General features: G+C 32.3%; 58 protein-coding genes (2 of these 58 cut by a window edge). 32 read left to right on the top strand and 26 right to left on the bottom strand.

What is annotated here, in order from left to right:
• On the bottom strand, positions 1-426 hold the 5' portion of the coding sequence (gene dnaK, locus B2989_RS04620) for a molecular chaperone DnaK (protein WP_145001865.1). It extends 1,470 nt beyond the left edge of the window; 426 of the gene's 1,896 nt are visible here — the first part of the coding sequence; it begins with the start codon at positions 424-426; the stop codon falls past the left edge of the window.
• A gap of 179 nt (positions 427-605) precedes the next feature.
• Here dnaK and B2989_RS04615 point away from each other — a divergent pair, with 179 nt between their 5' ends.
• Complete coding sequence (locus tag B2989_RS04615; protein ID WP_292946034.1) at positions 606-2,027, top strand: L-serine ammonia-lyase; 1,422 nt, start codon at positions 606-608, stop codon at positions 2,025-2,027.
• Between the two features lie 4 nt (positions 2,028-2,031).
• On the opposite strand, the gene B2989_RS04610 is transcribed toward B2989_RS04615, so the two are convergent.
• Positions 2,032-2,484, bottom strand: coding sequence for a nuclear transport factor 2 family protein (locus B2989_RS04610; RefSeq protein ID WP_292944848.1), 453 nt, complete (start codon positions 2,482-2,484; stop codon positions 2,032-2,034).
• Between the two features lie 108 nt (positions 2,485-2,592).
• On the opposite strand from B2989_RS04610, the gene panB reads away from it, so the two are divergent.
• The 3 genes from panB (at position 2,593) to B2989_RS04595 (ending at position 5,669) form a co-directional block, all read left to right on the top strand.
• On the top strand, positions 2,593-3,411 hold the full coding sequence (gene panB, locus B2989_RS04605; protein ID WP_145001868.1) for a 3-methyl-2-oxobutanoate hydroxymethyltransferase: 819 nt from the start codon (positions 2,593-2,595) through the stop codon (positions 3,409-3,411).
• A gap of 47 nt (positions 3,412-3,458) precedes the next feature.
• Positions 3,459-4,154: an RluA family pseudouridine synthase gene (locus tag B2989_RS04600; protein ID WP_292944845.1), complete on the top strand. Its 696-nt coding sequence runs from the start codon at positions 3,459-3,461 to the stop codon at positions 4,152-4,154.
• A gap of 144 nt (positions 4,155-4,298) precedes the next feature.
• Positions 4,299-5,669 carry an aldehyde dehydrogenase gene (locus B2989_RS04595; RefSeq protein ID WP_292944843.1) on the top strand — a complete coding sequence of 457 codons (1,371 nt, stop codon included), beginning with the start codon at positions 4,299-4,301 and terminating at the stop codon, positions 5,667-5,669.
• 10 nt (positions 5,670-5,679) lie between these two features.
• Here B2989_RS04595 and B2989_RS04590 read toward each other — a convergent pair whose 3' ends face one another.
• From B2989_RS04590 to B2989_RS04550, 9 genes are all read right to left on the bottom strand, one after another.
• Positions 5,680-6,501 (bottom strand): sensor histidine kinase, encoded by an 822-nt coding sequence (locus tag B2989_RS04590; RefSeq protein WP_292944840.1) that lies wholly within the window; start codon positions 6,499-6,501, stop codon positions 5,680-5,682.
• Entirely contained in the window at positions 6,502-6,885 is a 384-nt protein-coding gene (locus B2989_RS04585) for a hypothetical protein (protein ID WP_292944837.1), read from the bottom strand.
• 318 nt (positions 6,886-7,203) lie between these two features.
• Positions 7,204-7,911 (bottom strand): hypothetical protein, encoded by a 708-nt coding sequence (locus B2989_RS04580; RefSeq protein WP_292944834.1) that lies wholly within the window; start codon positions 7,909-7,911, stop codon positions 7,204-7,206.
• Positions 7,912-7,920: 9 nt separating this feature from the next.
• Positions 7,921-8,421, bottom strand: a complete 501-nt coding sequence (locus B2989_RS04575) for a hypothetical protein (RefSeq protein WP_145001874.1) — start codon at positions 8,419-8,421, stop codon at positions 7,921-7,923.
• Positions 8,422-8,541: 120 nt separating this feature from the next.
• The gene (locus B2989_RS04570) at positions 8,542-9,258 is read right to left on the bottom strand and encodes a hypothetical protein (protein ID WP_292944829.1); all 717 of its coding nucleotides are present in this window, start codon (positions 9,256-9,258) and stop codon (positions 8,542-8,544) included.
• Between the two features lie 5 nt (positions 9,259-9,263).
• Entirely contained in the window at positions 9,264-9,623 is a 360-nt protein-coding gene (locus B2989_RS04565) for a hypothetical protein (protein ID WP_145001876.1), read from the bottom strand.
• Between the two features lie 70 nt (positions 9,624-9,693).
• Complete coding sequence (locus tag B2989_RS04560; protein WP_145001877.1) at positions 9,694-11,229, bottom strand: YifB family Mg chelatase-like AAA ATPase; 1,536 nt, start codon at positions 11,227-11,229, stop codon at positions 9,694-9,696.
• Positions 11,230-11,276: 47 nt separating this feature from the next.
• Positions 11,277-13,154, bottom strand: coding sequence for a CocE/NonD family hydrolase (locus B2989_RS04555; RefSeq protein WP_292944823.1), 1,878 nt, complete (start codon positions 13,152-13,154; stop codon positions 11,277-11,279).
• A 65-nt stretch (positions 13,155-13,219) separates the two neighbouring features.
• Positions 13,220-13,351 (bottom strand): hypothetical protein, encoded by a 132-nt coding sequence (locus tag B2989_RS04550; RefSeq protein WP_292944820.1) that lies wholly within the window; start codon positions 13,349-13,351, stop codon positions 13,220-13,222.
• Between the two features lie 121 nt (positions 13,352-13,472).
• On the opposite strand from B2989_RS04550, the gene B2989_RS04545 reads away from it, so the two are divergent.
• Complete coding sequence (locus B2989_RS04545) at positions 13,473-13,961, top strand: hypothetical protein (RefSeq protein WP_292944817.1); 489 nt, start codon at positions 13,473-13,475, stop codon at positions 13,959-13,961.
• Here the strand turns inward: B2989_RS04545 and B2989_RS04540 are convergent.
• From B2989_RS04540 to B2989_RS04510, 7 genes are all read right to left on the bottom strand, one after another.
• On the bottom strand, positions 13,951-14,115 hold the full coding sequence (locus tag B2989_RS04540) for a hypothetical protein (protein WP_157243246.1): 165 nt from the start codon (positions 14,113-14,115) through the stop codon (positions 13,951-13,953). The genes B2989_RS04545 and B2989_RS04540 overlap by 11 nt on opposite strands.
• Positions 14,116-14,218: 103 nt before the next feature.
• Positions 14,219-15,178, bottom strand: coding sequence for a YheT family hydrolase (locus B2989_RS04535; RefSeq protein ID WP_292944810.1), 960 nt, complete (start codon positions 15,176-15,178; stop codon positions 14,219-14,221).
• Between the two features lie 129 nt (positions 15,179-15,307).
• Complete coding sequence (gene ade, locus B2989_RS04530) at positions 15,308-16,930, bottom strand: adenine deaminase (protein WP_292944807.1); 1,623 nt, start codon at positions 16,928-16,930, stop codon at positions 15,308-15,310.
• Between the two features lie 55 nt (positions 16,931-16,985).
• Positions 16,986-19,391 carry a protein-disulfide reductase DsbD family protein gene (locus B2989_RS04525; protein WP_292944804.1) on the bottom strand — a complete coding sequence of 802 codons (2,406 nt, stop codon included), beginning with the start codon at positions 19,389-19,391 and terminating at the stop codon, positions 16,986-16,988.
• The gene (gene tilS / locus B2989_RS04520) at positions 19,391-20,728 is read right to left on the bottom strand and encodes a tRNA lysidine(34) synthetase TilS (RefSeq protein ID WP_292944801.1); all 1,338 of its coding nucleotides are present in this window, start codon (positions 20,726-20,728) and stop codon (positions 19,391-19,393) included. The genes B2989_RS04525 and tilS overlap by 1 nt, the downstream gene beginning before the upstream one ends.
• 17 nt (positions 20,729-20,745) lie before the next feature.
• Positions 20,746-21,099, bottom strand: coding sequence for a four helix bundle protein (locus tag B2989_RS04515; RefSeq protein ID WP_292944798.1), 354 nt, complete (start codon positions 21,097-21,099; stop codon positions 20,746-20,748).
• A 91-nt stretch (positions 21,100-21,190) separates the two neighbouring features.
• Entirely contained in the window at positions 21,191-22,501 is a 1,311-nt protein-coding gene (locus B2989_RS04510) for an anthranilate synthase component I family protein (RefSeq protein ID WP_292944795.1), read from the bottom strand.
• Between the two features lie 55 nt (positions 22,502-22,556).
• Between B2989_RS04510 and B2989_RS04505 the strand changes: the two genes are divergently transcribed.
• Complete coding sequence (locus tag B2989_RS04505) at positions 22,557-23,468, top strand: aldose 1-epimerase family protein (RefSeq protein ID WP_292944792.1); 912 nt, start codon at positions 22,557-22,559, stop codon at positions 23,466-23,468.
• Positions 23,469-23,510: 42 nt separating this feature from the next.
• Positions 23,511-24,860, top strand: a complete 1,350-nt coding sequence (locus tag B2989_RS04500) for a DEAD/DEAH box helicase (protein ID WP_145001886.1) — start codon at positions 23,511-23,513, stop codon at positions 24,858-24,860.
• Between the two features lie 52 nt (positions 24,861-24,912).
• Here B2989_RS04500 and B2989_RS04495 read toward each other — a convergent pair whose 3' ends face one another.
• From B2989_RS04495 to B2989_RS04480, 4 genes are all read right to left on the bottom strand, one after another.
• Positions 24,913-25,404: a nuclear transport factor 2 family protein gene (locus B2989_RS04495; protein ID WP_292944787.1), complete on the bottom strand. Its 492-nt coding sequence runs from the start codon at positions 25,402-25,404 to the stop codon at positions 24,913-24,915.
• Between the two features lie 153 nt (positions 25,405-25,557).
• Complete coding sequence (lpdA, locus tag B2989_RS04490; RefSeq protein ID WP_292944784.1) at positions 25,558-26,958, bottom strand: dihydrolipoyl dehydrogenase; 1,401 nt, start codon at positions 26,956-26,958, stop codon at positions 25,558-25,560.
• Between the two features lie 266 nt (positions 26,959-27,224).
• Entirely contained in the window at positions 27,225-27,995 is a 771-nt protein-coding gene (locus tag B2989_RS04485) for a response regulator transcription factor (RefSeq protein WP_292944781.1), read from the bottom strand.
• A 49-nt stretch (positions 27,996-28,044) separates the two neighbouring features.
• Complete coding sequence (locus B2989_RS04480) at positions 28,045-28,503, bottom strand: Lrp/AsnC family transcriptional regulator (RefSeq protein WP_292944778.1); 459 nt, start codon at positions 28,501-28,503, stop codon at positions 28,045-28,047.
• Positions 28,504-28,666: 163 nt separating this feature from the next.
• On the opposite strand from B2989_RS04480, the gene B2989_RS04475 reads away from it, so the two are divergent.
• The 7 genes from B2989_RS04475 (at position 28,667) to B2989_RS04445 (ending at position 35,515) form a co-directional block, all read left to right on the top strand.
• Complete coding sequence (locus B2989_RS04475) at positions 28,667-29,881, top strand: aminotransferase class I/II-fold pyridoxal phosphate-dependent enzyme (protein WP_292944775.1); 1,215 nt, start codon at positions 28,667-28,669, stop codon at positions 29,879-29,881.
• Positions 29,882-30,175: 294 nt separating this feature from the next.
• Positions 30,176-31,648, top strand: a complete 1,473-nt coding sequence (gene nhaC, locus B2989_RS04470; RefSeq protein WP_292944772.1) for a Na+/H+ antiporter NhaC — start codon at positions 30,176-30,178, stop codon at positions 31,646-31,648.
• 141 nt (positions 31,649-31,789) lie between these two features.
• Complete coding sequence (locus tag B2989_RS04465; protein WP_292944769.1) at positions 31,790-32,434, top strand: peroxiredoxin; 645 nt, start codon at positions 31,790-31,792, stop codon at positions 32,432-32,434.
• Positions 32,435-32,440: 6 nt separating this feature from the next.
• The gene (locus B2989_RS04460; protein WP_145001894.1) at positions 32,441-32,749 is read left to right on the top strand and encodes a thioredoxin family protein; all 309 of its coding nucleotides are present in this window, start codon (positions 32,441-32,443) and stop codon (positions 32,747-32,749) included.
• Between the two features lie 81 nt (positions 32,750-32,830).
• Positions 32,831-33,088, top strand: a complete 258-nt coding sequence (locus B2989_RS04455) for a DUF6952 family protein (protein ID WP_145001895.1) — start codon at positions 32,831-32,833, stop codon at positions 33,086-33,088.
• A 130-nt stretch (positions 33,089-33,218) separates the two neighbouring features.
• On the top strand, positions 33,219-34,322 hold the full coding sequence (locus B2989_RS04450) for a polysaccharide lyase family 7 protein (RefSeq protein WP_292944758.1): 1,104 nt from the start codon (positions 33,219-33,221) through the stop codon (positions 34,320-34,322).
• Positions 34,323-34,561: 239 nt separating this feature from the next.
• Positions 34,562-35,515, top strand: a complete 954-nt coding sequence (locus B2989_RS04445; RefSeq protein ID WP_292944755.1) for a 2OG-Fe(II) oxygenase — start codon at positions 34,562-34,564, stop codon at positions 35,513-35,515.
• Positions 35,516-35,625: 110 nt separating this feature from the next.
• Here the strand turns inward: B2989_RS04445 and B2989_RS04440 are convergent, their stop codons facing one another.
• Entirely contained in the window at positions 35,626-36,252 is a 627-nt protein-coding gene (locus tag B2989_RS04440; RefSeq protein ID WP_292944752.1) for a LysE family translocator, read from the bottom strand.
• Positions 36,253-36,359: 107 nt separating this feature from the next.
• Here B2989_RS04440 and B2989_RS04435 point away from each other — a divergent pair, with 107 nt between their 5' ends.
• The 16 genes from B2989_RS04435 (at position 36,360) to B2989_RS04360 (ending at position 52,484) form a co-directional block, all read left to right on the top strand.
• On the top strand, positions 36,360-37,241 hold the full coding sequence (locus B2989_RS04435; protein ID WP_292944749.1) for a LysR substrate-binding domain-containing protein: 882 nt from the start codon (positions 36,360-36,362) through the stop codon (positions 37,239-37,241).
• Positions 37,242-37,318: 77 nt separating this feature from the next.
• The gene (locus tag B2989_RS04430; protein ID WP_292944746.1) at positions 37,319-38,554 is read left to right on the top strand and encodes a cytochrome-c peroxidase; all 1,236 of its coding nucleotides are present in this window, start codon (positions 37,319-37,321) and stop codon (positions 38,552-38,554) included.
• A gap of 1 nt (position 38,555) precedes the next feature.
• Complete coding sequence (locus B2989_RS04425) at positions 38,556-39,860, top strand: sulfatase-like hydrolase/transferase (protein ID WP_292944743.1); 1,305 nt, start codon at positions 38,556-38,558, stop codon at positions 39,858-39,860.
• Positions 39,861-39,919: 59 nt separating this feature from the next.
• Positions 39,920-40,471 (top strand): TetR/AcrR family transcriptional regulator, encoded by a 552-nt coding sequence (locus tag B2989_RS04420; RefSeq protein ID WP_292944740.1) that lies wholly within the window; start codon positions 39,920-39,922, stop codon positions 40,469-40,471.
• A 52-nt stretch (positions 40,472-40,523) separates the two neighbouring features.
• Complete coding sequence (locus B2989_RS04415; protein ID WP_292944737.1) at positions 40,524-41,384, top strand: SDR family oxidoreductase; 861 nt, start codon at positions 40,524-40,526, stop codon at positions 41,382-41,384.
• A 195-nt stretch (positions 41,385-41,579) separates the two neighbouring features.
• Entirely contained in the window at positions 41,580-42,155 is a 576-nt protein-coding gene (locus B2989_RS04410) for a hypothetical protein (protein WP_292944734.1), read from the top strand.
• A 173-nt stretch (positions 42,156-42,328) separates the two neighbouring features.
• On the top strand, positions 42,329-42,802 hold the full coding sequence (locus tag B2989_RS04405; protein WP_292944731.1) for a hypothetical protein: 474 nt from the start codon (positions 42,329-42,331) through the stop codon (positions 42,800-42,802).
• Between the two features lie 164 nt (positions 42,803-42,966).
• Positions 42,967-44,280: a MutS-related protein gene (locus B2989_RS04400; RefSeq protein WP_292944728.1), complete on the top strand. Its 1,314-nt coding sequence runs from the start codon at positions 42,967-42,969 to the stop codon at positions 44,278-44,280.
• Between the two features lie 79 nt (positions 44,281-44,359).
• On the top strand, positions 44,360-45,475 hold the full coding sequence (gene chrA, locus B2989_RS04395) for a chromate efflux transporter (protein ID WP_292944725.1): 1,116 nt from the start codon (positions 44,360-44,362) through the stop codon (positions 45,473-45,475).
• A gap of 104 nt (positions 45,476-45,579) precedes the next feature.
• Positions 45,580-46,014, top strand: coding sequence for a MarR family winged helix-turn-helix transcriptional regulator (locus B2989_RS04390; protein WP_292944722.1), 435 nt, complete (start codon positions 45,580-45,582; stop codon positions 46,012-46,014).
• Between the two features lie 48 nt (positions 46,015-46,062).
• Entirely contained in the window at positions 46,063-47,214 is a 1,152-nt protein-coding gene (locus B2989_RS04385; protein ID WP_292944719.1) for an MFS transporter, read from the top strand.
• Positions 47,211-47,963, top strand: a complete 753-nt coding sequence (locus tag B2989_RS04380) for a DUF4405 domain-containing protein (RefSeq protein ID WP_292944716.1) — start codon at positions 47,211-47,213, stop codon at positions 47,961-47,963. The genes B2989_RS04385 and B2989_RS04380 overlap by 4 nt, the downstream gene beginning before the upstream one ends.
• A gap of 4 nt (positions 47,964-47,967) precedes the next feature.
• A complete protein-coding gene (locus tag B2989_RS04375; RefSeq protein ID WP_292944713.1) occupies positions 47,968-48,690 on the top strand; it encodes a siderophore-interacting protein in 723 nt (240 codons plus the stop codon).
• A gap of 50 nt (positions 48,691-48,740) precedes the next feature.
• A complete protein-coding gene (locus tag B2989_RS04370) occupies positions 48,741-49,574 on the top strand; it encodes a helix-turn-helix domain-containing protein (protein ID WP_292944710.1) in 834 nt (277 codons plus the stop codon).
• A gap of 208 nt (positions 49,575-49,782) precedes the next feature.
• The gene (locus B2989_RS04365; protein WP_292944707.1) at positions 49,783-51,285 is read left to right on the top strand and encodes an aldehyde dehydrogenase family protein; all 1,503 of its coding nucleotides are present in this window, start codon (positions 49,783-49,785) and stop codon (positions 51,283-51,285) included.
• Positions 51,286-51,482: 197 nt separating this feature from the next.
• Positions 51,483-52,484: an NAD(P)/FAD-dependent oxidoreductase gene (locus B2989_RS04360; protein WP_348661301.1), complete on the top strand. Its 1,002-nt coding sequence runs from the start codon at positions 51,483-51,485 to the stop codon at positions 52,482-52,484.
• A gap of 73 nt (positions 52,485-52,557) precedes the next feature.
• On the opposite strand, the gene B2989_RS04355 is transcribed toward B2989_RS04360, so the two are convergent.
• Positions 52,558-53,145, bottom strand: coding sequence for an NAD(P)H-dependent oxidoreductase (locus tag B2989_RS04355; RefSeq protein ID WP_292944704.1), 588 nt, complete (start codon positions 53,143-53,145; stop codon positions 52,558-52,560).
• A gap of 86 nt (positions 53,146-53,231) precedes the next feature.
• Here B2989_RS04355 and B2989_RS04350 point away from each other — a divergent pair, with 86 nt between their 5' ends.
• On the top strand, positions 53,232-54,137 hold the full coding sequence (locus tag B2989_RS04350; protein ID WP_292944701.1) for a LysR family transcriptional regulator: 906 nt from the start codon (positions 53,232-53,234) through the stop codon (positions 54,135-54,137).
• Between the two features lie 35 nt (positions 54,138-54,172).
• Here B2989_RS04350 and B2989_RS04345 read toward each other — a convergent pair whose 3' ends face one another.
• Both B2989_RS04345 and katG read right to left on the bottom strand, forming a co-directional pair.
• A complete protein-coding gene (locus tag B2989_RS04345) occupies positions 54,173-54,643 on the bottom strand; it encodes an ankyrin repeat domain-containing protein (RefSeq protein ID WP_292944698.1) in 471 nt (156 codons plus the stop codon).
• A 174-nt stretch (positions 54,644-54,817) separates the two neighbouring features.
• Positions 54,818-57,049, bottom strand: coding sequence for a catalase/peroxidase HPI (katG, locus tag B2989_RS04340; protein WP_292944695.1), 2,232 nt, complete (start codon positions 57,047-57,049; stop codon positions 54,818-54,820).
• A gap of 214 nt (positions 57,050-57,263) precedes the next feature.
• Here katG and tpx point away from each other — a divergent pair, with 214 nt between their 5' ends.
• Positions 57,264-57,671, top strand: the 5' portion of a protein-coding gene (gene tpx, locus B2989_RS04335) for a thiol peroxidase (protein WP_292944692.1). 99 nt of this gene lie beyond the right edge of the window; the window shows 408 of its 507 coding nt (coding positions 1-408); its start codon is at positions 57,264-57,266; its stop codon lies off the right edge, out of view.

Here is a 57,671-nt window from a genome sequence, read left to right as displayed (position 1 = left end):
AGCTGGTACAGTAATTACTGCTTCAGTTACATCTTGACCTAAATAATCTTCAGCAGTTTTCTTCATTTTTTGAAGAATCATTGCAGATAATTCTTGAGGCGTGTATAAACGACCATCAATATCAACACGTGGTGTGTCATTATCTCCTTTAACTACTTTGTATGGTACACGTTCTGCTTCGTTTTTAGATTCAGAATATTTGTTACCCATAAAACGTTTAATAGAATAAACTGTTTTTGTTGGGTTAGTTACTGCTTGTCTTTTTGCTGGATCACCAACTTTAATTTCGCCTCCTTCAACAAAAGCGATAACTGAAGGTGTCGTACGTTTACCTTCTGCGTTTGGGATGACAACAGCTTCATTACCTTCCATTACAGAAACGCAAGAGTTTGTTGTTCCTAAATCGATTCCAATAATCTTACTCATAATTTTATATAATTTTAAATTTTGTATTGTAATTGTTACGATGACAATAAGTCAATGATTATGCCATAACAAGTTGACTGACATGATGGCAGAAATCTATCAAAATTGAAATGGTTTTAATTATTATATCTGCAACAAAAAACTATATTTGTCGCTCAATACTAAAACGATTTAGTGATATGGAGTGTATTTCGGTTTTTGACATGCTTAAGATTGGTGTAGGACCTTCTAGTTCTCATACTTTAGGACCTTGGAGAGCTGCAGAACGATGGATTTATGAACTAAAAGAAGCTAACCTTTTTGACAGTATACAAAAGGTAACCATCGACCTATATGGTTCTTTATCTTTAACTGGTAAAGGTCATGCTACAGATTTAGCAGTCATGTTAGGTTTAAGTGGTGCAGATCCAGAACGTATACCTACGGATACTATTGACATTATTATTGCATCCATTAACAATACCTCAAAGTTAGTTTTAAATAACGAGCGTATTATTCCGTTTACTCCCAAATCAGACATTATTTTTAACAGAGCATTTTTACCGTTTCATGCAAATGGAATTAAGTTTACCGCTTTCGCGGAAACCGAAATTCATACATCAACCTTCTACTCCATTGGTGGTGGTTTTGTTATAAAAGAAGAACGTACGGTCGATGCCGAAAATAAAGAATTAAAAAAAGAGTTTCCATATCCAGTAGATAAAGCAACCGAGTTGCTAGCGTTTTGTACAAACGAAAATAAAAGTATCTCTGAAATAGTTTTAGAAAACGAACGCTCTCTTAGAACCGATGAAGAAATTGACTTCGAGTTACATCGCATTTGGGATACCATGCTGGAGTGTATGTTTATTGGTTGTCATACCGAAGGTAACTTACCTGGAGGATTAAACGTACGACGTCGTGCTTTTGACACACACAAGCGTTTAAACATTGAAATGCCATACACTACACCTCAAGAATGGTTAGAAAGTATTAGAAACAGTGAAGTTAAATTTAGACAAATATTAAAATGGGTAAGCTGTTTTGCTTTGGCTGTAAATGAAGTAAATGCTTCTCTTGGTCGTGTGGTTACTGCACCTACAAATGGAAGTGCTGGTGTTATACCAGCTGTACTTATGTATTATATGGTTATAGAAAACCATGATGCAGATTTTGAAGACATTAAAAAATTCTTGTTAGTAGCTAGCGAGATTGGTAGCATCTTTAAAAAAGGAGCTACTATTAGTGCTGCAATGGGTGGATGTCAAGCCGAAATTGGTGTGTCTTCCGCTATGGCTGCAGCAGCCTTATGCGAATTACTTGGAGGTAGCCCAGAACAAGTCATGATTGCAGCAGAGATTGCAATGGAACATCATCTTGGATTAACCTGCGATCCTATTGGAGGATTAGTACAAATCCCTTGTATAGAACGCAATAGTATGGGAGCAATTAAAGCTATCAATGCAGCCGAATTAGCTTTAGATACCGATCCTAAAAACGTAAAAGTACCTTTAGATAAAGTAGTTGATACCATGTGGGAAACTGCAAAAGACATGAACACTAAATATAAAGAAACTAGCGAAGGTGGATTGGCTGTACGTGTTAATATGGCAGATTGTTAACCGTTTATTCTTGGCATTTTGATCTAGTATCTACTAAATAAAAGATTTTCCACTCTTGATTAACTTTTAGCAATTGAAACGAGTTTACGCCACAATGACTAAGTTTGTCATTGTACCAAAACTGATAAGGCGTCCATACATTTGCCATATTGCCATCAATTTGCACACTATAGCTTAATAATTTTTCAGAAAACGTTTGGTCTTCTGGAATAGCAACAATCTGTTTTATAAAATCAGAAAAATTAGAGGTCATTAATTCCAAATTGCCATTAGTATTTTCACTTATTGATTGCATAACAACAGCTTTATACACAACGCTTTTAATTACTACAGAATCCTGATTATGAAACCCTTCAAAAAAAGTAGCAATAGTTTTAATTGCTTTTTCTTGTTCATCATTTTGAGAAAAACTAAAACTGCTATACATTACAAATAGTACAAGACTAAATAATTTCATAAAAAAATATTACAATTATTAGCTAAAGATAAGTCTTTCAAAATAAATTAAAATTCAGAATAAGCCTTTAATTTAGTACATTTACATTCTATAATAAAATAACAAAACATGTCTGTAGCAAAAAAAGAATATAAACGCGTTACCGTTAAATCATTAGTAGAAATGAAAAAAAATGGAGAAAAAATCTCCATGCTGACTGCCTACGATTATACTATGGCTAAAATAGTAGATGGTGCAGGTACAGACGTTATTTTAGTTGGTGATTCTGCTAGTAATGTAATGGCTGGACATGAAACAACATTGCCTATTACTTTAGATCAAATGATATATCACGCATCCTCTGTAGTGCGTGCTATTGACAGATCTTTAGTTGTAGTAGATTTACCTTTTGGTAGTTACCAAAGTGATCCAAAAGAAGCTTTAAGAAGTGCTATTAGAATCATGAAAGAGTCTGGTGGACACGCAGTAAAATTGGAAGGTGGTAAAGAAATTAAAGACTCTATTAAACGAATCCTTAATGCTGGAATACCTGTTATGGGACATTTAGGTTTAACACCTCAATCTATATATAAATTTGGAACTTACACTGTAAGAGCTAAAGAAGAACAAGAAGCAGACCAACTAAAGGAAGATGCACTTATGTTAGAGCGCATTGGATGTTTTGCTATTGTACTAGAAAAAATTCCTGCAAAATTAGCTCAAGAGGTTGCACAAAGCGTATCAATACCAGTAATAGGTATTGGAGCCGGAAATGGTGTTGATGGTCAAGTACTAGTGTTACATGATATGATAGGTATGACGCATGAGTTTAACCCTCGTTTTTTACGTCGTTACATGAATTTATATGAAGAAATGAGCCAAGCAATTGCTCAATATGGCGAAGACGTTAAAAGTGGAGACTTCCCTAACGATAACGAGCAGTATTAATAACTTTTAGCTATCAAGACTAATTTGCAATACTATTATATATCCTAATGTCAAAAGTTTTATCTAATAAAGACAACCTTCAAGTTATTTATGAGGACAACCATATTATTGTCGTTAATAAACGTGCTGGAGACCTTGTGCAAGGTGACAAAACAGGAGACACACCTTTAAGTGACGTTATTAAAAATTACATTGCCTTAAAATACAATAAACCAGGCAATGTGTATTTAGGGACTGTCCATAGATTAGATAGACCAACAACAGGCTTAGTCATATTTTCTAAAACTAGTAAAGCCTTGCCAAGATTAAATAAGTTGTTTGTGTCCAAAGACATCTCTAAAACCTATTGGGCTTTAGTTAAAAATAGGCCAGAAAAAGATGCTGACACTTTGATCCATTGGTTAAAGAAAAATCCAAAAAACAACAAGTCTACAGCTTATATAAAAGAAGTACCAGATAGCAAAAAGGCAATCCTACATTACAAGATAATCAAAAAGCTAGACAACTATTTTTTACTTGAAGTTAATCTAGAAACAGGACGTCATCATCAAATACGCTCGCAACTGTCTAGTATAGGATCTCCAATTAAAGGCGATTTAAAATACGGTTTTGATCGCAGTAACAAAGACGCAAGCATAAGCTTACACGCAAGAAACATACAATTTACTCATCCAGTCTCTAAAGACGATTTAAACATTACAGCACCTTTACCTAAAGATTCTATTTGGGACGCTTGTTTGTAATATTTGGGCGTTACCACAAGGGTCGTGTCATCCATTATATCTTTTTTTGCCATTTATGGTAGCAAAAAAAGGATGTCATTACTACCACTAACGCATGAGCAGCAAATCAATAAAATAGTTTATCTTTAATTTTAAAACACCACTATGATTCCTGAATTATTAAACAATCAAAAAGCGTATTTTAAAACAGGTAAAACTTTAAGTGTTCCCTACAGAAAAACACTTTTAAAATCGTTGTTAAGTCAATTAGAAACCAGAGAGCAAGAGATTATAGATGCGTTATATAACGATTTTAAAAAACCTGAATTTGAAAGTGTTTTAACCGAAACAGCGATTGTAATTCAGGATTTAAAACACACTATAAAAAAGTTAAATAAATGGGCCAAACCAAAGCGCGTCTTACCAGTGTTATTAAACTTTCCGTCCACTGATTATTTGTATGCAGAACCTTACGGAAGTGTTTTAATAATAGCACCTTGGAATTATCCCTATCAATTAGCATTGGCTCCACTAGTTGGTGCAATTGCAGCAGGAAATACAGCCATTTTAAAACCTAGTGAGTTAACACCACACACCTCTATATTAATTAACGATATTATCAATACTGTTTTTAACCCTGAACATGTTGCTGTTGTGCAAGGTGGTGTAGATACCTCTACCAAATTACTAGAGCAACATTGGGATTATATATTCTTTACAGGCAGTGTCGCAGTTGGTAAAATAGTAGCTAAGGCTGCTGCACCAAATTTAACTCCTGTTACATTAGAGTTGGGTGGAAAAAACCCTTGTATAATTGATAATTCAGCAAATATAAAGCTAGCAGCAAAACGTATTGTTTGGGGTAAATTTGTAAATGCAGGTCAAACGTGTATTGCACCAGATTATGTTTTAATACATGATAGTAAAAAAGAAGCTTTTTATAAAGCTATGCAGCATGAAATACAATTAGCATACTCCTCTACTCCAAAACAATCTAAAGATTTTGCGCGAATTATAAATGCCAAAAACTTTGAGCGTTTAGCAAAAATGTTAGTTAATCAAAAGTGCATTATTGGCGGACAAACTGATGCTTCTGATTTGTACATTGCGCCAACTATTATTTATGAGCCACAGCTTGATAGCGAAGTGATGAAAGATGAGATTTTTGGTCCGATTCTTCCTGTGATTTCTTATCAAAAAGATTCGGAATTAGACACTATTATCATGTCATACAATAAACCGTTAAGCTTATACGTATTTGGCTCAAATTCCGCGAAAGCGAAACAATTAATACAAAAATTCTCGTTTGGAGGAGGATGCATTAATGATACCATTGTACATTTTGCTAATCATAGATTACCGTTTGGAGGTGTAGGTAATAGTGGACTTGGTGCTTATCATGGACAGTACACCTTTGACACGTTTAGTCATAAAAAGGGTGTTGTTAAAAAAGCTAATTGGTTGGATATACCTGTACGTTATGCACCTTATAAGAATAAGTTAAACTTTGTTAGAAAGGCTTTAAAATGGCTATAAAAGCAGTCTATTAAGCTTGTTTTATTAAGGGATACTCTAATTGCAACTTAACACCACTTCCTGGTTTTGAAGTTAAATTGTAGTTGGTATTAATAAGTTGGGCACGACTTTTCATGTTTAATAAACCTGATCCTTCTTGTACTGTATTTATATCAAATCCTTTACCATCATCTGTTGCTACTAAAATTAATTTATCTGCCAGATAATTTAAGGTTACTGTCAAGTTTTTTGCTTCAGAATATTTAACTGTATTGGAAAAAAACTCTTGTAAAATTCTGAATATAATAATCTCGTGCTTTTTATCATTAAAAGGAACTACTATCCCTTTTACTTGTAATTCTGCAGAAGCAAATTTCATTTTTTTAAGTCGGTTTAACTCATTGGTAATGGACTGTTCAAAACCAATATTTAGTATCACCTCATTATTTAACGATCGTGATAACATCCTAACTTCTTTTAAACTCTGTTTTACAAAATCTGAGGCTTCAGCAAAGTTTTCGTTTCCTTCAACATTTAATTTAGTTTTAAGGATATTAAGTTGCATGCTAGCTGCTGCTAACAACTGACCTACGTTATCGTGAAGCTCCCAACCAATATTTTTTAGGGTTTGCTCTTGTATTTCGGTTTGTGCATTTGATAGCTCTAAATCAAAAGCGCGTTGTTGTAAAATTTTATCTAACAGTAGTGTGTTTTTTCTTTTTTGAAATACTATAAAAAACAATACTACCAAGGTGGTAACCACAATAAGCACACCAATCATATAAATTAGCAAATAACGTTCTGACTGTGTAGAGGTTGCCTGTGTTTGTATAAAATTTAAAGTATTAATCATTTAATTTTTTTGAGGTTTAGAAGCTATTAGACCCAATACAAAACAAGTATACATAAATATATTAGCAAATAGAAATACGCGACGTTTTAAATTTGCAAAATCCCAGTCTGCAGTGGTATTATAACTTTCGTAAAAAATAATTGGAGTTGTTACTAGCCACCATAAAAACAACCCAAAAGTAGCGTACACGCTAAATGATTTTGAAATATTTAAAAGGTCGTCACTTTTAAGTAATTCTAAACAAAAAAGCGTTACACATATAAAAATTATTGAGGCGTCTAAAATAAAATAAAACGTATGATGCGCATTAAAAAAGGCGTCGTAATTAAAGACTACATGTATAGTAAAAATTAAAACATATAATAAGCTTATATATTTAATCATAGTCTTAAACATCTTAATTTTAAACAAATTATAATAATAAAACAAGATAAAAACGACACTTCCAAATAACCAAAACACATTATACCATAGACGGGTTGTTACCCCTAACTGTCTTACAAATTGCACTATTGCGTTGGCTTTAAGATAAGTTAAGATACATCCCACAAACTCGACAAAAACTATGTAAGCTAAAAAAAATATAAAAATTTTTGTTGCTTTACTTTTATGCTTTTTAAATAAAATAACGCCTGTTATAAACGCAATTAATTCAAAAAAATAAACAATAAAATTAAAATGTTTGGTTATAAAATCTATCATCTAATCGTTTTCATGAGGCCTTGAAATTAATAATCCAAAAGTAAAAGTTAAGTACATCATGATATTTGAAAACAAAAATATTTGCCATTTTAAGATTACAAAATTCCAATCTTCATCAGAATTGTAAATACCGTAAAAAATAACTGGTGTTGTAATTAACCACCAAAAAAGCAACGCTATACTAATATAAAAGTCTAATATTTTATAAAACCTAAGCATTTTATCACTTTGTAACAACTCGATAAAATAGCACGTTGTAAATGTTATAATAGAAAAAGCAGCTAACACACTTATTAAAGGTAAAAAGCCATTAAAAAACTGAGCTGTATTACATGCTATATAGATTATTGAAATTACTAAACTTAATATACCTACTGCCAATACTATAATTTTATGTGTTTTGTTTTTTAAAATCTTATGATAATAAAACATATAAAACACTATGCTTCCTAAAATATAAAAAATTGTAAACAGCCAATAATTATATCTAAATACAGAATTTTGTACAGTAGTTAACCACTCAAACGTATTGTAAAATGAAGGATATTCTCCTAACAGGTCAATAACAAAAACATAGAATAGAAAATATATAAAATACTTACCAGAAGTTAACTTGTATTTTTTATAGCATAATAAAGCAATAAGCACAGCCAATAACTCTACACTGTGGGTTATTAAACTATAATTTTGTTTCAAAAATGTTTCCACAATACGGAATTAATGAGGATAGTTAGAATTTGGAGGATTACCAGCAGTTCCCATATTTAAAGGGTTAGCTCCTTCAATATCAGTATTAGCTGATGCTGCAAAACCTTTACTTCCATCAACCATTTTAACATCTCCTGTTGGTACCATAAACATGGTAGTATATCCAACCTGATTTTTACTTGTTGGATAGGCTCCTAAATAGACTCTTAATCCACTCATATTATAACCTAAGCTGTCAGATTGGTTTTTAGCATAATCTATATAATTAGTAACATCATCCAAGGACCACCAGCTTGAGCGATTATCGGGTTGTTTTACAATACTGTCGCTAATTAAAGTATGTCTAGAATTGTAGGTAGAATCTAACACTATTGCTTGATTTGGTGTAATGACACCTCTTGGTTTTATAACTGGGTTAATAACGTGAGATCCCTTTAAATTGTTTGAATAAAAATACATTACCAATGCGCCAATAATTAATCCTAAGATTAAGCTGCCTAAGTTTTTCATTTGTTTTAAAAGTTGGTTAATAGCAATTTAAAAGTAATAAAAAAAAATTAGCTAACTATCTTTTACATAGAAAACTATCTAATAAGAAAACATATTAAATATTATATTAAAAGGCTAATACTAGTCTAGTTTAATCAAATTTTCTGGCTCAGAGATTAAAAAACCAATAGCAAATGATATATACATTATAAAGTTTAGAGATAAGTAAATTTCCCACTTTAATAAAATATAATCCCAATCACCATTTACCATGTAAACATCATAAAACGTTAATGGTGTCACGACAATCCACCATATAAAAATGGCTATAGCTATGTAAAAATAAAGAAACTTATAAAATTTTATAATTTTATCATTCAACAATAATTCTATAAAATAAAAGACACTACAACTAAGTATTATTAAGGCTCCTGTTATCTGAATTACGGGAAAAAACTGAAAGAAAAACAAATCACGATTATAAATAATATATAGTATAGAAAAAAGAACAAACCCATAAGTACTATATTTTAACACCTTATTATAAAGCTTATTAGGAATAACTTTTTGAAATAAAAGTGAAAATAATACAATACCAATAATATCAAAAGCAATAGTATACCACCAATAATTTTGTCTAAATAATGAGTTATATATTGGCTCTAAAAAGCTAAAATTTTTGTACAACGAAGAGTAGGTACCTATTAATTCTACAATTAAAAAATAGATTAAAACTTTAACAAAAAAAGTAGCAGGTGTTCCTTTATGTTTCTTGTAAGTTACAAGACCAGAAACAACTGCTACTAAAATGAAGAATTTAGTTAAAATACTATAATTGTCCTTTAAAAATTCTTCCATAATAATTAATTTGGATAACCAGCTCCTGGAGGCATTCCTCCTTGTCCTCTATCAATACCATCAGCATCTTTTATATCCATGTTTTTACCATCAACATCTTCTGTTGGCACCATAAATATAGTGGTTAATCCTTTAGATGTTTCCTTATCGGACTGCACACCTAAATAGCATCTTACACCATTTACATTAGGATTTTGTTCTTTAATCATTTCAAGAAATGCTTGCATATCTTCAAGAGAATACCACGAAGACCTATTATCTTCCTGACCTGCAGCAGTATTGTTAGCATCTTGACGTAGTTTAGTCCACGCGTTACTTAGTGTTTCGGCTTCAGTAGCCGAAATTTTTCCAGTTGGTTCTGACATTTTAAAATATGGTTTATAGTTATTAATAGCTGTTTACGAAAGTACAGAAAATCTATTAAACTTTAAACATTTATCCCAACCAACCATCTCTATCTAAACTTCTGTATTGGATTGCCTCACTAATGTGATTACCTTTAACATCTTCACTACCTTCTAAATCTGCTATGGTTCTAGATACTTTTAATATTCTGTCGTACGCTCTTGCGGAAAGATTTAAGCGTTCCATTGCTGTTTTAAGTAATTGCTTTGAAGCCTCTTCCAACTTACAATACACCCTAATTTGCTTGGTAGACATTTGTGCGTTATAATGTACATTTTCAAAAGTTTCAAAACGAGTGGTTTGGATTTTTCGTGCTTTAGTAACCCGTTTTCTTATGTCTACAGAAGATTCGCCTTTACGTTCTTCAGACAATTTTTCAAAAGGTACAGGAGTCACTTCAATATGAATATCAATTCGGTCTAAAAGCGGTCCGGAAATTTTACTTAAATAACGTTGCATTTCGGCTGGACTACTAGTTACAGGAGCATCAGGATCGTTAAAATATCCACTTGGACTAGGATTCATACTAGCAACCAACATAAAAGATGATGGATACGTTACAGTAAATCTTGCTCTAGAAATGGTAACTTCTCTGTCCTCTAACGGTTGTCGCATCACTTCTAAAACACCACGTTTAAATTCTGGTAATTCATCTAAAAATAAAACACCATTATGTGATAGTGATATTTCTCCTGGTTGTGGATATGCACCACCTCCAACAAGTGCAACATCACTAATGGTGTGGTGAGGACTTCTAAAGGGTCTTTGAGCCATCAAGCCAGTGTCTTTAACACGACCAACTACACTGTGTATTTTGGTAGTCTCTAAAGCTTCATGTAAAGTCATTGGTGGTAAAATACTAGGCAAACGCTTTGCTAACATAGTCTTACCTGCTCCTGGAGGACCTATCAAAATAATATTATGTCCACCAGCTGCTGCAATTTCCATGCAGCGTTTTATACTTTCTTGACCTTTTACATCACTAAAATCAAACTCAGGAAAGTCTAAGTTTTTTTCAAATTCTTTTCTTGTATCAATTATGGTTTGTTCTAAAGCTTCTCCTTTATCAAAATAATTAATGACTTGTTTTATATTTTCTACTCCATAAACCTCAAGACCATCAACAATAGCAGCTTCTTTTACGTTTTGTATAGGTAGTATAAAACCTTTATAACCTTCTTCTCTAGCCTTTATTGCAATTGGCAAAGCCCCTTTTATAGGTTGTAAAGTACCATCCAAGGACAACTCGCCCATGATTAAAAAATCCTCTAAATTATCTGCTGCTATTTGTTTAGACGCAGCCAAAATACCCATAGCCAAAGTCAAGTCATAAGCAGAACCTTCTTTACGAAGGTCTGCTGGTGACATATTTATAATTATTTTTTTACCTGGAATTTTATACCCATTATTTTGAAGTGCAGCAGCAATCCTAAAATTACTTTCTTTAATAGCATTATCCGGAAGTCCAACAAGATGATAGCCAATACCACTATCTACGTTAACTTCAACGGTTACTGTTGTGGCTTCGACACCAAAGACAGCACTTCCAAAAACTTTTCTTAGCATAAAATGGTTAGTTTAGATACTAAAAGTAGGAAAAAAGTTTCAATACTCTACTTTAATATCGTAAACTCTATTGCAGAATCGTTGTAAACTTTGTGTGTTTGCGCTTTAAAATCAGATGCTTTAGCTTCAAATATATTATCAACGTACGTTTGTGGGTTGATATCTATGTAAGGAAAAAATGTACTTTGTACTTGTACTTGTATTTTGTGTCCTTTTTTAAAGGTGTGTAGCACATCTTGTAACGTAATATTTACCCCAGTTTTTTGATTTGGTACAAATGGTTCTGGATTAGTCATACTATTTCTAAAACGTCCACGCATCGTTTCGCTTCTAATTAGCATGTGGTAATTACTTAATTTTAAGTGGTCTTGTACGTCTTCAGTATTTTCTGTGTCAGCAGGAAAAACATCAATAACCTTAACAATCCAATCTGCAGATGTACCTGTTGTAGACACCTGTAGTTTAGCTAAAATATCTCCTGCTAAAGTCACATCATTTTCTAAAACTTCAGTTTCAAAAGTTAAAACATCTGGACGTCTTGATGCAAAACGTTGATCGTCGGTCATAAATTTACGTGGTGTAAATACCACTTTTATATCTTCTGTATATGGCACTGGCTTTTTGGGATCACTAATAAAATCGCTAGTAGCAATCATACGATTTGCTTTTTGCGTTAAACGTTGATCTGGTTGCATAAAATAGCTTTCCTTAACACTGTTTTCTGGTGGCCAAGCTGTAAAATCTGCCCATTGTTTTGTTCCTGTATTAAAAAAGTGCGCTTCTGGTAAGTCTAAAGTCCCTTCGCCATTATCTTTTAAGAAATGATTAAAGAATTTAGTTTCGATATTTTTCTGGAAGTCATCCGAAATATTATCTCCAAAATGAATATTCCCAATCACTTGACGTTCTTTATTTCTAGCCCAATCACCATGACTCCATGGTCCAAAAACAACACCATTATAGTTTTTGCTGTTTTTCTCGATAGTTTTATACGTGTTAAACGGTCCGTATAAATCCTCTGCATCAAACAAACCTCCAACAATTAAAGTGGCTGGTTTGATATCGTTTAAATGCTGAATAATACCTCTACTCTGCCAAAACTCATCATAATTGGGATGGCTCTTAATTTGATTCCAAAACACATTATCTTCTCCGTAATATTTATTTAAATTACTAAGTGGTCCTGCATCTAAAAAAAACTGGTATTGATCCTCTGTACCAATCTCCGGAAACTTATACCACGCTTCCTTTGTTGGTTGGTCTTTCATGTGTCCAAAAAGCGATGTTGCTCTCCAATAGCTTAATAAAAAAGCGCCATTATGGAAAAAATCATCAAAAAAGAAATCACTAATACAAGCTTGAGGCGACGCTGCCTTTAAAGCAGGATGTTCTGATAATGCAGAATAAGTTGTGTAAAAACCAGGGTAAGATATTCCCCAAGTACCAACGTTTCCGTTATTGTTTTCTACATTATTAACTAACCAATCAATGGTGTCATACGTATCACTAGCTTCGTCAAACTGTTTCCCTGTTTTGTTAGGTATAAAGGCTCTCATGTTATCATACACACCTTCGCTATTCCAACGTCCACGTACATCTTGATACACCACAATATTACCTTCTTTCATTAAATATTGATTAGGAGCGATTGTAGATTTAAACTCGTTTTCGCCATAAGGTCTGCAACTGTAAGGTGTACGTTGCATTAAAATAGGATATTGTTTTGAGGTGTCTTTTGGCGAGTAAATTGTTGTATGTAATTTTGTCCCATCACGCATAGCAATTGACACTTCTTTTTTATTGTAATGCTCAGCAACAATAAATGTGTCTTTTACTACCTGAGAAGTTGCGGTGTCTAATTTTAGTTGGTCTTTACAAGACGAAAATACTAGCGTAATGGCTAATAAAAGAAGGATACGTTTCATTAATTTTTGATTTAAAAAAACTAAAGATAGGTATTTTATTACTAAGTTGAAATTACATTACTATACTATAAATTAGTAATAAACTGAAGCATTCGTTTTTCAGAATAATAGACGTTTTGTTGATCATAAAAACCAACATGTCCACCATATTTAGGCATTTCAAAATAAAAATTAGGGTTTTGATCTACTATAAGCAACAAGAGTCATGAAAAATTTAAAAATTATAAGAAATAATGTTTTTTTACAAGCTGATAAATTCTTTTCATCAGTAAATACTATTTGTTATATATTTATAAACTATTTAAAAAAGCTACTAAAATGAAATCAAAAAATCAAACTAAATATGATGAATGGAAGGAGCATCTAAATAGCACAAAAGAAAAATCAGATTACTCTTTAAAAAGAATGGATTTACTAGTGATTTCTATTAGTAGTGGTGGACTATATGTGATTTTTGGAACCATTAAAGAATTTAAAACAGGTAAAATACTAGTTGAAAACTCATACTTACTGAGTATTGCAGGGATATTATTACTAAGTTCAATAATCGTAAATTTCTTTTCTCAATTAAGTGGTTATTATGCAAATCATTACGAAGAAAAATATATTTTCAATGAATTAGAAATACTGTCTAATGAATCTTTGAAAGAGATTAATAAAGAAAAAATTAATACAAGTCAAAAAACTAATGATTCATTTGTAAAAACATGTAATCAATTCACTGATATTTTTAATTTTATTTCAATTATAACTATGATAATAGGAATATCATTTTTAACTGGGTTTTTTTTACTTTCTATTTTTTAGGCCTATTTCCTGTTTTTAAACCTTTAGTATTGCCCGCACCTTCTCTAGTCGTTTTACCAAGATTAACCTTGTTGCCTTGGTTTTTAGAATTCTTGTTTGACTGATTGGATTTATTACTTCCTGTTTTCTCTTTATTGTTATTTTGTTTTCCCATCGTTATAAAAATATAAAATACTCTTTAATTTGAATTTTTTTTGTCGTGTAAATTTATAAGTTTTAATTAATACTTACCTAATTAAAAATCAAATAGTTACCAACTATAAATTATTTATAAACTGAAGCATTCGTTTTTCCGAATAATAGACGTTTTGTTGATCATAAAAACCAACATGCCCACCATATTTAGGCATTTCTAAATAAAAATTAGTGTTTTCTTCTGCTTCTTGAATTGGGTAACATTCCTTTGACAAAAAAGAATCGTTTTGTGCGTTTATTAATAATGTAGGAATTGAAATGTGTTTTAAATACTGAAGACTACTTGCTTGCTCATAATAATCGTATGCATCTTTAAATCCATGTGCTTTTGAGGTATATACATCATCAAAATCTTTTAATGTTCTGACAGCACTCAAATCTTGATTGTTTATTTTCTGAGGAAATAATTGTTGTTTCTCTACTAATTTAGTTCTTAAATTTCTTAGAAACTTCTTAGAATACACATAGTTTTTAGAGGACATTAACTGCTCTAAAGACCCTCTTAAATACACAGGAACAGATACTGTTACTGCTGCTTTAATTTGTTTTGGCAAATCTAATGTTTCACCTAAATACTTTAAAATAACATTACCTCCTAAGCTAAATCCATTTAGGTAAATGGTATCATAATCAAATTGGGATGTAATATGTTTTATAACTGAAGCTAAGTCGTCCGTCTTTCCTGAATGGTAAGATTGAAACGTTTTGTTTACCTCTCCACTACACCCTCTAAAATTAACACAAACCGCATCCATATTATTTTGGTTAGCCATTTTAGCGGATCCTAGCATATAATGGCGTTGTGCATTACCTTCTAAACCGTGTAAAACCACAAGTAATTGTTTCGTTTTATTGCCAGCATAACTCCAATCTAAATCTATAAAATCTTGATCTGGTAAAGTAATACGTTCTCGTTTCTGAGTCACGCCTTCTACTTTACGCATTACACCTGAATAAATAGTAGAAACATGTCCATTTCTGAACATAAATTTGGGTTTATATGTGGTTTTTAGGATTGGCATTTAATGGTTGTTATTGGGTTTATATTTTTTAAACTCTGTCACATTGTATGTACTCAAAATGCTATAAAACTTAAATTCTCAAGTTTTCGACTGCGCTCAAAATGACAATTATTTAGTAACTGTAAAATACTAAACCTCTAAACTAGTAAACTCAAACTTTCCACCATCAAACAAGCCTTTATCACTCAATTTTAGTGAAGGAATAACTAATAATGCCATAAAAGACAAGGTCATGTAAGGTGCATTTAATGTTGTACCCAATTGTTTAGCAAACGTATCCAATTCTGCGTAAGCGTGACCAATAGTTTCAGCATTTTTATCGCTCATAATTCCAGCGACAGGAAGCGATACTATTTTTTGATCTGTATCAGAAACTGCACAAATACCTCCTTTATTTTCAATTATTAAATTAACTGCTTTACAAATAGCTTCGTCGCTAACACCAACCGCAATTATATTATGAGAATCGTGTCCAACAGAACTAGCAATTGCACCTTCTTTTAAACCAAAGTTTTTAATAAACGCTAACGCTGGCTCGTCGTTTTTATAACGGTTAACTACTGTCATTTTTAAGACATCAGTAACTGTGTTTGATACTAAATTTCCGTTTTGGGTTGTTACTTCTTCGATTAATTGATTAGTTACCAACTGTCCTTCTAAAGCTTCGATTACTCGTATTTGTTTGGCTGTACTTTCGACTTTAAAGTCGTCAACCGTTTTAATTTCTGTATCAAAATTATTAAGATTTTCAAAATCTACATGCTTAATTAAAGACGTTCCATTGTCAAACACTAACTCACCATTTATATACGTTTGTAGTGTTTTAAAATTTTTTAAATCTTCAACAATAATAAAATCTGCAATATCATCTTTTTGTAATAATCCAACTTCTAAATTATAATGTTTTACAGGGTTGACACAAGCTGCTTGCAACACTTTAAACACATCAATATCTTTTGCTACTGCTCTAGCGCAAAGGGCGTTTATATGGTTTAATAATAAATCGTCAGGATGCTTATCGTCACTACAAAACATCATGTTTTGATAATGCTCAGGTAATAAATCTATTAATGCTTCAAAGTTTTTGGCAGCACTACCTTCTCTAATCAAGATTTTCATTCCCTTTTGAAGCTTTTCTAATGCCTCGTCATAGGTAAAACATTCGTGATCTGTGCTAATTCCTGCATTGATATATTTAGTAACGTCATCACCTCTTAAACCAGGTGCGTGACCATCTACGGGTTTATTATAGTGTTTTGCCCAAGCTATTTTTTTTAGCACTTCTTCATCATCAAACAACACACCTGGATAATTCATCATCTCGGCTAGATACTTAATATCTGGATTAGCCATAAGGGTTTTAATGTCGTCAGAATCTATAACTGCTCCTGCCGACTCAAAAGTAGTTGCTGGCACACAACTTGGTGCTCCAAAATTAAATTTAAACGGTGTTTTCTTACCGTTTTTAATCATAAAATCCACTCCTGCGACACCTAATACATTCGCTATTTCATGCGGATCACTAACTGTAGATACCGTACCGTGTTTAACTGCTATTTTTGCAAACTCTGATGGTACTAACATTGAGCTTTCAATATGAATGTGAGCGTCTACAAAACCTGGTAAAATATAATGTTTTACATCGTGTTCTTTTTCTGTGATAGATTTTATCTTACCTGAATCCACAGTGATTTCTCCACTAAAAATACGTTTGTTTTGTATGTCTACTATTTGTCCTTGTATTGTTTTCATGTTGTACTATATAACAGTAAAAAAAATCCTGCAATTGCAGGATAGTTTTATTCAATTAAAAATTATTAATTCCTTCTTGTAACCAATTGTAATAGGTGTCGGAATCTGGAGTATAAGCAACTGGAGTATTTAAATTCTCTTCATTGTGACCCATCAAAACATAATATGGTTGTGTATTAGATTTGTATTTAATGGTTTGAAATTCGCTCCACTTTTGACCAATATACTTAAGTTTTTTACCTGGTCTTAATTTAGAGTCTACAATTTCATCTGCTTCTAATTCTCTTTTATCATCTACGTATAATGAGATTAAAACCACGTCATTTTTTAAGACATTTAAAATATTCCCTTTTGGCCAAACGTTTTGTTCCATTTTTCTACAGTTAACACAAGCCCAACCTGTAAAATCTAACATAACTGGCTTATTCACTTTTTTAGCATAAGCTAAACCTAAATCATAATCATTAAATGCTAATATATCATGTGGAGCTAATAAATGTGCACCTTCTGGTAAATCATCGTGAGAGTTACTAGCACTGCTTCCTCCTTTTGAGTTACCTACTCCGTAAGGCGACTCGCTGTAATCTAATGGTGGTGGAAAAGCACTAATTAGGTTTAAAGGTGCTCCCCAAAGTCCAGGAATCATATAAATAGTAAACGTTAAAACAATCAATCCAAGACTTAATCTACCAACTGAAATATGTGGTAAAGGCGAATCATGTGGTAATTGTATTTTTCCGAAAAGGTACAAGGCTAAAGTCCCAAAAATAGCAATCCAAATAGCTATAAATACTTCACGCTCTAGCAAATGTAATTGCAATACTAAGTCTGCTTGTGATAAAAATTTGAATGCTAATGCTAACTCTAAAAATCCTAATACGACTTTAACAGTATTTAACCAACCACCTGATTTAGGTAACGAGTTTAACCATCCTGGAAACGCTGCAAATAGTGCAAATGGTAACGCTATAGCGGAAGAAAAGCCAAGCATACCTATAATTGGTGCAATACCACCTTTAGAGGCTGCTTCCACCAATAATGTTCCAACAATTGGTCCTGTGCATGAAAAAGAAACGATTGCTAAAGCTAATGCCATAAAAAAGATACCAATAAAACCTCCTCTATTAGCTTGCGAGTCTACTTTATTTGCCCAAGAATTTGGCAGCATAATCTCAAATGCACCTAAAAACGAAAACGCAAATACAACTAATAATCCAAAAAAGATAAGGTTAAACCAAACATTAGTCGCTAATGCATTTAATGCATCTGCACCAAAAATAGCTGTAACCGCTGTACCTAAAAGTAAATAGATAGCTATAATACATAACCCGTAGATTATTGCATTTTTAATACCTGACGCCTTGCTTTTACTTTGCTTTGTAAAAAAACTAACTGTCATTGGTATCATAGGAAACACGCAAGGTGTTAACAACGCTGCAAATCCTGATAAGAACGCTATAAAAAAGATACTCCATAATCCTTTATTGTCATTACCTTCTTCATCAATATTATTAGTTGCTTTGATGTCCTCTGTGGCTAAACCATTTAAATTAATATCTAAATCTATAAAAGCTGGAGCTAAACATTTCTCGTCATCGCAAGCTTGATAATACGCTTCGGCTTGAATAGTGTTTAACGTTGGATTTAACACTTCAATTACTTGAGTAAAAACTGCTTGTTTTTCAAAGTATTTTACATTCATTTGAAAAGCGTTTTCAAACTTTTCAACCGTTTCAGATTCTTTTAAATCGCCTATTAGTTTAAAATCTTTATTATCATTTTTAAATGTAATCTCAGTAGGTATTGGACCCATTGGCTCTTTATTATCCTGCGAATAAATATGCCATTTTGAATCTAAAACAGCAGTATATGTTAATTCATATTGCGTGTCATTTAGTTTTTTGACTCCCGTTTTCCAACTTACAGGATCAAATATTTTAGATGTTGGATTAAAAATGTTTTCAGTGGATATTAATGCGTTAACTGTTTCTGATATTGGCTTGGCTTGAGCAATATTAAAAACAACTTCTTCAAACTCATAAATGCATTTTGAGTCATCGCATGCTTGATAAGCAACCTCACTTTTAATTGTTTTTTGCTCTGGATTTAATAATTTGATTTTTTGAGCAAAAGTTGCTTCGCCATCAAAAAAGGTTAAATCCATTTGGAACACCTTATCAAATTGCGTTATAGATTCGCTTTCAAACGCTTTTCCAATCAATTCATAATTATTGGTTTTATTTACAGAATCGTAAACAAACTCGGTTGGTAACGCACCACCTTCGTCTAAATGTTGAGAATATAAATGCCAATGCTCCTTAATGCTTGCTGTATACACTAAAACATACTCTTGATCGGATATTTTCTGAACTTCGTTACTCCATTTTACTGGTTTTAAAACCTGTGCATTAACACTTAAAATAGTGATTAAAAATAGTATAAAAGCGGTTATATGCTTCATTATGATAATTTAATTTTTAGTATTGATTTAGTTTGATTGGTTACCTTAAATCTATCGTCCGCACGATGATTAATAACCCAAACAATTTTATCTTGGCTGCACAATAATAAGACCTTCTGTTTTTCTAATAACGATAACTTTTGGTCTTTAAAATATTTGCTTAACTTCTTTTTACCTTGCATGCCTAAAGGGTAAAAATAGTCTCCTTCTTGCCAATGTCTTACAGTTAATGGCAATTTTAACGTTTCTTTATCAATAAACACGGTAGATGCATCAGATTTATCAATATTTGTTACTGTTTCAAAAGATAAAACACCTGACAAAACATTTACTTCGTTTTCCAAATTATTGATTATAACAGACCCTTCATTTTGATGCAGATCCTCCTTCGTTTTTAATTCACTTAAAATTAAAGTCTCTCTATTTTTAAGTAATTGATGTGTTGCAGAAAACACTTGCTTCCCACTTTGTGCGGTCAACAAATTAACAATATCTGTCCATTGCGTAAATCCGTAATCTTTAAAAACTTCATATAAATAAGCTTTAGGATTACTGACTTTAATAAACTCTGATATTTTATAACTAACCTGAGTATCATCAATATCGATAATTGCTCGTTTTAAAACCGCTTGCACACTTTCTTCAACAATATCGGCTGTATCATTAAGATTATTTAATGTATTTTTAAAATTGGTTAAAACATTATTATTTAATTCTTTTAAAACCGGAATAACATCATGTCTTAACTTGTTACGTAGGTATTTTGTAGAAGCGTTACTACTATCTTCTCTCCAAAGTATTTGGTTTGACACCGCAAAATCTTCGATAGTTTCTCTAGAAAATGGCAACATTGGTCTAACAATATTATCATTTATTTCCGGAATACCTTTTAAACCTTCTAAACCTGTTCCTCTAGTCAGGTTAATTAAAAAAGTTTCTAAATTATCATCTGCATGATGTGCAGTTAAAATATAGTCAAAATTTAGATTCTCAGCTAAATCCTGAAACCAATCATAACGTAATGCTCTTGCTGCCATTTGGATGGATTCCTTATTACTTTCGGCGTAAGCCTTAGTATCAAAACTTTCAGTAAACACTTCTAATTCCAAGCTATCGGCTAAATCCACAACAAATTTTTGGTCACCATCACTTTCAATACCTCTTAAATTAAAATTACAATGCGCCAATGTAATATCTAAACCAGATGTTTTACACAAATGCGTTAAAATAACACTATCCAAACCTCCAGAAATAGCAAGCAATAGTTTGCTGCTTTTAAGAAAAGGAAGCGTGTTGTTTATGTGATTTTGGAAGTGTTCTAGTAAGTTATAAGGCATAAGTAAAAAGGCATAAATTATACAGCCAGCTTTTTGATTAATGAGTTAAGCATTTTTTCTATTTGTAAAGAGAGGTCATAAACATCAATTAAGCCATTACTTTTTAAAAACTCTAAATTAATTGCGATTTGTAACTGTGTTTGCATTTCGTATAACGATCCTCTAGAAATATTTAAAAACCGAACATACTCCTTAGTATAATTACGACCATAACCTTCTGCTATATTAGATGAAACAGAGACAGCACTTCTTTTTATTTGCGAAGTCAAGCCATATTTTTCATCTTCAGGAAATAGCTTCAATAAACGATAAACATGAGTTACCATGTCTACTGATTTTTGCCAAACTATCAAATCTCTATAACTCTTCATTTACCAAATTTACGTTTTTTTATACTAGCATTTTTTCTTTTTAATTACACCTTTAGCTAATATCTTATGCCTTTTTACTTATGCCTTTAGCCTAATTACCACCTTCTAAAACCGTCCTCATAGCTTTGGCTTTAAGTAAACATTCTTCATATTCGTTTAAAGGATCAGATTTTGCAGTAATAGCACCTCCAACCGAATATGACACGTACTTATTACTAGCATTATATAAAATACTGCGGATAACGACATTAAAGTCAAAGTCGCCTGTTGGCGAAATATAGCCGACTGCACCAGAGTATAAACCGCGTTTGGTTTCTTCTAAAGTTTCAATAATTTTCATTGCCGAAATTTTTGGAGCTCCAGTCATACTTCCCATAGGAAACGTACTTTTAATAATATCTATTGGATGTGTGTTTTTTTCTACCTGAGAGGTTACTGTAGATATCATTTGATGCACTTGATCAAAGGTATAAATCTTGCATAATTCTTCAACTTTAACGCTCCCTTTTGTTGCGGTTTGTGATAAGTCATTACGCACCAAATCTACAATCATTACGTTTTCGCTACGTTCCTTTTGATCCGATACTAAATTGTTTTTTAAAATAGAATCTAATATAAAATCATCCTCACGTTTTGCGGTCCCTTTAATAGGTTGCGATATAATTTTAGTGCCTTCTTTTTTAATGTAACGCTCTGGTGACGCAGACAATAAGTATTTATCATTTAGCTTTAAAAACGTCGCAAATGGTGGTTTTGAAATGGCATTAAGTTTATTGTAAATCTCTAACGGGTTTATAACAGTGTCCTCTGCATAAAACTCTTGACAAAAATTAGCCTCGTAAATATCACCTCTATGTATGTGACTTAACATGGTTTTAATCTTATCAAAATACGCCTCTTTATGTATTCTGAGTTTTATTTTAATAGGGTCGTTTTCGATAGGTAAATTGTCAATTTCGTCGTCCGTGTAACTATTTATTGCATTTAAATCGTCTTCCACTTCATCATCAACCATTTTTAAATACTGCAGTTCCACAGTGTTACCTTTAATTAAAAAGATTTTTTTAGGTTGAAAAAAATATAAATCAGGAAATGCTAAACCATCAAAATTAGCAGATTTTAAAGGCTCGACATCATTTTTTAAATCGTAAGTCAAATAACCAAAAACCCAGTCATTAGCTAATGTTTGGTATTCTTTAAACTGCTCAAAAGCATTTTTATAATCCGTTTGAAACCCTGTAAAGGCATCGACAGCTAAAACAGCATCATAGCTAGAGTACTGTTGATTATACTGGTTAGAATCCAGCCAAACAACATCGTCAAATTGTTGGCTCCAAGACAATAAATTTTGCTTGAAATACTCAGGATTAGTCAGTTTATGTTTTGTAGTTGTTCTCACCATAAAAAATGTTGCGTAAAGTTAAACAGAAATGTTAAAAAAAACGAGTATTTTAGTCATGAGATTAAATATAAAACAGATGTTTCAACTATCAAATGAGGTATTAAAAATTTCGGTTAAACCGAAAGGCGCAGAATTATGCGGAATTGCTTCCGTAAAAAATGACAATCAATTTATGTGGCATGCAGATCCTGACATTTGGGGAAGTTTTGCACCAAATTTATTTCCAATAATTGGAGCTTTAAAAAATGACCAATATACTTTTGAAGGTAAAACCTACAACATGCCAAAGCATGGTTTCGTAAGGCATAATGACGATATAAAATTAGTAAAGCAAACCAACAATAGCTTAACTTTTAGCTTAATTTATAATGAAGCCTTATTGAAACAGTTTCCTTTTAAGTTTGAGTTTTTAATAACTTATACTTTAAACAACAATACTTTAGATATCAAACACACCGTTAAAAACTTAGATAATAAAGCAATCTATTTTAGTATTGGTGGACATCCTGCTTTTAAATGTCCTGTTTATAGCAATGAAAATTATACTGATTACAATTTGGTTTTTGAAAACGAAGAAACAGCCCAAACCTATGTATTAAATATGGATAATGGTTTAGTTACCAATCAAACAAAGCCAGTTTTTAATACTAAAAACAGCATCAATTTAAAACCAGATTTATTTAATGAAGATGCGCTTATTTTTAAAGATTTACAATCCAGAAAAGTGGCTTTAGTGAGTAAAACTCATGGCGAAATACTAAATGTAACCTATAAAGACTTTAATTATTTGGGTATTTGGGCTAAACCAAACGCACCTTATGTTTGTATAGAACCTTGGTTAGGTATTGCTGACGCTGAAAACACATCACAAAAACTAATCGAAAAAGAAGGTATTATTAAATTACCACAAAATGAAACCTTTAATGCAAGCTACAGTATACAAATACATGAGCATCATTTAGGGTAAACAAAATAATAGTGGTAATTTTGTAGGCTAAAATAACACGTTTTGAGCTTTAGAGATTTAAATTTAAATACCCCTTTATATAACGCAATTGACGACCTAGGGTTTACACAACCAACTCCAATACAAGCAGAAGCTTTTAATGTAGTTGCAAGTGGTAAAGATATGGTTGGTATTGCACAAACTGGTACTGGTAAAACTTTTGCCTATATGTTACCAATACTTAAAAACCTAAAATTTTCTAAGCAAGATAATCCTCGTGTTTTAATTTTAGTACCTACTAGAGAATTAGTAGTGCAAGTTGTTGATGAGATTGAAAAATTAGCAAAATACATAAACACGCGTGTTCTTGGTGTGTATGGAGGTACAAACATTAACACACAAAAACAAGCAGTTGCACAAGGTCAAGATATTATTGTTGCAACGCCTGGACGATTGTATGATTTAGCAGTTAGTCGAGTACTACAACTTAAATCTTTAGAGCGTTTAGTTATTGACGAAGTTGATGTTATGTTAGACTTAGGGTTTAGACATCAGTTAATTAATATTTTTGATATCCTTCCAGAACGTAGACAAAACATTATGTTTTCTGCTACAATGACAGAAGATGTTGACGAATTAATTACTGACTTTTTTACTGCACCACAAAAAGTATCTATTGCTATTTCTGGTACTCCACTAGAAAACATAGCACAAACAAAATATAGTGTCCCTAATTATTACACTAAACTTAATTTATTAGTACACTTATTACAAGACGCTGAAACGTATAACAAAGTATTAGTTTTTGTATCTAATAAACGCATGGCAGATAGACTTTTTGAAGCTTTAGACGAGTTTTTTAAAGAAGAGTTATGTGTTATCCACTCAAACAAAACGCAAAACTACAGACTACGTAGTATCGAGCAATTTAGAGAAGGTATTAACCGTGTTTTAGTTGCTACAGATGTAATGGCACGTGGATTAGATATAGATAACGTAACACACGTTTTTAACTTTGATACACCAGACTATCCAGAAAACTACATGCACAGAATTGGTAGAACAGGTCGTGCAGAACGCGAAGGACAAGCAGTTGTTTTTAGTACCGAAAAAGAACAAGACAGTCTTGAAAAAATTGAAAGTCTAATGCAAATGGACATTCCTGAATTACAAATTCCAGAGGAAGTTGAAATCTCTACGGAGTTGATTGAAGAAGAACGTACTGTAATTAAAGAACGTAACAATCCAACCAAACGTAAAGACATTGATGCACCTGGACCTGCTTTTCATGAAAAATCAGAAAAAAATAGTAAAGAAAATTTAGGTGGTAGTTATAAATTTAAAATTGCTGCCAAGTATAAAAAGCCAAAAACAAGAGGTGATAAAAATTACAATAAACGTAATAAAAAATAAAAAAAAGCGAGCTATTTAGCTCGCTTTTTTTATTTAAATAAGTTTCCAAATTTTAATGTAAACTAACCACACGACTCATTTGCCATATATTTGCTTCTTTTTTCCATATCACTATAAACTTACTAGGCTTGGATATGGCATTAGGTTCTTGATTATTATAAAATGTATGCATACCTATTTGCACTGCTCCAAAATTATTAATTGGATATACCTCAACACTTCCCGTTACTAATTGTCTAGTTACTTTACCGCAAATATTATTTTTTAAGCCTTCCATATAATCTGATTTAGAAGTCATTAAACCACCATTATCGTGATAAAATTCCAAGTTTTCAGGAATCATTTTATTTTGTAAGATTAAATCACATGTATTATAAGCTTCAAAATAAATCCGATCTTGCTCTAAAATTGTATTATACAAGTTTTTATTTACAATCTCCTGAGGCTTTACGTTGTCTACTTTTATAACGGTTTTAATTTTACAGGAACTTATTACTCCTAATAATAGTAAATAAATAAGACTTTTAGTTATGCTAATTTTCATGATTAATTGTTATTGGTTAGGCATTACTTGATTAATTACTTAATAAAGAGACAGTATAGTATTATATGTTACAGTTTTAACAAAAAAAAAAAAGCGAACCTATTTGGTTCGCTTTTTTTAAATTTCCGCGAAAGCGGAATATTAATTTAATTTTTAAACGTGTAAAGCACGATCATCCGTTGCTGCTAAAGCAGCTTCTTTTACCGCTTCTGCAAATGTTGGATGTGCATGTGACATACGTGAAATATCTTCGGCAGATGCTCTAAATTCCATAGCAACTACTGCTTCTGCAATTAAATCTGCACAACGTGCACCAATCATGTGTACACCTAATACTTCGTCTGTCTTTTTATCTGCAAGAATTTTAACAAATCCGTCAATGTCACCTCCTGCTCTAGCACGACCTAACGCTCTAAACGGAAATTGACCTACTTTATAATCTGCTCCTGCTTCTTTTAATTCTTCTTCTGTTTTACCAACAGCAGCAACTTCTGGCCATGTGTAAACAACACCAGGAATTAAGTTATAATCTATGTGTGGTTTTTGACCTGCCAAAGTTTCAGCAACAAAAACACCTTCTTCCTCTGCTTTATGCGCTAACATTGCACCTTTTACAACATCTCCAATTGCGTAGATGTTAGATACATTAGTTTGCAAGTGGTCATTAACTTCTACTTGACCTCTGTCTGTTAATTTAACTCCAGCAACTTCAGCATTTAAACCATCAGTAAAAGGCTTACGTCCAACAGATACTAAACAATAGTCTCCTTTAAACTCAACAACCTCTCCTTTTTTGTTTTCTGCTTTTACAATTACTTCATCTCCAACACGCTCTACTGATTGTACTTTGTGAGATAACATCATGTTAAACTTAGCCTTTTTAAAGACTTTATTCAACTCTTTAGACAAAGCTCCATCCATTCCTGGAATAATTCTGTCCATATACTCGATAACAGTAACCTCCGCACCTAAACGTCTGTAAACTTGACCTAACTCTAAACCAATAACACCACCACCAATCACAATCATGTGCTTAGGGATTTCTTTAAGTTTTAAAGCTTCAGTAGAGGTAATAATACGCTCTTTATCTAAAGTAATAAATGGTAAAGTAGATGGTTTACTACCTGTAGCTATAATCGTATTTTTTGCTTCGATTGTAGTTGTTTCTTCACCTTCAATAACAATATGAGTAGCATCTTTAAAACTACCAACACCTGTAAAAACGTCGATGTTGTTTTTCTTCATTAAAAAGTCAACACCACCAGTAGTTTGATCTACAACTGCTTGCTTACGACCAATCATTTTTTCTAAATTCACTTTAATATCTCCCGGAATTTCAATCCCATGATCTTCAAAGTGCTTAGTTGCTTCTTCATAATGATGCGAAGATGCTAATAGTGCTTTACTTGGTATACATCCTACATTTAAACATGTTCCACCTAAAGTAGAATATTTTTCAATAATTGCAGTTTTCATTCCTAATTGTGCGCAACGTATTGCTGCTACATATCCACCAGGACCTGAACCGATAATTGCTACGTCGTATTGACTCATATATTTTGTTTTTTCGCTTTCGCGGAAATTAATAATTGTTATAATTTAAAACAAAAGTACGATTTGTGACTGTAATAAAGAAGCAGAAACACCTAATTTTAATATACGCTTAACAGTAGGTCTTAAAAACATAAAAGTCCATATTAATCAAATTATTATTTGACTAATTACAGACTTGTTATGAAGGTTTCCCTTAAGATTAATAGCATTGTAAAATTGCACAATACTGATAATTAACACAATACTTAAATTGAGTAATTTTAATTTTAAATTAGATTTTTATTAAATTTTAGCATACCCACTAACTCGCCAGTAGAAGAAATTTTTAATTTTTTTAGAATATTACGTCTGTGTGTGTCTACGGTATGTGAGCTGATATTTAATTTTTCTGAAATCTCCTTGCTTGTTAAGTTTAACACTAATAATCTAATAACATCACGCTCTCTATTACTAATAGACTCTTTTAATAATTTCTGAGAAAAGTTATTAAAATATATAGTTTCATACTCATTATTAGCGTTTAGTAATTTAGCAGTTGCTGTGATATGCATTTTAATTTTTGGATCCAAAACCGTATAATGTGCCAATCCTATTATAGGCTTCATGTCTAAATCAAAAGACAAAGGCGTGGTGTTTTGCACAATGTTAACATAGGTGTCGTTTCCGTTTTTAAACCTGTAATTCCAAGTGTAATTAGTCTTACTTCTGTCTGTTGGTTTAATTTCAGTCAAGGTAAACTCCATTAATTGGTTCATGGCACTTAACCAAACCTCGATATCCTCTGGATGAATGCGACTCCAAAAATAGCGCATCCCTTGTGTTTTTAATACGTTAGGATCTATACCTAAGCAAGAACTAAGATTTTTACTGATATACTCAAATTTTAAATCCTGTGTATTGGTTACGCAAAAAAAGGTGGAACTATAGGGTAAGTAACTATCCAATTCCATCATTTTTTTAATATGTGTTTCTAGTGACGGTTTTTCATAGGATTTAAATATATTTTTATATAGTTCCTTGATTTGTGAATACTTCATTTAAAAATTATTAATAGCGATTAATTATTAAACAAGTTATAAAAAAAAATTAAATTGGTATGGCAGTAGTACTTTTTACTTCACTGATAACAAACATACTATGTGTACTTCCAATGTGGTTTATATTAGTAAGTTTTTCTACCATAAACTCCCTAAACGCTTCCATATCTTTAACCATAACTTTTAATAAGTAGTCATAATCACCACTAATATGATGACATTCTAAAACCTCTGTTAAGTTGGTAACCTCCTTTTCAAACTGTACCACATATTCTTGGATGTGTTGCGATAGTTTTATATGACAAAAAGCAACAAAACTTTTTTCCACCTTTTCCTTTTTAACTAAAGCGACATATTTATTAATTACACCATTGTTTTCAAGTTTTTTAATACGCTCAAAAACAGCAGTTACGGATAAATTTAACTTGTTAGATAACTCTTTATTAGTCTGTTTACTATCGTTTTGTAATAATTCTAGTAGTTTTTTATCAATTGCATCAAAGGTCATAATGGAAAAATTTTCAGTGGAATTAAATTAAAATCAAATATACATAATTTATTTTCTGTATAATTAACAATATTTAGTTTTAAAATCTAAATTTAATCACATCTATTGATTATTAATCTAACGTTATTGATATTTGATGTAATCATTACTAAAACTAACACAAATGAAATTTAAACCAGCAGATAATATTCAAGACTTACAATATTTTGGGGAATTTGGAGGAGTAAACCCTTCAATATCAGACTCATCTACCTACACTTTTTTAAAAGCAAAAACCATGTTTGATACCTTTGAGGGTAATACAGATGGATGCTATTTATACTCTAGACACTCTACACCTTCAAACCTTTATTTAGGTGAAGCATTAGCTGCTATGGAAGGGACAGAAAGTGCCAATGTTGCAGGATCAGGAATGGGAGCAATAACACCTACTTTATTACAACTTTGTGGTGCTGGTGATCATATTGTATCTAGCCGAACGATTTATGGTGGTACTTACGCGTTTTTAAAGAATTTTACACCTAGAATGAATATCCAAACGTCGTTTGTAGACATTACAAAATTAGACGTGGTCGAAGCTGCAATTAAGAAAAACACAAAAGTTTTGTATTGCGAGTCTGTAAGTAACCCTTTATTGGAAGTTGCAGACATTAAAGGTTTAGCTGCTTTGGCTAAAAAGCACAACTTAATCTTAGTTGTGGACAATACGTTTTCACCTTTATCTATTTCGCCAGCACAATTAGGTGCTGATATAGTAATACATAGTTTGACTAAATTTATAAATGGATCTTCGGATACTATGGGTGGCGTTGTATGTGGTAGTAGTGAGTTTGTCAACTCATTAAAAAGTGTCATTGATGGTGCAAGTATGTTACTTGGTGCTTCTATGGACAGCTTACGCTCTGCTTCGATTTTAAAAAATATGAGAACATTGCATATCAGAATGAAGCAACACAGTAAAAATGCGTCTTATTTAGCCGAAAAATTTGAAAGACTAGGCATTAAAACAGTATATCCAGGATTAACTTCTCACCCATCTCATGACGTTTTTAAATCTATGATGAATGAAGCTTATGGTTTTGGAGGTATGCTTACTATTGATGCAGGATCTTTAGATAAAGCCAATGCGTTAATGGAATTAATGCAAGAAAAAAACGTAGGTTATTTAGCGGTAAGTTTAGGTTTTTATAAAACCTTATTTAGTGCTCCAGGAACCTCTACATCTTCCGAAATACCACAAGACGAACAAGCAGAAATGGGATTAAGCGAAGGTCTAATTAGATTTTCTATTGGATTGGATGACGATATAGAGCGTACTTTTAACATGATAAAAGCATGTATGATTGAAGTTGGTGTTTTACAATTAGAAACAGCATAACTTGATAAGTAATTTTTTAATAAAAGCCTGAGCAAATCCTATGTTCAGGCTTTTATATTTTCATTTAAAAAAGCACAAAAACAACATGTATTAAAGCTTGTAATTATACTTCAAATTAACCTAAATTCAATGCTAAATTACCCTTTCCAAATTCACATAAATATTAATCAGAAGTTAATAGAATAATAAACTTTGTTGCCAATTACTTTTAACTTGCTAATTTTCAACACATAAATCCATTTGCATAACTTATTGTAAAATCGTAACATTACAACACTAAAAAAACTAACTAACATGCAAGACGACAATATTTCAGAATTTAAAGCAAACGATCAAAATATAGTTGAAAATAAAGAACTTAATTTTATTGAAGCTCTAATTCCTGTCGTGATACTTATGGCAATGTTGGCATACAACATTTTTTTTGTAGAAGGTCAAGAGTGGTTTGGAACTTATACTAACCAAATTATACTGCTTTTAGGTGGTGCATCTGCAGCTGTTGTAGGATTATTTAATAAAGTTTCTATTAAACCCATGATTAAAGAAATCTGGGAAAACCTACAAAGTGTTTTTGTTCCTATCATGATTTTATTTTTAGTTGGCGCTTTAGCTGGTACTTGGTTAGTCAGTGGTGTAATTCCTGCAATGGTATATTATGGACTACAAGTGTTAAGTCCTGCTATATTTTTACCAGCTTCTGTAATTATTTGTGCTATTATATCCATAGCAACAGGAAGCTCTTGGACAACCTCTGCAACCGTTGGTATTGCTTTAATAGGTATTGGAAGCGCGTTAGGTATTAGTCCTGGTATGATTGCTGGTGCTGTAATATCTGGAGCCTATTTTGGAGATAAAATGTCTCCTTTAAGTGATACCACAAACCTTGCTCCTGCTATGGCTGGAACAGATTTATTTACACACATTAGGTACATGACCTTTACAACTGTACCAACTATAATAATCACTCTAATTGCTTTTGGAATTATGAGTGCGACAATAGAAACCACAGGAAGTGCTGATATAAGTGGCTTATTAACTAGTATAGAAGGCACATTTAATATCACACCAATGTTATTTATTGTACCATTGGTTGTAATTGTTTTAATATTATTTAAAACTAAACCCTTAATCGCCTTAGTTACTGGAGTTATTCTAGCAGCTATTTTTGCTTTTATATTTCAATCAAACGTATTAAATGGATTAGCAGACTCAAACTTTACTGCCATTATAAAATCTATTTTAACAGACACGCAAATCACTACAGATAACGATAAACTTAACGACTTATTTAGTGCTGGTGGTATGCAAGGTATGCTTTGGACAATCCTATTAATTTGTTGCGCTATGGTTTTTGGAGGTATCATGGATGCAATTGGTGCATTATCTAGATTAACTAAAGCACTTTTAAAATTAGCTACTACAGTTTTTGGATTGTTTGCTAGTACTGTTATTAGTTGTTTAGGTTTAAATGCTATAGCTAGCGACCAATATTTAGCGTTGGTAATACCTGGTAAAATGTTTAAAAAAGCATATCAAGATAAAGGACTTGCGCCAGAAAACTTAAGTCGTACTTTGGAAGATTCTGGAACTGTAACCTCTGTACTTATCCCATGGAATACCTGTGGTGCATACCAATCGGGAGTTTTAGGTGTTGGTGTTGGTGAGTATTTTGTGTATGCTATTTTTAATTGGCTTAGTCCATTTACAACCTTATTTTTTGCTGCTCTTAATCTTAAAATAAGAATGCTAAAAGATAAATCATTATAAATTATACCTTTTCATATAAACTATAATTAAAATTTATAACCTAATAAGATTTAAAAATTTTATTAGGCTTGTTTTTTTAATATCATGCTGTACTTTTGCACACTGTAAAAATAAAGTAATTAATTTTAAAATTTTAAACAAATGGCAATAGTAGGAAAACAGTTTCCAGATTTAAACGTAGATGCAATGAACGAGTTGGGAGATACTTTTAAAATCAACGTTCTTGAAGAAGCAAAAAACAACAATAAAAAAGTAGTTTTATTCTGGTACCCAAAAGATTTTACTTTTGTTTGTCCAACAGAATTACACGCGTTTCAAGCTGCTCAAGAAGAGTTTGCTAAAAGAAACACAATCGTTATTGGTGCATCATGTGACACTCCAGAAGTACACTTTGCATGGTTAAGCCAATCTAAAGATAATGGTGGTATCGAAGGTGTAACCTACCCAATCCTTGCAGACAGCAACCGTAACTTATCTAGCATATTAGGTATTTTAGATATCAAAAACGAAACTTATGATGAAGTTACTGGAACTGTACAAGTAGAAGGTGACAACGTAACTTACAGAGCAACTTATATTATTGATGAAGATGGTATCGTACAACACGAAAGTATCAACAACATGCCATTAGGTAGAAACGTTGGAGAATACTTACGTTTAGTAGATGCTTTAACGCACGTACAAGAAAAAGGTGAAGTTTGTCCTGCAAACTGGGAAGAAGGTAAAGATGCAATGCAAGCTAACGCTAAAGGTACTGCAGCTTATTTAGCAAACCACGTAAACTAAATTATTATGTTACAAGAACTAAGTCAAGATAACTTAAGCGAAATTATAGCAAACAACGACACTGTAGTAGTACAATATTCGGCTACATGGTGTGGTAACTGTCGTATCATGAAACCAAAAGTTAAAAAATTAGCTGGCGAGTTAGAAAATATAACGTTTGTTATCGCTGACGCGGAAAAATTTCCGGAATCAAGAACATTAGCTACTGTCGATAATTTACCAACATTCGCAACCTTTAAAGGCGGAAAATTTGTAAATCAAACACAGACTAACAAATTTGACGTTTTAAAAGAGTTAGTTGACGAAGTAGCATAACAACAAATAAGTCAGGTTGAGTATAGTCGAAGCGTAAAATACTTCGGCTATTTTCAATCGGATTAAAAAAAAAAATTATCAATGAAATTACCTGTAATAAAACATTTAGCTCAATTTATAGAAGACAATGACGAGGATTACATCGTTGAAACTATTGAAACTCTAGAAGCCCTAACCGAAGTACCATCTTTAAAAGATGAAGAGTTAGACGTTATTGGAGAGCTAATCTCTAATATGTATGGCGCAATTGAAGTTAATAAAATGATTAAAGATGGTACACCTAAAAAAGAGGCTGTAAACAACTTTATGAAACGTGTTTTAGGTTCTATTGATAAGTAAGCTTAAGAGAAAGAAAAAGAATTATTAAAACCACTTGACATACTAAAGTGGTTTTTTTATATCTAACAATTAATTGGTTAACCAATTTTTAGTACCTTACAAGGTATTACAAACCTAAACAACCAATGCCATGATCAAAAATCACTTATCAAAAGTATCTTACTGCTTTATAATTACTACTATATTAGTATTTAATAGCTGTAAAGACAAAATAAATAGTAAAAATCAAACTAAAACAGAGCAAACAGAAGTTTCTAAAACAGTGTACGCGAGTAATGTTATCCCGTTTTTTGACCAATGGAAACTTATTTTAGGTGATGGTTCAAATGCAGGAATAGCAACTGATTTTGAAAACAAAGATTTTTTCTACACTCAAAACGATGGAAAAGACAACTGGGTTGTATTTAAATCGCCTAATGGTGGTGATACCCACGGGACATCAAATAATACTAGAACCGAATTAGCCCAAACAAAAAAATGGTATCCAAAAACTGCTAATGATAAATTATCTGCAACATTAAAAGTAATGAATGTATCTGCAACAGGAGATGCAACTGTGGCTGCATCACACTCCGTGGTAGTTGGCCAAATACATAGTGCAGATGCTTTTGAAAACGAGCCATTAAAAATATTTTACAAAAAATACCCTGGTCAAACTAAAGGTTCTGTATTCTGGCATTACGAAATTAATACCGCAGGAGACGACAATGCAAAACGTTGGGACTACTCCTCTGCTGTTTGGGGTAATGACTTTTCTGTTGTTGGTAGTGACGCCTCTACTTTCCCTGAAGAACCAAAAGAAGGAATAGAATTAGGAGAAGAATTTAGTTACCAAGTCGTAGTAAAAGATGGTATAATGAATTTAACTTTTACAAGTCCTAATCATGAAACCAAGACCTTTACAAAAAACTTATTACTATCAGAATACACTACTAAATCAGACATACCAGAGCAAACTAAAAAATTGTTTTTTCCAATTGGACAAGATGGTGTAGAACGTCCAGAAGCCTATGCAGGCGAAGGTTGTTTCTTTAAACTTGGTTGTTACAATCAGACTAACGGAAAATCTCCTGAAGTGAATAAAAACTGGTGTTCTGGAGCAGAAACACACGGTGGTGACATCCAAAAGCAATATGCGGATGGCAACTATGCCGAAGTTTGGTTTAAAACAGGAAGTATATCTGTAAGTGATACTGCTGTTTCTAACGATGGCTATTTTGCTAAAAACGATTAAAAACACTTAGTATAATATTTTCCAAAACCACTTTACAAATGTAAAGTGGTTTTTTGTTTAACAGCTATAAACCAATTCAAAGTCATTTCCTGTAAATTAACTTCCAATCGCTCAATTTGTGTTTTTTTGCCAAATTCATCCTTAAAATCTTCGTTTTATACTAAAAAAGCCCTTTTTATTACCTAAAAAAAGGTGCATTGTGGTTCTACCTTTACACCATAATTAAAACACATATTAAAATGAAAAATAATAATGCACTCGCACAAGTTCGTGCGCTCGAAATACCATCTCGAGAAGCTATGCTAAAACGCGATACAACTGTAACTCAATTTTGGAACAATAACAGACAGTTATTAGAAGATGCATGGGCAGAATGGGAAATAGAAAACAAAGACACTTTATTAATTCCAGACGAAACATTACTAGATCCAAAATTACGTCAAGCTGTAAAGGATGCATGGGAAAACCCAGAAAAAGAAAATGTGGTTGCAGATTTATGGGAAGAAATAATTCCTGGTGTATATTCTATCCAATTTTTTGATGTAGAACGCTTAGCAGAATTCCGTAATTATTTAGAAGCTGTTGCAAATTCAAAAATACCTGCGCGTCCGCCTTATGGTATCCAGTTAAACCGTTATGGTTTTATGTTAGATCCACGTTCGGAAGGTCATCTTGCTGCACCAAATTTTCAAGCTTTTTACAACGACATGATGGATCGTTACATGCGTCCTATCTCGCGTTTATTGTTTGATACTTATGGATATGATAACCAAACCTTTGGATTCTCTATTCAGTACAATCCAGATAAAGACAAAGATTTACAAGCACACACAGATGCCTCTGCTGCAACCTTAAATATCAACATTAACTTACCTGATGAAAAATTTACAGGATCGGAAGTAGATTTCTTTGATAAAACGACAAAACAAACTGTACAAGCGGTTTTTGAGCCTGGTAAAGCCATAATTCATCGTGGTAATGTTCCGCATGCAACACATGCTATAAAAACAGGACAACGTAATAATTTAGTCGTATGGTTGTATGGCGATCGTATGCAAATCCCAAGAGGTAGCACAAGTAGCTACGGTAATAGTAACGATGCAGCCGCAACTGTTAATGCACCAGAGCAAATAACTGCACGCCAACGTTGGAGTTTGCCAGATGGCCCTAAAGATACTATTGCTCCTTTTTAAAACAGCACTTAGTTTTACCCAATTTGCTGCACAGCAGACTAATTATAACATTATATTTCAAAAAAACCACTTCGTTTATATCAAGTGGTTTTTTTGTTTATATACTACAACTACCCAAAAGCAATCTGCAATCCCATTAACACAAACACAAATCCGCTTATTTTATTAAGCCAAATCCCTGAGTTTGGATTGCCTTTAATTTTAGTTGAAAACGTACTAGCAAACAAGGTTAAAATCACATACCAAATCACACCAATTATTGCAAACGTAACACCCAATAAAACAAAAGGAACAGGATCTTCTAATTTTGAAGGTGTAATAAACTGCGGAAAAAATGCCAAAAAGAATAATGCAACTTTAGGATTTAAAGAATTAGTAAAAAACCCAGACCAAAAGTCGTTTTTAGAACTTTTATTAGCTTCACTTGTCGTATTCTCTGTAAATAAAGCAGAAGTATCCATATATTTTTTCACACCAATATAAACCAAATAAGCTGCACCAATATACTTAATAACCATAAAGGCTATTGCAGATTTTGCAATTAAAACCGTTAAACCAATTGCAGACAAAAACGTGTGCGTTAAAATACCTGTATTAATACCCATTGCTGACACTATTCCAGATTTACGACCTTGACCAATAGATTTATTTAACACAAATACAGTATCAATTCCTGGTGTCATTATAAAAAATAAAGCAGTAACCATAAAGGTTATAAAATTCTCGATGCCTAACATACTATTTCAGTTTACGGATTATAAAAAAATGTTATACAAAGAAACCATGATGATAAGTAACAAAAAATACATATTTTTGATTCAGTAATGCAAAAAACGCATTTATCATGACCACACAGCAAATAAAATATTTTTTAGTTTTAGCCGAAGAGCTTCATTTTTGGAACACTGCCGAAAAAGTCTTCATCTCACAATCCTCATTAACTAGACAAATACAAGCGTTGGAAGACGAGCTTGGTTTTTCACTATTCGAAAGAAATAAAAGAAATGTAAAACTAACTGATGCTGGAAAGTTTTTACAAGAACATTGGAGCAAAACCATAAACGAATTGGACCATATTTACCAACAAGCTAAAAAAATCAATCAAGGTGATGCTGGTGTGGTGTCTATCTCGTATCCTGGTTCTATCACCTTTAGTTTGTTGCCTAATTTTCTAGATCTTATTAAAACCAATTTACCAGATCTTAAATTAGAATTAGCCGAACTTACCGATGAAAACCACGAAAAACTACTCCTAAATTACAAAACAGATATTGCGTTTAGTCGGGATTCTATTTCGCATATTAATATACAATCGCTTAAATTATTTACAGAGCCTATTTGCATTGCTGTTCCCAATGACCATTGGTTAAATACAGATACCATTAACAATATAGACAAACTGCAACACGAAAACTTTATACTTTCAGGCTTACACCAAACCACCTATTTTTCGTCTTTATTACGTAATTTGTTTAATCAGTATGGTTTTGAACCAAAAATTAGCATCGAATCTGATTTTGGTGGTATGATTTTAAATCTGGTGTCCAAAGGACTTGGTATTTCTATTTTACCACATTCTTTTAAATATTCAAAATTTAATAATGTGCGTTTTATAGACATCGATCAAACCATTGATTTGTATATCCATTGGCGAAAAAACGAAGTCAACAAAACCATAACTAAGGTTATAGATTGTGCTAAACAGTTGGACACAAGCGTCTATTAAACAAAAAATAATTCTTTAGAATTAAACCTTTTTTCATATTTTAAGTCCAAATAGCGCAACCTAACTATTTTTAATTTATGAAAACTAACCATTTATTATCTTGTGGATTACTCGCTTTATTGTTTTTTGCTTCATCTTGTTCCGATTCAGATTCAGAAGACTATATTCCTATTCCAGACAATAATAGTATAACACAATTAAACTTACCTGACGCCTATTTTAACTACGCAAACATTGCATTACCTAGTTATTATACCGCAAGCGAATTCCCGCCACAATTTCAGTTTCAAGCAGTAACAGCTTACGACAATACACCTGCAGACAACCCAATTACAGATGCAGGTGCAACCTTAGGTCGTGTTCTTTTTTACGATAAAAAATTAAGTGGTAATGGCACAGTTGCTTGTGCTTCTTGCCATCAAGCGGAACATGGTTTTTCGGATGCCAATACACTAAGTCAAGGATTTGAAGGTGGATTAACCAGAAGACATTCCATGAGTATTGTAAATGCTAGATTTTATGCTGGCGGAAAATTCTTTTGGGACGAGCGCGCCAACACTTTAGAAGATCAAGTCTTAATGCCTTTTCAAGACGACGTAGAAATGGGTTTAACGCTTCAAGAATTAGTTAATATAACTAGTAGCCAAGATTACTATCCGCAACTATTTCAGGATGCATTTGGCGATCAAAATATTACAAGCGATAAAATTTCTAAAGCCTTAGCACAATTTATACGTAGCCTAGTTAGCGTCACTTCAAAATATGATGTTGCCAGAAGCGAAGTCTCCTCTCCTATGGCTAACTTTCCGAGTTTTACAGACCAAGAAAATCAAGGTAAAACCCTATTTTATGCACCACGTACGTTAACCAATGGTGTTAGCGGAAACTGTGTTGGTTGTCACCAAACCGAAGCCTTTATTGGACCTTTTCCAAACACTAATTTCCCACTTACAACTTTTGCAACATCCAATGGTTTAGATGCTACTTCTACAACAGATTTAGGTGTTAGTGAAGCCACAGGAAACACCAACGATACTGGTAAATTTAAATTTCCATCGTTAAAAAATATTGGTGTGCGTCCGCCTTATATGCACGACGGAAGATTTGCCACTTTAATGGAAGTTGTGGAGCATTACAGTTCTGGCATTCAAAACCATCAAAATTTAATTACGCCTTTAGTAAATGATGCTGGCGAAGTTGGACAATTTAATTTTAATCAAGAAGAAAAAAATGCATTAGTCGCTTTTCTAAATACATTAACAGACAACGACATGCTTACTGATGAAAAATATAGCAATCCATTTATAGATTAACATGAAACACCTTTTTATAATCACTATCCTATGTACACTATTTAGCTGTAGTAGCGATAATAGCACTTCCGTAGAAACGCAAAACCCAACAGAAAACCCAACACAAAACACACCAAATATTCTGTTTATTATTGCTGACGACTTAGGTAAAGATGCTATAAATGGTTACACGGAAGGCAACATAAAACCCAACACACCACATATAGACGCTATCCGTAATGCAGGATTAACATTTAATAACTTTTGGTCGTATCCAACCTGCTCGCCAACCAGAGCCTCAATTTTAACAGGTAAATATGGTTACCGTACCGATGTAAAATGGGCTGGAGACGTTATTCAAAATTCCGAAACCAGTTTGCAACAATACATTACCAACCAAACCAATACTAGTTATGCAACTGCAATTGTTGGTAAATGGCATTTGGCAGGCAACAGCAGCACTTTTAATCCCGAAATATTTGGTATCGATTATTACGCTGGATTACTTAGAGGCGAACCACAAAGTTATTACAACTGGTTGTTAACACAAGACGGAAGCAGTACTTTACAAACCGATTATAGCACAACTGCCTTCACAGATTTATCCATAAACTGGATACAACAACAAAACAAACCTTGGTTTATGTGGTTGGCTTATAATGCGCCACACACACCGTTTCATGTACCTCCAAGCAACATGCACTCGCAAGGCAATCTACCAGAATATGCTAACGGAATGGACGAAACACCCTATTACATGGCAGCTATTGAGGCTATGGATTTCCAAATTGGTCGTTTATTAGATACCCTATCGGAAACAGAAAAAGCTAATACTACCATCATTTTTATTGGTGATAATGGCACGCCAAATGAAGTCGCACAAGCACCTTATTTAAGCACAACTACCAAAGGAACCTTATATCAAGGCGGAATAAATGTACCGCTTTTTGTTTCTGGATATGGTGTAACCAGAACAGGAACAGATCAAAATTTAATTACTAGCACAGACCTATTTGCAACCATTGCCCAATTAGCAGGTGTTAACACAAGTCAAATTAACGATAGTAAAAGTTTTAAATCCTTACTTATTGAAAACACTACGATAAGAGATTTTCAATACGCTGAAAAAGACGATGGAAACGTTAACAATTGGACAATTAACAATGGAAACTTTAAACTGATTACTTATGCTAATGGATCACAAGAATTTTACAATCTTAATAACGATCCTTACGAAAGTAATAACTTATTAAACAACACTTTAACTGAGGAGCAAGCCAATGCTAAAGCCACTTTAGAAACCGAACTTAGCGTTATTAGAAACTAAACCTTTAAATTAAAGTTAAAATTTTGGAATAATCATTCCAAAACGAATACCTTTGCCTTGTGAATAAAAAAGAAGCCATACTATCCGCTGCCATTAAGTTACTAACTGAAAAAGGCGTACACAATACACCAATGTCTGCTATTGCTAAAGCTGCAGGAACAGGAATGGGAACTATTTACAACTATTTTCCAAACAAAGATGTATTAATAAATACCATTTACGTTAGTATAAAACACCAAGAAAAAGAGTTATTTTCAGATTTCGATGCTAACAAATCCATTAAAACACAATTTGAAACGTATTACGCTGCTATGATCGATTTTTTTATAGCGAATCCTACCTATTTTAAATTTATGGAACAGTTGCAAGCCTCTCCTATTATTACAGAATACAGTAGAAACGAAGGCGGAAAATCTATTATTCCAGTGTATCAATTACTGGAAAAAGGACAAGAAGAAGGACAAATCAAAGCCATAAATATGGACGAACTACTCATGTTTATTGGTGGTTCTGTTTTAGCCTATTTACGTTGGTATTTTAACAAGACGGAAAACAACAACACATCAATCTACAACCAAATGCACATGCTTTGGGATGCTATAAAAGCATAAAAAAATTTAATATTAATTTGGAATGAACATTCACTCCAACAAAACAACCATTATGAAAAGAAATGTATTAATCACAGGAACATCAACAGGAGTCGGTTTTGAAAGCGCTATCCTTTTTGCAAAAAACAATTTTAAGGTCTATGCAACCATGCGAAACCTAGACAAAGCCAAAAAATTAAAAGAGCAGATTGAAAACGATAATTTAGACATCCACCTATTGCCTTTAGATGTTACCAAAACGGAAACTATTAAAGCTGCTGTAGATACAATTATTAAAAACGATGGTAAAATTGACGTGCTTTATAATAACGCTGGTGCTGGTTTTGCAAAAACAACAGAACAAGCTTCCGAAGCCGAAATTAAATGGGTAACAGACGTTAACTATCTTGGTGTGGTATATTGCACGCAAGCGGTTTTACCACACATGCGCAAACAAAAATCGGGACAAATAATTAGTATTACTTCTGTTGGTGGTTTGGTTGGTCAACCATTCAATGAGCTGTATTGTGGAGCAAAATTTGCAGTAGAAGGTTTTATGGAAGGCTTAGCCACTTATGTTAGCGATCCGTTTAATATAAACATTACGTGCTTAGAACCAGGAGGAATTTCAACCGAATTTATGACGTCTGCAATAGACAAAACAACAACCGAAGGTCAATTTGCAACTGGCGAGTACGCTCCTATTTTTGAACAATACATGGCTGGAAACCAACAAAGAGCTAAAGAAAGTACAACACAAGTGTACCAAACTGGTTTAGAAGTCGCACAAGTGGCTTTAGATGTAGCACAAAACGAGAATCCGCCTTTACGCATTAGAACTTCACAATGGGCTGAAGATTTTACAAATCTTAAAACAAAAGTCGATCCAGATGGTACTAAATTAATTAGTCAGGTAAGAGCTAGTTTTTTATAATATTTTAGAAGCATGAATAGGAAAACCACTTAGCAAAAGCTTGGTGGTTTTTTGTTTGGAATAACCGTTGATTTTCATTCGGTTTTTGGTAACTTCGATTTAGAATATAACTTTTAATAAAATATACTCCACATATTACTCTATATTTATGAGATATAATTAATAAGAGTTATTATAAAACGAGTTGGCAAACATATGAGAAATGCAAAGTTCAGCATATTAATTTTTGTTTTTACAATCCTTATTTTTGGTTGTGAACGAAAAGTTGAACCGAAAAAATCTGAATTTAAAGTTGCTCAAGATTATTCTGAATTCACAACGAAAATGGAAAATAATGATACTCTGAATATCGGAGTGGTTTTATCAATGTGTATGTGGAGTGAATATGACCAATTACAAATCACAAAAGCGAATGACAGCGTATTTCTTCAATTAAAAGAAAAACGAGTTATGGACGATGAACCTGTTCATTTTAAGAAAGTCTTTTATGAAATGAAAAACGACACTCTGAATTTGGAAAAAATGATGACTGATTTTGATATTAATTATCAAGAAAAAATAAGCAGTACATTTTTTGTAATCATTAACCCGAAAGAAAAAGACACAATTTTATTAAAAACAAATGGACTTGGAAATCGTGGATTTAATATTGAACGTTATCAAAGAATAATGTTTGAAATGTATCCTAAAGAAATGGAAAAGTATCGAATTGAATATATAGTTCTACCACCAGAACCGATTGAAATTGAAGATACTGAAATGGAAAAATAAATACGATTTGCCAACAAAGCATATAATTTATTGATAGGTTCTAGCCTGCTTACGAAAATACTCGCGTATTTTCTATTCGGTTTTTATTTGCTAAATTTAGGTGCTTAAACATGCAACAAACCATATACAAAAACTTAACCAAACATTAATATCAAACTCTAAACTTAATCTCATTGGGAATTGAAAGAAATAAATTAATTGGTTTTTTCGGAATTGGAATATTTACTTATAAGACAATTTCAGGTTTAAGTTATAGTTTTTCTGACCTTGCGAAAGATTTATTGATTTTATTAGATTCTAAACCTTCTTGGACTTTTTGGATTTCGGAATTGTTTGGACTTATTCTTTTTGTAATTTTAATTAATGTTATAATTAATCGGATTTTTGAAAATTTTAAAACCATTAGTGAAAACGTTCTGAAATATTTTATTTGGAGTTTTTGTGCTTATTTTATTATTCAAGTTATTCAAATTTCTTATCCTTCAATAAAATCCTTTTTCGTTTTTGAAGTAGAAAATCTCGGAATTAAAGATTACTATGGCTATTTAAGAAATAACTATATGTTATATTTTACACAATCAATTTTCTATTATTTAGGAGAGATAATTGCAATTATTTTGATTTATAATAAAACAAAGAACGAATGAAAACGATTTGCTAAAACCGTGTATAATTAATTGCTCTTTTTAGCCTGCTTACGAACATTCCTGCTGAGTATACCATCAGCTATTTATTCGTTACATAAGTGCTTAAACTACGCAACAATCCACACAGAGTCAAGTTTACAGCCAATACAAAATCAACTTCCTTAATGAAATTTGAATTAGACCGTCAAACAAAAAATGATTTAGAAATTTTTAATTCTGAGGATAATTCCATCCTTAGCTATTATGATATGACAAAAACTAAAGGTGGTAAAAACTGTCTTTTTGAAATGATAAATACCCCATTGTCAGACATTGCTAAAATTAAAAATAGACGTGATACTATTCAATTCTTTTACGATTCCGATTTTAAACTCTCTATAAATTATAATCAGTTAGAATATATAGACTATTATTTAAAATTAGGCACAACACCTTTAATCGCCAACATATTCAGTGCGTTAATAAATCACTTAACTTATAAAGTAAGACCAAATAACGATTACTATTTAATTACAAAAGGTATTGAGCAGCTTTTATTACTTTGTAAAACATTAGACAACACACTACAAATAGATCTTGAAAACTGTCCAGAATTATTAAAAAAAGAGATTAAAACCATAAATAATTTAATAAAATTACCTTTTTTTAAAAAATACATTGACTCCAATGTTGCCTTATCTTTTAGTGATATTAATAAGCTAGATGCTTTTTTAAGAGATAGCAATTTTAAAGCGTTAGAAAACGCAATAGCAGCTGTGTATACAATAGATGCCTTTATTTCGGTAGCTGATGCTGCCAGAAAAAAAAATCTTACGTTTCCGGTTTATGTTGATACCAAAACACCGGAATTGCAGGTTACTGGACTTTTTCATCCATTATTAAAAAAAGCAAAATCTTACGATTTTGAAATTAATGAAAAATCAAATATGGTGTTTTTAACAGGCCCAAATATGGCAGGAAAATCAACCTTTCTTAAATCCATTGGGCTGTCCGTTTTTATATCTCATTTAGGGTTTCCTGTACCTGCTACTTCCATGACAACTTCTGTTTATAATGGCGTTGTGTCTACAATAAATTTGTCCGATAATTTAAATAAGGGATTAAGTCATTTTTACACAGAAGTCAAACGTGTTAAAGAAACAGCGCTTAAATTAAAAGAAAACAAAAATTTACTTGTTATTTTTGACGAGCTGTTTAGAGGAACAAATGTAAAAGATGCAGCAGATGCCTCTTTGTTAATTATTAACTCGTTTTCTAAAATTAAAAATAGCACCTTTTTTGTATCAACACATATTATAGAAGTAGCATCGGAATTATGTGATGCGGATAGTATTCAGTTTAAATGTTTTAACTCACAATTAGTTAATAACATCCCAGTTTATGATTATAAGTTAAAAGATGGTATTTCTCATGAGCGTTTAGGATTGCTTATTGTAAAAAACGAAAAGATTGTTGAGATTTTAGAATCCATAAAATAAAAAGCAAATACAGTAATGTGATATGGTTTATAAAACTACTATCTAAACAAAAATTAAATTATAAAGTCAAAACAATAAAATGCCCAACAAAAAAAACCTAAAAGAAGTTGCAAAACTGTTTTTCAAATTAGGAAGCATTGCTTTTGGTGGTCCTGCTGCACATATTGCGATGATGGAAGACGAAGTAGTTAAAAAAAGAAAATGGATGACACCACAACATTTTCTGGATTTGGTTGGTGCTACTAACTTAATTCCTGGCCCAAACTCCACCGAAATGACCATGCATTGCGGACATGAAAAAGCAGGTTGGAAAGGACTAATTGTAGCAGGTTTTTGTTTTGTATTTCCTGCGGTAACCATTACCATGCTTTTTGCTTGGTTGTATCAACAATACGGACAACTCCCAAAAGTAGAACCTTTTATTTATGGTATTAAACCAGCTGTAATTGCCATTATTTTAGGTGCAGTTTATAGACTTGGTAAAAAAGCACTTAAAAACGTTCAATTAGGCATTTTAGGCGCATTAACTTTAATTGCATGTTTACTTGGTGCTAACGAAATTGTAGCGTTGTTTGCCTGCGGATTTTTAGGTTTACTGTTATACTTTTTTGAAAACAATAAAAATAATCTAAACAGCTTTGCACCTCTTGTGGTGCTTCAAGTAGCATTAACACCAAGCACATTAAAAATACTTTGGACCTTTTTTAAAGTTGGTGCTTTATTATACGGAAGTGGTTATGTATTATTTGGTTTTCTGGATGCCGAATTAGTGTCTACTGGCTTACTAACCAGACAAGAATTGATAGATGCAGTTGCTGTTGGACAATTTACACCAGGACCTGTATTATCTACAGCGACCTTTATTGGTTGGCAATTAGGAGGTTTTTGGGGAGCAATAGCTGCAACTGTTGGTATTTTTCTGCCTTCCTTTGTATTTGTTGCTATATTAAATCCGTTTGTACCTAAAATGAGACAATCTAAAGTTATCTCGGCTTTTTTAGATGCGGTAAATATTGCGGCTGTTGCTGTAATTATAGCTGTTTGTGTAGCTATGGGACAAGACACACTAACGGATTGGCGCACTATAGTCATTGCTGTGGTTAGCATCCTTTGTGTTTTTATATTTAAAAAAGTAAATAGTGCTTTTATTGTTATTGGTGGTGCTTTATTGGGTTTTGTGTTAACCTTGTTTTAGTCCGTTTTAATACCACAAAAACATCCAAATCATATTTTTATCTTAAAAAAAATAGTGTATTCAAATTATTGTGTAATTTTGTTGACTAATCAACAATTATACAAATGTCTAAAAAATATATTTTTACAGATTCGGTTGGGTATTTAACCACTACCATATCACGAATATTAAAACAAAAACTGCAAGGTCGTTTTAATACTTTAGATTTAAATACCACTCCAGAACAATGGCGATTATTGGTTTTAATTTCTAACGAAGGTGAAATGAACCAAAGCCAAATTGCCAAATTGCAACATAAAGATAGAGCTGCTACAAAACGTATGTTGGATAATTTAGAAAACAAACAATTGGTGATTAGAAAATCTGGTGTAGATGCAAGATCTAATACTATTGCATTAACTAAAGATGGCGAACAAGTAGTACAAGTATTTAAAGAAGCTTCTAAAAAAACCGTTACGGAAGCATTAAGTTGTTTTACAGAAACGGAAGCCAAAACGCTAAACCATTTATTAAATAAATTATTAAATCACATAGAATAAAAAATTTATAATAACTGTTGACTAATCAACACTTTGTAATACGTAAAAATGACACAAAATAAACCCTTAGAAATTACCTTATTATTAGCCAGCATGCTTACCATGTTAGCCAATGCTATTATTGCACCTTCTTTACCTGCAATAAGTAACGCTTTTAATACCATTGAAGATATTGAAGCGTTAACTAAATTAATGTTAACCTTACCTGCGTTAACCATTGCTATTATCTCTCCTATTGCTGGTCGTATTATTGATACACATGGTAGAATTAAAGTGCTAATCATATCCTTAATTATATATGCTTTAGCAGGTACGTCTGGATATTGGCTTAACGACATCTATTTTATTCTTATTGGTCGTGTGATTTTAGGTATTGGTGTGGCAGGAATAATGACCACCTCTACTACTCTAGTTGGAGATTATTTTGAAGGCAAAAAGCGAGAACATTTTATGGGCTTACAAGGTGCTTTTAATGCACTTGGTGGTTTATTATTTATACCTACAGCAGGTTATTTAGCCGATTTAAATTGGCATTACACCTTTTTAGTATATGCTTTTGCATTTATAGTAATAGTATTAGTTCCTATATTTTTACACGAACCAATACATCATAAAAAACATCTCGAAAATGACGCTAATTTAACTGTAAATAAAAGCATTTGGTTGGTATATTTAAGTGCCTTTATAACAATGCTATTTTTTTATATGATACCTGTGCAACTGCCTTTTTTACTTAAAACTTTTTCTGGCGTTAGTGCAAATTTAGTAGGTATTGCTATTGGAACCATGATGATATCTTTAGCTATATCTGCCATATTATCTAAAAAACTAAGACAACAATTAACCTTTTTAAGCATGTACATCATTGGGTTTTTACTTATGGCAATTGGCTTTTTAATTATTGGTTTAAGTACCAGTTATCTTATTGCTGTAATTGGCGTTATTGTTGTTGGTTCTGGTATTGGATCTCTTATCCCGAATACTAACCTGTGGATCATGTCTTTAGTACCTATAAAACAACGTGGAAAATATGTTGGTAAATTAACACGATTCAATTTTTTAGGCATGTTTATGTCGCCAATTGCTATCCAACCTATACAAAATGTAATAGGACTTCAAAATAGCTTTATAGCAGTAAGTATTATTTTAATGTTGCTTTCTGCCATCTATTTTTTAATTATAAAACTAAAAAAACATTGAAAAAATCAAACAAAAATTCAGCAAAATTACGTGTCATTCTAGACCTGTTATTTTTTATCCTTATGGTTTTAGTATTGATACCACAAAGTACTGGTATCCCAATACACGAATGGTTAAGTTTTGTTATTCTGTTACCTTTCTTTTTACACTTATTAGTTAACTGGAATTGGATAACAAATCAGTCTAAAAAACTAATTAAAAATAAAATTCAGAAAACTAAATTTGATTACGTTTTTAATTGGCTTTTGTATATTTTAATGCTAGTAGTAACAGTTTCCGGAATTGTAATTTCAGAAGCTGCATTACCTGTTTTTGGTATTCATTTTAAAGCCAATGCCTTTTGGACAGCAACACATAATTTATCGGCTACTTTATTTATTGCCTTTTTAGGTATTCATTTGGCACTACACTGGACTTGGATTGTGCAATCTATAAAGAAATTAAAGTTTCTATCGGATTTACAGTACTTAAAACAAATCACAACTGTTGTTAAAAAGCAGCGTAAGGCATTATTGCTTTTACTAGCTTTAAGTATAATCTTGTCTTTAGGAATTTGGTTAATTGAATACTCCAATTGGGCACAGCAAATCACATTAAATGCTGCTCAAAACACCAATGAAAACGCTAAAAAACCAACACAATCCTGGTTAATTTATGTATTACCATTGGTAAAAGTTACTGTATTCTTAACTATTCCTGCGCTACTAACAGGACTGGTAATTAAAATTAAAAAGAAATTAAAAAAATAAAATTATGGCATTATTAGAAACCATCATGAAAAAAATAATGGATAAAGGCCAGATTACATCCAAAACAAGGCTAACAGATAGCGTTTATAAAATAGATATTACAAGCGATGCGATAAAAACTATGGATTTTATGGCTGGTTATTTTATACGATTAGGTATTGGTATTGGTACAAACACCAATTCTAAAAAAGATATGGTAAGAAGTTATTCCATTTGGGATATTAATAAAGACACCAATACAATTAGTCTAGCTATAGCTACGGATAGCAATGGTATTGGAGCCCAATGGGTAAAAAATTGTAATGTTGGAGATACGGTTTATTACAAAACAAAAAAAGGAACCTTTACGCTAAATACTTCTGCTGATAGTTATTTAATGATTGGAGATTTATCTGCTTTATCGCATTTATATATTATAAATAGAAGTTTAGAAAATAAACCTGTGGAAAGCATTATCTATAATAATACACTAAGCGATTTATTTGAAGATGTTGATGGTACTAAACCTTTTAATTTTTATAAATTAGAAGAAAATGCTATCGATAGTATTTTAGAAAAAGTAAAGGAACAACTGCCCAATCTTAAAGAAAAAAAAATGGTATATATTGCAGGAGATAGCAGAGTTTGCGTTGCTTTAAATCATTATTTCAGAAAAGAATTACATTGGGACAGCAAACAAATAAAAACTAAACCGTTTTGGAATCCTGAAAAAACAGGATTGGAATAACAGACCTAAAAAATAGCTTACTACCTTTGTAATCTCAAATTAACTAGAAAATGGCAATAGAAAACATTCCAGAAATTTACTTTGACAATCCTATCAAAAGCAAAGACATTTTTGTATACGATTTTAAAATGACTAGCGATGTGGTTAAAAGTAAAGTGAATTTAAGCATGAATATGTTTAGCTTTTTACAAGTTGGAAAAAAGCAAGTGCATTTTGCAAACACCTCTAAAGCTGTTAATAGCGAGCAATCTTTATTACTAAAAAAAGGAAACTGGCTTTGGACAGAATTGCTAGATACCGAAGCTATTTACTATTGTAAACTCTTCTTTTTTTCAGAAAAAAAACTAACCGATTTTTTAAGTAAATACACCAAAAACGTTAAGCCTTACCAAGAAAAAGTGCCATATTTTGTTATTGAAAATGATGATTATATTGCGTCTTTTATAAGTTCGTTATCTTCCATCACTTTTGAAGATTCGCCATATTGCGATGCCATGTTAGCACTTAAATTTGACGAAATACTATTGTACTTACTAGACAAATATGGTAGCGAGTTTGAACATTACTTACATGCGTTGATTTCTAAAGAAGTGTCGCCTTTTAAAAGCATTGTCGAAGATCATGTGCACTCTAACTTAAAATTAGAAGAAATTGCCTTTTTATGTAACATGAGTTTGTCTACTTTTAAAAGACACTTTACTGCAGAATACAAAGAAGCTCCAGGAAAATGGTTAAAAGATAAGCGTTTACAAAAAGCAAAAGAGTTACTACAAGGTGGCGATTTAAAAGCGTCTGATATCTATTTAGACGTCGGTTATAACAACCTTTCTAACTTTAGTGTGGCGTTTAAAAACAAATTCGGAATTAGTCCAACCGAAATTTAAATATTTCTATTTTATTTTAAATGACTAATAATCAATGTATTAATAATTAATTAAGATTTAATTAACACTGATCTTTACTATTCGGACTGTTTTCATAAGTTATTGAACCGTATCAATAAATACAAAGCCTCTCCTCCATTCTATCTTTGTACCATAATTAAAATGCTTGTCGCAAAGCATATATTCACATTAAAAAAAACTTATAATTATGGCAAATGTAACAAAACCCGAATTTAAAGAAAAGTACGGAAACTTTATTGGAGGTAAATTTGTTGACCCAATTAAAGGGCAATATTTTGAAAACAGATCTCCTGTAGATGGTAAAGTTTTTACACAAGCAGCAAGATCTACACAAGAAGATATCGATCTTGCTTTAGATGCAGCACACGAGGCATTTCCTGCTTGGAGTAACTCATCTGCAACAGAACGTAGTAATGCGTTATTAAAAATTGCTCAGGTTATGGAAGATAACTTAGAGTATTTAGCATCTTTAGAAACGATTGATAACGGTAAACCAATCCGTGAGTCTCTTGCAGCAGATATCCCTTATTGTATTGATCATTTCCGTTATTTTGCAGGTGTAATTCGTGCAGATGAAGGAAGTATTTCAGAACACGATAAAGATACAGTAAGTATCGTATTACACGAGGCTGTTGGTGTAGTTGGAGAGATTATCCCATGGAACTTCCCAATGTTAATGCTAGCTTGGAAAATTGCTCCAGCTTTAGCAGCAGGTTGTACAGCAGTTGTAAAACCAGCAGAACAAACACCTACAAGTGTTATGATGTTAATGGAACTTATTGGTGATATTTTACCAGCAGGTGTATTAAACATTGTAACTGGTTTTGGTAAAGAAGCTGGTGCAGCATTAGCAACATCAAACAGAATTGCTAAATTATCATTCACAGGTTCTACAGAAACAGGTCGTACTGTATTACATAATGCAGCCGAAAATATTATTCCTGTAACTATGGAATTAGGTGGTAAATCACCAAACATTTTCTTCCCATCTGTAGCAGCTCAAGACGATGAGTTTTTTAGTAAAGCTATTGAAGGCGCTTTAATGTTTGCTTTAAACCAAGGTGAAATTTGTACCTCTCCTTCTCGTATTTTAGTACACGAAGATATTGCAGATCGTTTTGTTGAAAAAATGCAAGAACGTTTAAAATTAGTTAAACCAGGAAACCCATTAGATCCAGAAACAATGATTGGTTCTCAGGTATCTAAAGCGCAATACGAAAAAATATTAAACTATATTAAAATTGGTATTGAAGAAGGTGCTGCTGTTTTAGCTGGTGGTGAAGCTGGTAACTATGAAGGTGAATTAGCCGAAGGTTATTACGTACAACCAACCGTTTTAAAAGGAGATAACAAAATGAGAGTCTTCCAAGAAGAAATTTTTGGACCTGTTGTAGCATTAACAACGTTTAAAACTACGGAAGAAGCGATTGCTATTGCAAACGACACACCTTACGGATTAGGTGCTGGTGTTTGGTCTAGAGATGCTCACGAATTATACCAAGTACCACGTGCTATTCAAGCAGGTAGAGTTTGGGTAAACCAATACAATACCTATCCTGCACACGCACCTTTTGGTGGTGTTAAAGAATCTGGATTTGGTCGTGAAAACCATAAAATGGCATTAGATCATTACCGTGTTGTAAAAAACATGCTAATCTCTTACGATAAGAAACCAATGGGCTTCTTTTAATTGAGAAAAACCTATAGATTTTTATTAAAAGCCTCAGTTATAACTGAGGCTTTTTTTTGTTTACTATTCATCGGAACCTATCGTTAATACGTACATATTATATTGATACGTATTAAATAAACATTTAACAAAACAACCACTAACGCAACTAAATTGCTTTAGTGATTGTTTATTTACATTTGTAAAAATAAATAGATATGAAAAGAAAAGAATTTATTACATTAAGTGCATCTGCATTAACAGCTACAGTACTACCTTTTCAATTATCCGCAATCACAACATATAATCCTATGAAAGACAAACAAATATTTGACGTAATAATAATTGGAGGTAGTTACTCGGGTTTATCTGCAGCAATGACGTTAGGACGTTCACTTAGAAATGTACTCATTATAGATGCTGAAAAACCTTGTAATCGAGACACACCACACTCGCAAAACTTTATTACACAAGATGGCGAAAAACCACATGTTATTGCAGAAAAAGCAAGAGCGCAAGTTTTAAAATATGATACTGTTACACTTGTCAATGATTTTGCTACAGAAGCTAAAAAAACAAATATCGGATTTAGTATAAACACACAATCTGGAATTACCTATGAGGCAAAAAAACTGATAATAGCTACAGGTATTAAAGATATTTTACCAGATATTAAAGGCTTTAAAGAGACTTGGGCAAAGTCTGTTATACATTGTCCTTATTGTCATGGTTATGAATTCAGAAACAAAAAAACTGCTATTATGTCTAATGGTGACAAAGCCTATCATATGATTCCGTTAATTTATAATTTAAGCAAACAACTAAGTGTAATCACACAAGGAAAACCAGATTTTACAGAAGAACAGTTAGCTCATTTAAAAAAGCATAACATTCCTATTATTGAAAAAGACATCATGGAAATAGTTCATGAGAATGGAGCTGTTAAGCATGTCATTTACAAAGATGGAAGTTTTGAAGATTTTGATGCCATTTATGTGCAATTGCCATTTGAACAACACATTACTATTCCTGAAGATTTAGGTTGCGCTATTACAGAAGCAGGTTACATACAAGTAGACGACATGCAAAAAACCACTGTGCCTGGTATTTATGCTTGTGGAGATAATTCGAATAAATTTAGATCGGTAGCCAATGCAGTGCGTTCTGGTAATATTGCTGGATCTGCTTTAAACATGGAATTAGCGCATGAAGCATTTTAAATAATGATATTTTTAAACTAAAAAACCTCAGAATATTCTGAGGTTATTTGTTTTAAAACTTTGCTATTAATTTCTATACTATAGATTTCAAAAAAGTATTATAATGTTCCAACTCCAATGGGACATCTGCATTTTTTTCCATGTCATGAAAATGATGGGTTGCTAAACAAGTCATTCCTGTAAAGGCATTCATTTTATGAAAACCAAACATAGCACCTTCGTCGACACTTTTCTGATCAAAAAATTCGTTTTCTAATGTAAAAGCAGCTTTTGGAGCGTTCCAACTTGTGGTTAAAATATACTGTTTCCCATGCATTAATCCACCTGTCCCATAATTAATCTCTGGATTAGACCGACTTCTTCCATCACTACTGTAAATCCCGTTTTGATGACCTTCTGTAAATACTTCATCTATATATTTTTTAAAACCAAACGGAATTTGAAACCACCAAATTGGTGTGTGATAAATAATAATATCTGCCCATTTAAATTTTTCTACTTCTGCTGCTGCATCATAGTCATCTCCAACTTGTGTTTGCTTCACTTCAAAACCATCCAAAGCTTGAAAATGAGATATCGTATTTTGATATAAGGTTTGGTTAAATTTTCCTCCGGAATGTGCGAAAGGATGACCACCATTAATAATAAATATATGTTTCATGTGTATTTGTTTTCAGCAAAATTAAAACACTATTTGTCATTATAAAAATAATATAAATCATACATTTGTATTAATATTTTAATACTATGGTGAATTTAGAATGGTACAGAACCTTTAAGGAAATCTATGAAAATGGGACACTTACTAAAGCCTCTGTCGCTTTGTACGCATCGCAACCAGGTGTTAGTGTACATTTGAATGCGTTAGAAGCCTATGTTGGTAAAAAACTTTTTGAACGTACCTCAAGAAAAATGATTCCTACAGAAGAAGGTAAATTTTTATATGAATATATTATTGAATCTATTAAAACCCTAGAAACTGCAGAACAGCATTTTAAAAGAACAACGCAAGACAAAAATCCATCCTTAAATATTGGAATGTGCTCAGAAATGTTTCAGCTTATTGTGGAACCTGAAATTGCTAAATTAGAATTTGATTTGGTCGCTAGGTTTGGCGATCACACTAATTTAATTAAAGATTTAAATAATGGTATTTTAGATTTGGTTATCACTCCTAAGGTGCAGAATGAAAAAAAATCGTTGGTAGAATATACAGCCTTTTCCAAAGAACGCATTGTGCTTATTGCTGGAAATAAAACAGACACTACTACCATTGAATTACTTATAAACACTAAAGACTTCAAGGCATTAGAAGCAGAGTTACTAAAACACATGTGGTATAGCTCGTCTAATGAAATGGAACACTTTAGACGCTTTTGGTTTGAGAATTTCAATAAAAAACCTGCCTTTAAACCCAATTACATTTTACCCAACATTACTTCTATTATTAGATGTCTAGCTAATGAAAGTGGATTAGCTTTAGTACCTGATTTTTTATGTAACGAAGCTGTAAAAACAAAATCTATTAAACGTATTTGGGATGGTAAAGTAAACACCGAAAACACTTTATACTTTGCTTCTAGAACGGATTTAAAACATAAAAAAGAATTAGAAATACTTCAAGATATTTTTAAATCGAAAATGCAGCAGTAAGCTGTTTCTTTATTTTCGGTGCTTTTTATACTTTACTATTTACTTAAAAGCGCAACAATCTCACTAAAATCCTTAGCTTTTGCATAATCTAAAGCTGTTTTACCTTCGTTATCTTTAATGGTAGTATCTGCTTTTTGTTCTAATAATAATTTTACAATCTCTACTTTATTATATTGTGTAGCAAAGGTTAATGCTGTTGTTCCGTTGTTATTAACTTCATTTAAATCGGCTCCATTTTCAATTAAAAACTTCGCAAAAGCGACATTTCCTTTAAAACTAACACCAATTAAAGCAGTATTCCCAGACGCATCTTTAGCGTTAATAGGCGCATTATGTTGTACTAAAACTTTGGTTGCAGCTTCGTTATCAAAATAGGTTGCTAAGATTAATGGTGTAAATCCACGTTGGTCTTTTGCTTCGGCTAATTTTGGGTTTTCATTTAATAATACATTTAAGGTAGCAGTATCATTATTTTTTATGCTTTCAAAAACTTTATCTGTATTCATTTTGTTTCATTTTTACTGTTATTAAAAGCTGTTTGAATCTATATTCTTAACGTGATTCAAAATATAAAACCTTAGGTTTCAACTTAAAAAAACTTCATTTAAATTATTAATAATCAATAAAAAAGGAATGGACTTTACATAAATCCATTCCTTTATATTATATATCATCGTCTTTTATTTCACGTCAAAACGATCTAAATTCATCACTTTAGTCCAAGCTGCAACGAAGTCTTTTACAAAACGATCTTGACCATCATTTGCACCATAAACTTCTGCTATTGCTCTTAACTCTGTATTAGAACCAAAGATTAAATCGGCTCTAGTTCCTTTAAACTTAACTTCACCTGTATTACGGTTACTACCTTCAAAAAATCTATCGTCTGAAGACGTTGCTTTCCAAGTGTATGTAAAGTCTAAAATGTTTTTGAAAAAATCGTTAGTTAAACTACCAACATTATCTGTAAACACACCATTATTAGAGCCATCGTAATTAGCACCTAACACACGTAAACCACCAACTAAAACAGTTAATTCTGGCACAGAAAGCGTTAGTAAATTAGCTTTATCAATTAGTAAATCTTCTGCAGCAATTTTTAAGTTTCCTTTAATGTAGTTTCTAAAACCATCTGCTAAAGGCTCTAAATACCCAAACTGCTCGATATCTGTTTGCTCTTGTGTAGCATCTCCTCTACCTTGTAAAAAGTCTACTTCCTGATTGTATCCTGCATTCTTTAACGCTTTTTCTACTCCAACATTTCCAGCAAGCACTATTAAATCTGCTAAAGAAACAGTGCCTTCAAATTTAGTTTTAATACCTTCTAGTACATCAAGGACTTTATTTAATTCGGTTGGATTATTTACTTCCCAGCTACGTTGTGGCTCTAAAGCAATACGTGCTCCGTTGGCACCACCACGATTATCTGATCCTCTAAATGTTGATGCTGAAGCCCAAGCGGTTGTTACTAATTGTGAAACTGTTAAACCAGAATCCATAATCATAACTTTTAAGTTAGCGATATCAGCATCACTTAATTTATAATCCACTGTTGGAATTGGATCTTGCCATAATAATTCTTCTTTAGGCACTTCTGGTCCTAAGTATCTAGACGTTGGTCCTAAATCACGATGTGTTAATTTATACCAAGCACGTGCAAATGCGTCTTCAAATGCTTTATGGTCTGCATGAAAACGTTTAGAAATTTCTAAATATTTAGGATCCACTTTTAAAGCAATATCTGCAGTCGTCATCATTAAATCTTGTCTTCCGTTAGCGTCACCTGCTTTTGGAGCGCGTTTGGCATTAGACTCTGCTGTTGGTTTCCATTGGTGTGCACCAGCTGGACTTTTAGTTAATTCCCAATCGTAATTTAATAATACATCAAAATAATCTGCATCCCAACGTGTTGGATTTGGTGTCCATGCACCTTCAATACCACTAGTAATAGTATCGTCTAAAACACCTGTACCAAAACTATTTTTCCAACCAGTACTCATTTCTTCGATTGATGCACCATGAGGCTCTTTACCAACATATTTATTTGGATCTGCAGCTCCATGCGCTTTACCGAAAGTATGACCACCAGCAACTAAAGCTACAGTCTCTTCATCATTCATTGCCATTCTACCAAAGGTTTCTCTCACATCATGTGCCGAACCCATTGGATCTGGAACTCCGTTTGGCCCTTCTGGGTTAACATAAATCCAACCCATCATTACAGCTGCTAAAGGATCTTCTAGATCGCCTTCTTTATATCTGTCTTCATTTGCTCCCCATTCTGTTTCACTTCCCCAATATATATCTTGTTCAGGCTCCCAAACATCCGCTCTACCTCCTGCAAAACCAAATGTTGGAAAACCCATAGACTCTAAGGCGCAGTTACCAGCTAAAATCATTAAATCTGCCCAAGAAATTTTATTTCCATATTTTTGTTTGATAGGCCATAATAATAAACGAGCTTTATCTAAGTTACCATTATCTGGCCAACTATTAATTGGTGCAAAACGTTGGTTTCCAGCTCCTGCTCCTCCACGACCATCACCAACTCTGTACGTTCCTGCACTATGCCAAGCCATACGTATCATTAATCCTCCGTAATGTCCATAATCTGCAGGCCACCAGTCTTGAGAGTCTGTCATAAAAGCTGTAAGTTCTGCTTTTAAGGCCTCATAATCTAAACTTTTAAAAGCTTCGGCATAATCAAAGTCGTCTCCCATTGGGTTTGATTTAGAAGCATTTTGGCGTAAAATATTTAGTTTTAATTCGTTTGGCCACCAATCTCTATTTTTTACCCCACCACCAGAAGTATGTTTAACTGTTCCACTTAAAAAAGGGCAATTTGCTGAACTTTCATTAATATCAAAGTTTTTACCATTTGGCTGATGACTTGAATGAGGATTATTTTCCATAGTATTTATTTTAGATTTAATTTGAGATAAAATTAGATATATACCTTATAAATTTACTATTAAAAAAATTGATTGTTACTATTTTAGAATAGGTTTTGTTTATCGACTATATAAATTTCAATAGTTTAAAATTATTTGATAATATTTTGCTAACATTGATTGTGACACCTCATTATTACTTATTTTTACTTGCTTAACAATAAAATCAATTAAAATGGCTAAAATAACATTAGGAGGCACTCCTGTTGAAACTATAGGACAATTACCAAAAATCGGAGAAAAAGCTCCAGATTTCACTTTAACACTTAGCGACTTATCGACTCAAAAATTATCGGACTTTGAAGGTCATAAAGTGGTTTTAAACATTTTTCCGAGTGTAGATACTGGTACATGCGCAACTTCTGTAAGATCATTTAATAAAGAAGCTGCAGAGATGGATAATACTAAAGTACTTTGCATCTCTAGAGATTTACCATTTGCTCAAGCACGTTTTTGTGGTGCAGAAGGTATTGATAACGTTATGATGTTATCTGATTTTAAAACGGGACAATTTGGTAAAGATTACGGTTTAGAATTTGCATCTGGTCCTTTTGAAGGGTTACACTCTAGATGTGTTGTGGTT

The organism is Olleya sp. UBA1516, assembly GCF_002323495.1.
GTDB lineage: Bacteria > Bacteroidota > Bacteroidia > Flavobacteriales > Flavobacteriaceae > Olleya.
The sequence above is the reverse complement of the archived record's forward strand: the minus strand, read 5'-3'. Positions and strand labels throughout refer to the sequence as shown.

What these genes read in the sequence shown, in the direction of transcription:
- B2989_RS04615 (WP_292946034.1), top strand. Translation starts at nt 606, where the DNA reads ATGGAGTGTATTTCGGTTTTTGACATGCTTAAGATTGGTGTAGGACCT.
- B2989_RS04610 (WP_292944848.1), bottom strand. Translation starts at nt 2,484, where the DNA reads ATGAAATTATTTAGTCTTGTACTATTTGTAATGTATAGCAGTTTTAGT.
- panB (WP_145001868.1), top strand. Translation starts at nt 2,593, where the DNA reads ATGTCTGTAGCAAAAAAAGAATATAAACGCGTTACCGTTAAATCATTA.
- B2989_RS04600 (WP_292944845.1), top strand. Translation starts at nt 3,459, where the DNA reads ATGTCAAAAGTTTTATCTAATAAAGACAACCTTCAAGTTATTTATGAG.
- B2989_RS04595 (WP_292944843.1), top strand. Translation starts at nt 4,299, where the DNA reads ATGATTCCTGAATTATTAAACAATCAAAAAGCGTATTTTAAAACAGGT.
- B2989_RS04590 (WP_292944840.1), bottom strand. Translation starts at nt 6,501, where the DNA reads ATGATTAATACTTTAAATTTTATACAAACACAGGCAACCTCTACACAG.
- B2989_RS04585 (WP_292944837.1), bottom strand. Translation starts at nt 6,885, where the DNA reads ATGATTAAATATATAAGCTTATTATATGTTTTAATTTTTACTATACAT.
- B2989_RS04575 (WP_145001874.1), bottom strand. Translation starts at nt 8,421, where the DNA reads ATGAAAAACTTAGGCAGCTTAATCTTAGGATTAATTATTGGCGCATTG.
- B2989_RS04570 (WP_292944829.1), bottom strand. Translation starts at nt 9,258, where the DNA reads ATGGAAGAATTTTTAAAGGACAATTATAGTATTTTAACTAAATTCTTC.
- B2989_RS04565 (WP_145001876.1), bottom strand. Translation starts at nt 9,623, where the DNA reads ATGTCAGAACCAACTGGAAAAATTTCGGCTACTGAAGCCGAAACACTA.
- B2989_RS04560 (WP_145001877.1), bottom strand. Translation starts at nt 11,229, where the DNA reads ATGCTAAGAAAAGTTTTTGGAAGTGCTGTCTTTGGTGTCGAAGCCACA.
- B2989_RS04555 (WP_292944823.1), bottom strand. Translation starts at nt 13,154, where the DNA reads ATGAAACGTATCCTTCTTTTATTAGCCATTACGCTAGTATTTTCGTCT.
- B2989_RS04545 (WP_292944817.1), top strand. Translation starts at nt 13,473, where the DNA reads ATGAAATCAAAAAATCAAACTAAATATGATGAATGGAAGGAGCATCTA.
- B2989_RS04540 (WP_157243246.1), bottom strand. Translation starts at nt 14,115, where the DNA reads ATGGGAAAACAAAATAACAATAAAGAGAAAACAGGAAGTAATAAATCC.
- B2989_RS04535 (WP_292944810.1), bottom strand. Translation starts at nt 15,178, where the DNA reads ATGCCAATCCTAAAAACCACATATAAACCCAAATTTATGTTCAGAAAT.
- ade (WP_292944807.1), bottom strand. Translation starts at nt 16,930, where the DNA reads ATGAAAACAATACAAGGACAAATAGTAGACATACAAAACAAACGTATT.
- B2989_RS04525 (WP_292944804.1), bottom strand. Translation starts at nt 19,391, where the DNA reads ATGAAGCATATAACCGCTTTTATACTATTTTTAATCACTATTTTAAGT.
- tilS (WP_292944801.1), bottom strand. Translation starts at nt 20,728, where the DNA reads ATGCCTTATAACTTACTAGAACACTTCCAAAATCACATAAACAACACG.
- B2989_RS04515 (WP_292944798.1), bottom strand. Translation starts at nt 21,099, where the DNA reads ATGAAGAGTTATAGAGATTTGATAGTTTGGCAAAAATCAGTAGACATG.
- B2989_RS04510 (WP_292944795.1), bottom strand. Translation starts at nt 22,501, where the DNA reads ATGGTGAGAACAACTACAAAACATAAACTGACTAATCCTGAGTATTTC.
- B2989_RS04505 (WP_292944792.1), top strand. Translation starts at nt 22,557, where the DNA reads ATGAGATTAAATATAAAACAGATGTTTCAACTATCAAATGAGGTATTA.
- B2989_RS04495 (WP_292944787.1), bottom strand. Translation starts at nt 25,404, where the DNA reads ATGAAAATTAGCATAACTAAAAGTCTTATTTATTTACTATTATTAGGA.
- lpdA (WP_292944784.1), bottom strand. Translation starts at nt 26,958, where the DNA reads ATGAGTCAATACGACGTAGCAATTATCGGTTCAGGTCCTGGTGGATAT.
- B2989_RS04485 (WP_292944781.1), bottom strand. Translation starts at nt 27,995, where the DNA reads ATGAAGTATTCACAAATCAAGGAACTATATAAAAATATATTTAAATCC.
- B2989_RS04480 (WP_292944778.1), bottom strand. Translation starts at nt 28,503, where the DNA reads ATGACCTTTGATGCAATTGATAAAAAACTACTAGAATTATTACAAAAC.
- B2989_RS04475 (WP_292944775.1), top strand. Translation starts at nt 28,667, where the DNA reads ATGAAATTTAAACCAGCAGATAATATTCAAGACTTACAATATTTTGGG.
- nhaC (WP_292944772.1), top strand. Translation starts at nt 30,176, where the DNA reads ATGCAAGACGACAATATTTCAGAATTTAAAGCAAACGATCAAAATATA.
- B2989_RS04465 (WP_292944769.1), top strand. Translation starts at nt 31,790, where the DNA reads ATGGCAATAGTAGGAAAACAGTTTCCAGATTTAAACGTAGATGCAATG.
- B2989_RS04460 (WP_145001894.1), top strand. Translation starts at nt 32,441, where the DNA reads ATGTTACAAGAACTAAGTCAAGATAACTTAAGCGAAATTATAGCAAAC.
- B2989_RS04455 (WP_145001895.1), top strand. Translation starts at nt 32,831, where the DNA reads ATGAAATTACCTGTAATAAAACATTTAGCTCAATTTATAGAAGACAAT.
- B2989_RS04450 (WP_292944758.1), top strand. Translation starts at nt 33,219, where the DNA reads ATGATCAAAAATCACTTATCAAAAGTATCTTACTGCTTTATAATTACT.
- B2989_RS04445 (WP_292944755.1), top strand. Translation starts at nt 34,562, where the DNA reads ATGAAAAATAATAATGCACTCGCACAAGTTCGTGCGCTCGAAATACCA.
- B2989_RS04440 (WP_292944752.1), bottom strand. Translation starts at nt 36,252, where the DNA reads ATGTTAGGCATCGAGAATTTTATAACCTTTATGGTTACTGCTTTATTT.
- B2989_RS04435 (WP_292944749.1), top strand. Translation starts at nt 36,360, where the DNA reads ATGACCACACAGCAAATAAAATATTTTTTAGTTTTAGCCGAAGAGCTT.
- B2989_RS04430 (WP_292944746.1), top strand. Translation starts at nt 37,319, where the DNA reads ATGAAAACTAACCATTTATTATCTTGTGGATTACTCGCTTTATTGTTT.
- B2989_RS04425 (WP_292944743.1), top strand. Translation starts at nt 38,556, where the DNA reads ATGAAACACCTTTTTATAATCACTATCCTATGTACACTATTTAGCTGT.
- B2989_RS04415 (WP_292944737.1), top strand. Translation starts at nt 40,524, where the DNA reads ATGAAAAGAAATGTATTAATCACAGGAACATCAACAGGAGTCGGTTTT.
- B2989_RS04410 (WP_292944734.1), top strand. Translation starts at nt 41,580, where the DNA reads ATGAGAAATGCAAAGTTCAGCATATTAATTTTTGTTTTTACAATCCTT.
- B2989_RS04400 (WP_292944728.1), top strand. Translation starts at nt 42,967, where the DNA reads ATGAAATTTGAATTAGACCGTCAAACAAAAAATGATTTAGAAATTTTT.
- chrA (WP_292944725.1), top strand. Translation starts at nt 44,360, where the DNA reads ATGCCCAACAAAAAAAACCTAAAAGAAGTTGCAAAACTGTTTTTCAAA.
- B2989_RS04390 (WP_292944722.1), top strand. Translation starts at nt 45,580, where the DNA reads ATGTCTAAAAAATATATTTTTACAGATTCGGTTGGGTATTTAACCACT.
- B2989_RS04385 (WP_292944719.1), top strand. Translation starts at nt 46,063, where the DNA reads ATGACACAAAATAAACCCTTAGAAATTACCTTATTATTAGCCAGCATG.
- B2989_RS04375 (WP_292944713.1), top strand. Translation starts at nt 47,968, where the DNA reads ATGGCATTATTAGAAACCATCATGAAAAAAATAATGGATAAAGGCCAG.
- B2989_RS04370 (WP_292944710.1), top strand. Translation starts at nt 48,741, where the DNA reads ATGGCAATAGAAAACATTCCAGAAATTTACTTTGACAATCCTATCAAA.
- B2989_RS04365 (WP_292944707.1), top strand. Translation starts at nt 49,783, where the DNA reads ATGGCAAATGTAACAAAACCCGAATTTAAAGAAAAGTACGGAAACTTT.
- B2989_RS04360 (WP_348661301.1), top strand. Translation starts at nt 51,483, where the DNA reads ATGAAAAGAAAAGAATTTATTACATTAAGTGCATCTGCATTAACAGCT.
- B2989_RS04355 (WP_292944704.1), bottom strand. Translation starts at nt 53,145, where the DNA reads ATGAAACATATATTTATTATTAATGGTGGTCATCCTTTCGCACATTCC.
- B2989_RS04350 (WP_292944701.1), top strand. Translation starts at nt 53,232, where the DNA reads ATGGTGAATTTAGAATGGTACAGAACCTTTAAGGAAATCTATGAAAAT.
- B2989_RS04345 (WP_292944698.1), bottom strand. Translation starts at nt 54,643, where the DNA reads ATGAATACAGATAAAGTTTTTGAAAGCATAAAAAATAATGATACTGCT.
- katG (WP_292944695.1), bottom strand. Translation starts at nt 57,049, where the DNA reads ATGGAAAATAATCCTCATTCAAGTCATCAGCCAAATGGTAAAAACTTT.